This window comes from Streptomyces sp. NPDC057950 (genome assembly GCF_042887295.1).
Taxonomy (GTDB): Bacteria; Actinomycetota; Actinomycetes; order Streptomycetales; family Streptomycetaceae; genus Streptomyces; species Streptomyces kaempferi.
The window spans coordinates 1-57,671 of record NZ_JBHVPP010000021.1 but is presented as its reverse complement, the minus strand read 5'-3'; the positions used below and the strand labels follow the sequence as shown (position 1 = coordinate 57,671).

50 protein-coding genes (1 of these 50 running past the window's edge) are annotated in these 57,671 nt (G+C 71.3%); 16 read left to right on the top strand and 34 right to left on the bottom strand.

Going from position 1 to position 57,671, the window contains the following annotated elements; translation table 11 throughout:
* Positions 1–1,188, bottom strand: the 5' portion of a protein-coding gene (gene hemL / locus ACFVTC_RS30665) for a glutamate-1-semialdehyde 2,1-aminomutase (RefSeq protein WP_329289605.1). The gene continues 129 nt to the left of window position 1, outside the view; the window shows 1,188 of its 1,317 coding nt (coding positions 1–1,188); the start codon lies at positions 1,186–1,188; the stop codon falls past the left edge of the window.
* Positions 1,189–1,576: 388 nt separating this feature from the next.
* On the opposite strand from hemL, the gene ACFVTC_RS30660 reads away from it, so the two are divergent.
* Positions 1,577–2,014 (top strand): hypothetical protein, encoded by a 438-nt coding sequence (locus tag ACFVTC_RS30660; protein WP_390131742.1) that lies wholly within the window; start codon positions 1,577–1,579, stop codon positions 2,012–2,014.
* Positions 2,015–2,240: 226 nt separating this feature from the next.
* Here ACFVTC_RS30660 and ACFVTC_RS30655 read toward each other — a convergent pair whose 3' ends face one another.
* The 7 genes from ACFVTC_RS30655 to kdpF all read right to left on the bottom strand — a co-directional run bounded on the left by ACFVTC_RS30655 (position 2,241) and on the right by kdpF (position 10,805).
* Complete coding sequence (locus ACFVTC_RS30655; protein WP_390131741.1) at positions 2,241–3,338, bottom strand: magnesium and cobalt transport protein CorA; 1,098 nt, start codon at positions 3,336–3,338, stop codon at positions 2,241–2,243.
* A 142-nt stretch (positions 3,339–3,480) separates the two neighbouring features.
* Positions 3,481–5,295 carry an APC family permease gene (locus tag ACFVTC_RS30650; protein WP_390131740.1) on the bottom strand — a complete coding sequence of 605 codons (1,815 nt, stop codon included), beginning with the start codon at positions 5,293–5,295 and terminating at the stop codon, positions 3,481–3,483.
* A gap of 236 nt (positions 5,296–5,531) precedes the next feature.
* On the bottom strand, positions 5,532–6,221 hold the full coding sequence (locus ACFVTC_RS30645) for a response regulator (RefSeq protein WP_390131739.1): 690 nt from the start codon (positions 6,219–6,221) through the stop codon (positions 5,532–5,534).
* Between the two features lie 21 nt (positions 6,222–6,242).
* Positions 6,243–6,908, bottom strand: a complete 666-nt coding sequence (locus ACFVTC_RS30640) for a potassium-transporting ATPase subunit C (protein WP_390131738.1) — start codon at positions 6,906–6,908, stop codon at positions 6,243–6,245.
* A gap of 5 nt (positions 6,909–6,913) precedes the next feature.
* Positions 6,914–9,046: a potassium-transporting ATPase subunit KdpB gene (kdpB, locus tag ACFVTC_RS30635; protein WP_390131737.1), complete on the bottom strand. Its 2,133-nt coding sequence runs from the start codon at positions 9,044–9,046 to the stop codon at positions 6,914–6,916.
* Positions 9,043–10,707 (bottom strand): potassium-transporting ATPase subunit KdpA, encoded by a 1,665-nt coding sequence (kdpA, locus tag ACFVTC_RS30630; protein WP_390131736.1) that lies wholly within the window; start codon positions 10,705–10,707, stop codon positions 9,043–9,045. The genes kdpB and kdpA overlap by 4 nt, the downstream gene beginning before the upstream one ends.
* 8 nt (positions 10,708–10,715) lie before the next feature.
* Positions 10,716–10,805 (bottom strand): K(+)-transporting ATPase subunit F, encoded by a 90-nt coding sequence (kdpF, locus tag ACFVTC_RS30625; RefSeq protein WP_055544543.1) that lies wholly within the window; start codon positions 10,803–10,805, stop codon positions 10,716–10,718.
* 351 nt (positions 10,806–11,156) lie between these two features.
* Here kdpF and ACFVTC_RS30620 point away from each other — a divergent pair, with 351 nt between their 5' ends.
* From ACFVTC_RS30620 to ACFVTC_RS30610, 3 genes are all read left to right on the top strand, one after another.
* On the top strand, positions 11,157–11,714 hold the full coding sequence (locus ACFVTC_RS30620; RefSeq protein WP_390131735.1) for a hypothetical protein: 558 nt from the start codon (positions 11,157–11,159) through the stop codon (positions 11,712–11,714).
* A gap of 70 nt (positions 11,715–11,784) precedes the next feature.
* A complete protein-coding gene (locus ACFVTC_RS30615) occupies positions 11,785–12,378 on the top strand; it encodes a GNAT family N-acetyltransferase (RefSeq protein WP_390131734.1) in 594 nt (197 codons plus the stop codon).
* 118 nt (positions 12,379–12,496) lie between these two features.
* Positions 12,497–14,473, top strand: coding sequence for an APC family permease (locus tag ACFVTC_RS30610; protein ID WP_390131851.1), 1,977 nt, complete (start codon positions 12,497–12,499; stop codon positions 14,471–14,473).
* 53 nt (positions 14,474–14,526) lie between these two features.
* Here the strand turns inward: ACFVTC_RS30610 and ACFVTC_RS30605 are convergent, their stop codons facing one another.
* From ACFVTC_RS30605 to ACFVTC_RS30580, 6 genes are all read right to left on the bottom strand, one after another.
* On the bottom strand, positions 14,527–17,253 hold the full coding sequence (locus tag ACFVTC_RS30605) for an ATP-binding protein (protein WP_390131850.1): 2,727 nt from the start codon (positions 17,251–17,253) through the stop codon (positions 14,527–14,529).
* Positions 17,254–17,513: 260 nt separating this feature from the next.
* Positions 17,514–19,028 (bottom strand): sensor histidine kinase, encoded by a 1,515-nt coding sequence (locus tag ACFVTC_RS30600; protein ID WP_390131733.1) that lies wholly within the window; start codon positions 19,026–19,028, stop codon positions 17,514–17,516.
* A complete protein-coding gene (locus ACFVTC_RS30595) occupies positions 19,029–19,760 on the bottom strand; it encodes a response regulator transcription factor (RefSeq protein ID WP_390131849.1) in 732 nt (243 codons plus the stop codon). It lies immediately after the preceding gene.
* 489 nt (positions 19,761–20,249) lie between these two features.
* Positions 20,250–20,996 carry an FMN reductase gene (locus tag ACFVTC_RS30590; RefSeq protein WP_390131732.1) on the bottom strand — a complete coding sequence of 249 codons (747 nt, stop codon included), beginning with the start codon at positions 20,994–20,996 and terminating at the stop codon, positions 20,250–20,252.
* Complete coding sequence (locus tag ACFVTC_RS30585) at positions 20,993–22,081, bottom strand: LLM class flavin-dependent oxidoreductase (protein ID WP_390131731.1); 1,089 nt, start codon at positions 22,079–22,081, stop codon at positions 20,993–20,995. Before ACFVTC_RS30585 ends, ACFVTC_RS30590 begins: the two co-directional genes overlap by 4 nt.
* Before the next feature lie 360 nt (positions 22,082–22,441).
* Complete coding sequence (locus ACFVTC_RS30580) at positions 22,442–22,909, bottom strand: hypothetical protein (RefSeq protein WP_390131730.1); 468 nt, start codon at positions 22,907–22,909, stop codon at positions 22,442–22,444.
* Between the two features lie 132 nt (positions 22,910–23,041).
* Here ACFVTC_RS30580 and ACFVTC_RS30575 point away from each other — a divergent pair, with 132 nt between their 5' ends.
* The 3 genes from ACFVTC_RS30575 to ACFVTC_RS30565 all read left to right on the top strand — a co-directional run bounded on the left by ACFVTC_RS30575 (position 23,042) and on the right by ACFVTC_RS30565 (position 24,460).
* On the top strand, positions 23,042–23,380 hold the full coding sequence (locus ACFVTC_RS30575) for a YnfA family protein (protein ID WP_266700708.1): 339 nt from the start codon (positions 23,042–23,044) through the stop codon (positions 23,378–23,380).
* Positions 23,381–23,525: 145 nt separating this feature from the next.
* Positions 23,526–24,302 (top strand): SDR family NAD(P)-dependent oxidoreductase, encoded by a 777-nt coding sequence (locus ACFVTC_RS30570; RefSeq protein WP_390131729.1) that lies wholly within the window; start codon positions 23,526–23,528, stop codon positions 24,300–24,302.
* Positions 24,302–24,460 (top strand): hypothetical protein, encoded by a 159-nt coding sequence (locus ACFVTC_RS30565; RefSeq protein WP_390131728.1) that lies wholly within the window; start codon positions 24,302–24,304, stop codon positions 24,458–24,460. The genes ACFVTC_RS30570 and ACFVTC_RS30565 overlap by 1 nt, the downstream gene beginning before the upstream one ends.
* A gap of 58 nt (positions 24,461–24,518) precedes the next feature.
* Here the strand turns inward: ACFVTC_RS30565 and ACFVTC_RS30560 are convergent, their stop codons facing one another.
* Entirely contained in the window at positions 24,519–25,712 is a 1,194-nt protein-coding gene (locus tag ACFVTC_RS30560; protein ID WP_390131727.1) for an RtcB family protein, read from the bottom strand.
* Positions 25,713–25,926: 214 nt separating this feature from the next.
* Between ACFVTC_RS30560 and ACFVTC_RS30555 the strand changes: the two genes are divergently transcribed.
* From ACFVTC_RS30555 to ACFVTC_RS30545, 3 genes are all read left to right on the top strand, one after another.
* Entirely contained in the window at positions 25,927–26,775 is an 849-nt protein-coding gene (locus ACFVTC_RS30555) for a DUF3558 domain-containing protein (protein WP_390131726.1), read from the top strand.
* A gap of 147 nt (positions 26,776–26,922) precedes the next feature.
* Positions 26,923–27,852 (top strand): DUF3558 domain-containing protein, encoded by a 930-nt coding sequence (locus tag ACFVTC_RS30550; protein ID WP_390131725.1) that lies wholly within the window; start codon positions 26,923–26,925, stop codon positions 27,850–27,852.
* Between the two features lie 201 nt (positions 27,853–28,053).
* Complete coding sequence (locus tag ACFVTC_RS30545) at positions 28,054–29,424, top strand: DUF2637 domain-containing protein (protein ID WP_390131848.1); 1,371 nt, start codon at positions 28,054–28,056, stop codon at positions 29,422–29,424.
* Positions 29,425–29,496: 72 nt separating this feature from the next.
* Here the strand turns inward: ACFVTC_RS30545 and lysS are convergent, their stop codons facing one another.
* Positions 29,497–31,239, bottom strand: coding sequence for a lysine--tRNA ligase (gene lysS / locus ACFVTC_RS30540; protein ID WP_365771082.1), 1,743 nt, complete (start codon positions 31,237–31,239; stop codon positions 29,497–29,499).
* Between the two features lie 190 nt (positions 31,240–31,429).
* On the opposite strand from lysS, the gene argS reads away from it, so the two are divergent.
* A complete protein-coding gene (gene argS / locus ACFVTC_RS30535) occupies positions 31,430–33,199 on the top strand; it encodes an arginine--tRNA ligase (protein WP_390131847.1) in 1,770 nt (589 codons plus the stop codon).
* Positions 33,200–33,247: 48 nt separating this feature from the next.
* On the opposite strand, the gene ACFVTC_RS30530 is transcribed toward argS, so the two are convergent.
* A complete protein-coding gene (locus tag ACFVTC_RS30530; protein WP_390131724.1) occupies positions 33,248–33,517 on the bottom strand; it encodes a hypothetical protein in 270 nt (89 codons plus the stop codon).
* 76 nt (positions 33,518–33,593) lie between these two features.
* On the opposite strand from ACFVTC_RS30530, the gene ACFVTC_RS30525 reads away from it, so the two are divergent.
* Positions 33,594–34,508: a DUF4253 domain-containing protein gene (locus ACFVTC_RS30525; protein WP_390131723.1), complete on the top strand. Its 915-nt coding sequence runs from the start codon at positions 33,594–33,596 to the stop codon at positions 34,506–34,508.
* A gap of 51 nt (positions 34,509–34,559) precedes the next feature.
* Here ACFVTC_RS30525 and ACFVTC_RS30520 read toward each other — a convergent pair whose 3' ends face one another.
* Complete coding sequence (locus tag ACFVTC_RS30520; RefSeq protein ID WP_390131722.1) at positions 34,560–35,462, bottom strand: SAM-dependent methyltransferase; 903 nt, start codon at positions 35,460–35,462, stop codon at positions 34,560–34,562.
* Between the two features lie 91 nt (positions 35,463–35,553).
* A complete protein-coding gene (locus ACFVTC_RS30515) occupies positions 35,554–37,002 on the bottom strand; it encodes a helix-turn-helix domain-containing protein (protein WP_390131721.1) in 1,449 nt (482 codons plus the stop codon).
* Between the two features lie 162 nt (positions 37,003–37,164).
* On the opposite strand from ACFVTC_RS30515, the gene ACFVTC_RS30510 reads away from it, so the two are divergent.
* A complete protein-coding gene (locus tag ACFVTC_RS30510; protein WP_390131720.1) occupies positions 37,165–37,890 on the top strand; it encodes a DUF4232 domain-containing protein in 726 nt (241 codons plus the stop codon).
* Positions 37,891–37,921: 31 nt separating this feature from the next.
* Here ACFVTC_RS30510 and hemB read toward each other — a convergent pair whose 3' ends face one another.
* The 6 genes from hemB to ACFVTC_RS30480 all read right to left on the bottom strand — a co-directional run bounded on the left by hemB (position 37,922) and on the right by ACFVTC_RS30480 (position 45,413).
* The gene (gene hemB, locus ACFVTC_RS30505; protein ID WP_390131718.1) at positions 37,922–38,914 is read right to left on the bottom strand and encodes a porphobilinogen synthase; all 993 of its coding nucleotides are present in this window, start codon (positions 38,912–38,914) and stop codon (positions 37,922–37,924) included.
* Positions 38,915–39,445: 531 nt separating this feature from the next.
* Positions 39,446–41,161: a uroporphyrinogen-III synthase gene (locus ACFVTC_RS30500; RefSeq protein ID WP_390131717.1), complete on the bottom strand. Its 1,716-nt coding sequence runs from the start codon at positions 41,159–41,161 to the stop codon at positions 39,446–39,448.
* Positions 41,158–42,102, bottom strand: coding sequence for a hydroxymethylbilane synthase (gene hemC / locus ACFVTC_RS30495; RefSeq protein ID WP_390131846.1), 945 nt, complete (start codon positions 42,100–42,102; stop codon positions 41,158–41,160). The genes ACFVTC_RS30500 and hemC overlap by 4 nt, the downstream gene beginning before the upstream one ends.
* 131 nt (positions 42,103–42,233) lie before the next feature.
* On the bottom strand, positions 42,234–44,000 hold the full coding sequence (locus ACFVTC_RS30490) for a glutamyl-tRNA reductase (protein WP_390131716.1): 1,767 nt from the start codon (positions 43,998–44,000) through the stop codon (positions 42,234–42,236).
* Entirely contained in the window at positions 43,997–44,758 is a 762-nt protein-coding gene (locus ACFVTC_RS30485; protein WP_168529411.1) for a redox-sensing transcriptional repressor Rex, read from the bottom strand. The genes ACFVTC_RS30490 and ACFVTC_RS30485 overlap by 4 nt, the downstream gene beginning before the upstream one ends.
* A gap of 319 nt (positions 44,759–45,077) precedes the next feature.
* Entirely contained in the window at positions 45,078–45,413 is a 336-nt protein-coding gene (locus ACFVTC_RS30480) for a glutaredoxin family protein (protein WP_390131715.1), read from the bottom strand.
* A 188-nt stretch (positions 45,414–45,601) separates the two neighbouring features.
* On the opposite strand from ACFVTC_RS30480, the gene ACFVTC_RS30475 reads away from it, so the two are divergent.
* The 3 genes from ACFVTC_RS30475 to ACFVTC_RS30465 all read left to right on the top strand — a co-directional run bounded on the left by ACFVTC_RS30475 (position 45,602) and on the right by ACFVTC_RS30465 (position 49,534).
* Positions 45,602–46,546, top strand: coding sequence for an HAD family hydrolase (locus ACFVTC_RS30475; RefSeq protein WP_390131714.1), 945 nt, complete (start codon positions 45,602–45,604; stop codon positions 46,544–46,546).
* 717 nt (positions 46,547–47,263) lie between these two features.
* A complete protein-coding gene (locus ACFVTC_RS30470; protein WP_148012257.1) occupies positions 47,264–48,040 on the top strand; it encodes an ECF subfamily RNA polymerase sigma factor, BldN family in 777 nt (258 codons plus the stop codon).
* A gap of 261 nt (positions 48,041–48,301) precedes the next feature.
* Complete coding sequence (locus tag ACFVTC_RS30465; RefSeq protein ID WP_390131713.1) at positions 48,302–49,534, top strand: DUF5667 domain-containing protein; 1,233 nt, start codon at positions 48,302–48,304, stop codon at positions 49,532–49,534.
* Positions 49,535–49,618: 84 nt separating this feature from the next.
* Here the strand turns inward: ACFVTC_RS30465 and ACFVTC_RS30460 are convergent, their stop codons facing one another.
* The 9 genes from ACFVTC_RS30460 to ACFVTC_RS30420 all read right to left on the bottom strand — a co-directional run bounded on the left by ACFVTC_RS30460 (position 49,619) and on the right by ACFVTC_RS30420 (position 57,564).
* Positions 49,619–50,668: a lysophospholipid acyltransferase family protein gene (locus ACFVTC_RS30460; protein WP_168529405.1), complete on the bottom strand. Its 1,050-nt coding sequence runs from the start codon at positions 50,666–50,668 to the stop codon at positions 49,619–49,621.
* A gap of 14 nt (positions 50,669–50,682) precedes the next feature.
* Positions 50,683–51,744, bottom strand: coding sequence for an NAD-dependent epimerase/dehydratase family protein (locus tag ACFVTC_RS30455; RefSeq protein ID WP_390131712.1), 1,062 nt, complete (start codon positions 51,742–51,744; stop codon positions 50,683–50,685).
* A 344-nt stretch (positions 51,745–52,088) separates the two neighbouring features.
* Positions 52,089–52,187, bottom strand: coding sequence for a 30S ribosomal protein bS22 (locus ACFVTC_RS30450; protein ID WP_003948845.1), 99 nt, complete (start codon positions 52,185–52,187; stop codon positions 52,089–52,091).
* A gap of 164 nt (positions 52,188–52,351) precedes the next feature.
* Positions 52,352–52,564 carry a helix-turn-helix domain-containing protein gene (locus ACFVTC_RS30445; RefSeq protein ID WP_004984898.1) on the bottom strand — a complete coding sequence of 71 codons (213 nt, stop codon included), beginning with the start codon at positions 52,562–52,564 and terminating at the stop codon, positions 52,352–52,354.
* 129 nt (positions 52,565–52,693) lie between these two features.
* Positions 52,694–53,509 carry a phosphatase gene (locus tag ACFVTC_RS30440; RefSeq protein WP_390131711.1) on the bottom strand — a complete coding sequence of 272 codons (816 nt, stop codon included), beginning with the start codon at positions 53,507–53,509 and terminating at the stop codon, positions 52,694–52,696.
* 128 nt (positions 53,510–53,637) lie between these two features.
* Positions 53,638–54,810 (bottom strand): acetoin utilization protein AcuC, encoded by a 1,173-nt coding sequence (locus ACFVTC_RS30435; RefSeq protein WP_390131710.1) that lies wholly within the window; start codon positions 54,808–54,810, stop codon positions 53,638–53,640.
* Positions 54,761–55,996 (bottom strand): MFS transporter, encoded by a 1,236-nt coding sequence (locus ACFVTC_RS30430; RefSeq protein ID WP_390131709.1) that lies wholly within the window; start codon positions 55,994–55,996, stop codon positions 54,761–54,763. Before ACFVTC_RS30430 ends, ACFVTC_RS30435 begins: the two co-directional genes overlap by 50 nt.
* 80 nt (positions 55,997–56,076) lie before the next feature.
* Positions 56,077–56,784, bottom strand: coding sequence for a VC0807 family protein (locus tag ACFVTC_RS30425; RefSeq protein ID WP_390131708.1), 708 nt, complete (start codon positions 56,782–56,784; stop codon positions 56,077–56,079).
* 135 nt (positions 56,785–56,919) lie between these two features.
* Entirely contained in the window at positions 56,920–57,564 is a 645-nt protein-coding gene (locus tag ACFVTC_RS30420) for an HAD family hydrolase (RefSeq protein WP_390131706.1), read from the bottom strand.
* Positions 57,565–57,671: the final 107 nt, after the last annotated feature.

Genomic DNA, 57,671 nt, shown 5'->3' with positions numbered 1-57,671 from the left:
CTGCGCCAGCATCGCGTGGAAGAACGCGGTGAACCGGAAGGACTCCTGCGCCTTCGCGTCCTCGTAGTCGCGCACCTCACGTCCGGTGAAGAAGACCGAGAACATGTTGGAGGCGTTCTGCAGCCGGTGCGCCACGCCCTCCTTGGTGAGCGCCTCCGTGACGAGCGCGCGGATCTGCGCGGAGACGGCGTCGACCGTCTCGTACGCGGCGTCGTCGAGCAGCCGCAGCTGCGCGAGCCCGGCGGCGGTCGCGACGGGGTTCCCGGAGAGCGTGCCGGCCTGGTACACGGGCCCGGCGGGGGCCAGATGCCCCATGACGTCCTTGCGGCCTCCGAAGGCCGCGGCGGGGAAGCCGCCGCCCATGACCTTGCCGAAGGTCATCAGGTCGGGCTTGACCCCGTCGATGCCGTACCAGCCGGACCTGCTGGTACGGAAGCCGGTCATGACCTCGTCGGAGATGAACAGGGCGCCGTTCTTCGCGCAGGCGTCCTTGAGGCCCTGGTTGAAGCCGGGGCGCGGCGGCACGACTCCCATGTTGCCGGGCGATGCCTCGGTGATCACACAGGCGATCTCGCCCGGGTGCGCGTGGAAGGCCGCGTTCACGGCTTCGAGGTCGTTGTAGGGGAGGACGATGGTGTCGCCGGCCTGGGCGCCGGTGACGCCGGGGGTGTCGGGCAGGGCGAAGGTCGCGAGGCCGCTGCCGGCCGCGGCGAGCAGGGCGTCCACGTGTCCGTGGTAGCACCCGGCGAACTTGATGACCTTGGGCCGCCCGGTGAACCCGCGCGCGAGGCGGATGGCGGACATCGTCGCCTCGGTCCCGCTGGAGACGAGCCGGACCTGCTCGACCGGCTCGACGCGGGCGACGATCTCCTCCGCGAGCGCGACCTCGCCCTCGCCCGGCGTACCGAAGGAGGTACCGCGGGCGACGGCCTCCTGCGCGGCGGCGACGACTTCGGGCCGGGAGTGACCGAGGATCATCGGCCCCCATGAACAAACGAGGTCGACGTATTCCCTCCCGTCGGCATCGGTCAGGTATGGACCGTTTCCGGACACCATGAAGCGGGGCGTACCGCCCACGGCGCGGAACGCGCGCACCGGAGAGTTCACGCCGCCCGGCGTGACGGCAGCCGCACGGTCGAAAAGAGTCTGCGAAACTGGGGCTTCGTACGGATAGCTCACACGGGCCATGGTGTCAGAGGCTGCGAAGATCCTGCGGACAGGTGTTTCAGCGTACGTTTCGGCGTGCGGCCGTGGGGGAGGTCACTGTCACGATGATCGGGTTGCGTGGCGGGGGTCGCGCGCCTTAGAAAAGCAGTCGGGTGGAGATATGCATCGCGGTGGCGGACTGGGCGAGGGGACCGATGACCTCGGTCCTCGGCGTGCCCGGCGGGGGAAGCACCGGCGCGAGGCGGAGGAAGCCGAGGCACGGCAGGCACAGAACACGCCGGGATCGCAAGGGTCACAAGGATCACAGGGCGATCCTGAGCGGATCGACTCGTCGGCCCGTATGGACGGTATGGACTACACGGACCGCGGGGCAGAACGGCTCAGGGCAGGAAGCGGGAATGGTGGCCGGGTGGGGGTGACGTACAAATACTTCGGCGCACCGGACGGCGCGACCGCGGCCCGGGTGCCGATCTCCATGCGCCCCGAGGAACTCGGTGGCGACGAGCTCGGCATGAACGGCATGTTCACCAAGATCAAGCCGGAGACGATGGCCGCGATGGTCCTCACCGGCATCGAGGGCGTCCCCCTGCACAAGGTGCCCCCGCTGGAACTCGTGGTCCTCCACCCCGACTACGCCGTCGTGAAGCTCCCCATGACCGTCGTCGACCCGATCCGTGGCATCGGCGAGGAGGCGGTGGGCGCGGCGGCGTTCATCTGGTCGACGGTGCCGGACCGGGGTGGGCCCCGGGACGCGTTCAACGTGTACCAGCTTCTCCACGAATGGCAGGATTTCAGCCACCGTCTGCACGAGGCGGGGCATCAGCCGTACTGCCTGGTGTGGCCCTGAGTCCCGTGCCGCGGTGACACGGGCGGGACTTCCGGAGTGACGGACGGGACTTCCGGAGTGACGACGGGCGGGACCTCCGGGTCCCGCCCTCACCGCTGCCGCCACCCGGCCGACGGGCCCCCGGCCGACGAGGCACCGGCTCCGGCCGGGGTGTTCCGCCACGCGGCGGTGCGCCTCGGCGCCCACGCCGGGCGGCAGGGTGGCCTCGACCGTGCCTGGCCGTGGCTCACAACCACCCGTTGCGCTTGAACCCCCGGTGGATGACCACGCAGGCGACGGCGATGACGGCCAGGGCCAGGGGGTAGCCGAAGCGCCAGTGGAGTTCGGGCATGTGGTCGAAGTTCATGCCGTAGATGCCGCACACCATCGTCGGTACGGCGATGATCGCGGCCCAGGCGGTGATCCTGCGCATGTCCTCGTTCTGGGCGACGGACACCTGGGCCAGGTGGGCCTGGAGGACGGAGTCGAGCAGCGCGTCGAAGGCGGTGAGCTGCTCGGTGACCCGGTCCAGGTGGTCGGCGACGTCGCGGAAGTACGCCTGGATCTCCGGGTCGACCGCGCGCGTGGGCCGGGTGGAGAGGGCGTGCAGGGGGCGGCCGAGGGGGACCACGGCCCGCTTGAATTCGAGGAGTTCGCGCTTGAGCTGGTAGATGCGGCCGGCGTCGGCGGTCTTCGGGCCCTGTGGCGAGAAGACGTCGGACTCCACCTGGTCCATGTCGTCCTGGACGGCGTCGGTCACGGACAGGTAGTCGTCGACGACGTGGTCGGCGATGGCGTGCAGCACCGCGGCCGGCCCCTTGGCCAGCTGCACCGGGTCGGCTTCCAGGCCCTCGCGCAGCGGGCCCAGCGAGCCGTGGCTCCCGTGCCGTACGGTCACCACGAAGTCGGTCCCGGTGAAGACCATGATCTCGCCGGTGTCGACCACCTCGCTGGTGGCGGTCAGTTCCTCGTGCTCGACGTAGGCGACGGACTTGAAGACCGCGAAGAGGATGTCGCCGTACTGCTCGACCTTGGGGCGCTGGTGGGCGTGGACGGCGTCCTCGACGGCGAGCGGGTGCAGGCCGAACAGGTCGGCGACGCGGGTGAACTCCGTCTCGGTGGGCTCGTGCAGGCCGAGCCAGACGAAGCCGCGACCGCCGTGCTTGCGTACCCGGGCGACGGATTCCTCCATGCCGGAGGCGGCCTCCTGGCGGACCCCGTCGAGGTAGATGACGCAGTTGACGACGGCGGAGCCGAGCGGGGAGCGGGCCGGGTGGCTGAGGTCCACCTGACGCCCGCCGCGCGCCAGCCGGGCGACCCTGCGCAGGTTGCCGACCATCGACATGTGGTCCTCCCTTCGTCCGGCGGTCAGTGTGGCAGGCGGGGGCAAGACGCACGTCAACATGTGTGCGGGACCACTTTCCCCGTCCCCTGACGCCCCCGCGTTTCCCGCGTACCCACTCCCTCCGTTCGGAAGCCGGGGCGTCTCACACGCTCAGCCGGTACGGCACCACGCAGACGACCACGTCCGTACGGGCCCGCAGCACCGTGGCGAGCAGCAGGCCGCGCTGGTTCTGCAGGATCTGGTAGCGGCGGTGGAGCGGTTCGACCTCCGGGATGAGGACGGCGATCTGGCGGCCGCCCTTCGCCGCCCGCCGGACGTACTCGACGATCGGTTCCACCAGCGAGCGCTGGGGGCTGTCGATGACGTCGAGCCGTACGCCAGGATTCCAGTGGTCCCAACTCTCCCTGAGCGCGAGAGCCTTGGCCGGATCGGCGTACACGGCGACCGCGACGACCTCGTGGCCGAGGGCGAGGGCGGCCTGCAGCCCGTGCCGGGTGAGCCGGCTGACCTGGCTGACCGGGACGATGACCAGGGAGTCGGCGACGCTCAGCGGCGGCGGGGTCTCACCGAGCCCGAGTTCCCTGCCGACCTCCGTGTAGTAGCGCTGGATGCGGGAGAACAGCAGCATCAGCAGCGGGATGGTGAGAACCACCACCCAGGCGCCCTCCAGGAACTTGGTGGCCAGCAGGACGATCCCCGCCACGACGGTCAGGACGGCGCCGATCCCGTTGAGCGTCGCGCGCCGCAGCCAGCCGCGCGGCCGCTCCCCCGCCCAGTGCCGCACCAGCCCGATCTGGCTGATGCTGAATCCGATGAACACCCCGATCGCGAAGAGCGGGATCATGCGGTGGGTGTCGGCGTCCACGGCGATCAGCAGCACCGCCGCGAGCAGCGCGAGGGAGACCACTCCCCAGCGGTACACCGGGCGCTCCGCGCGCAGCCCGAAGAAGTGCGGCAGCCGGTGGTCCCTGGCGAGCAGGCCCATCAGGACGGGCAGTCCGCCGAAACTGGTGTTCGCGGCCAGGGCGAGTGCCAGGGTGACGACGAGGTTCGTGGCGTAGTACGGCCATCCCGTCCCGTACGCGCCCGCCGTGAGCTGCGCCAGTACGGTCACGCCGCCGCGCGGGGCCACCCGGTCCCGCTGGATCAGCAGGGCCATGCCGATCAGCATCACGCCGAGCAGCGCGCCGAGCATCAGTTCGGTGCGCTGGGCACGCTTGACGCGCGGATCGCGGAAGGCGGGCACGCCGTTGGCGATGGCCTCGACCCCGGTGAGCGCCGAGCAGCCGGAGGAGAACGCCTTGAGGAGCAGCAGGATGCCCAGCGCCTCGGTGGCGTGCACGGGGTGCGCGGTGCCCACGACGGCCACGGGGTGGCCGCGCAGCAGCCCGAGCACGACGATGCCGAGGATGCTCACGACGAACAGGGCGGTGGGCAGCATCAGCACCCGGGCGCTCTCGGCCACGCCCCGCAGGTTCACGGCCGTGAGGAGGGCGAGGCCGATCAGGCAGATCGAGAGCAGGTGCGAGCCGAGGGACGGGAAGGCGGAGGCGAGGCTCGCGGCACCCGCCGCCAGACTGACGGTCACGGTGAGGACGTAGTCGACGACGAGGCTGGCCGCCGCGAGCAGGCTGACGGTCGGTCCCAGGTCCTTCTTCGCCACCGCGTACGCGCCGCCGCCGTCCGGGTGGACGGCGATCACCTGCCCGTACGACACGACGAGCACGGCCAGCAGCGCGGCGATGACCAGCGTCACCGGCAGCGTGGCGGTCAGTGCGCCCGTCCCGGCGGCGACCAGGACGAGCACGATCGCCTCGGGTCCGTACGCCACCGAGCTGAGCGCGTCCAGGGACAGTGCGGCAAGCCCCTCGATGCTGGTCAGGCGGTACTTGTCACCCTCCCCGTGTCGCAGGGGAACTCTCGGCCGCAGCTCGCGGCGGGCCAGTCCGTACGCCATCGGGACCTCGCGATACAGGGTGGTTTCGACTGGTTCGTCCTGTCCGGAGTCAGTCTGGCGGGTCCACCTGGCCGCGAGCCGCCAAGGACGCGCCAGGCGGGGCGCGCCCGGAGGCCGGGGTCGCCCGGCACTCATCACCCCGGCCGTGACAGGCCGGAACACACCGCCCTGTCCGCGGGCCGCGCCGGGCCGCCGTGAAGCACGGGCTCCCCTCCCGCCCGTGCTTCACGGCGGTCTCAGTCGCCGGCCTCGAAGCGGTACCCCATGCCCGGCTCCGTGATGAAGTGACGGGGACGGGACGGGTCGGCTTCGAGCTTGCGGCGGAGCTGGGCCATGTAGACCCGCAGGTAGTTGGTCTTGGTGCTCCGGGAGGCACCCCACACCTCCTCCAGCAGCCGTCGCTGCGGGACCAGGCGGCCTGGGTTGCTGACCAGGATCTCCAGCAGGTGCCACTCCGTGGGCGTGAGGCGGACGTCCCGGCCCGCGCGTCTCGCCTTCTTGGCCACCAGGTCGACGGTGAACTCGGCGGTGGTGACCACCTCGGCCCCGGGCGCGAGCGCCGGGGTCTCCGTGCGGCGGACGGCGGCGCGCAGCCGGGCCAGGAGCTCGTCCATGCTGAACGGCTTGGTGATGTAGTCGTCGGCGCCCGCGTCGAGCGCGGCGACCTTCTCGCCGGAGGCGCGGCGCGCGGACAGCACCAGGATCGGTACGCGGGTCCAGCCGCGCAGCGCCCTGATGACGTCCACGCCGTCCATGTCGGGCAGCCCGAGGTCGAGCACGACGGCATCGGGCTGCCGTGCGGCCGCCAGCCGGAGGGCCGTGGTGCCGTCGGGCGCCGCGTCCACTCCGTACTGGCGGACCTGCAGGTTGATCACGAGCGCTCGTACGAGCTGGGGGTCGTCTTCCACGACCAGCACCCGGGTCATCGCTGAGTCACTGGCTCCCGGTCATTTCCCGGTCAGTGCCTTGAGCCCGATGTTGAGTTCGAGCACGTTGACGCGGGGTTCGCCGATGAAGCCGAGGGTGCGGCTGTCGGTGTGCTCGTCCACCAGCTTCTGCACCTGGGCGACGGACAGTCCGTTCTTCTCCGCGATCCGGTGCACCTGGATGTCCGCGTACCGGGGGGAGATGTCCGGGTCCAGGCCGGAGCCGGACGACGTCACCGCGTCGGCGGGCACGTCGGAGGGCTTGACCGTGTAGCCGTTCACCGAGTTGTCCTTGACGACGGCCTTCTTGGCGGCGGTCACCCAGTCGATCAGGTCCTTGTTGTCGCCCGACCGGTTGGTGGCGCCGGACAGGATCAACTTGTACTGCGTGTTGACCGAGTTCGTCCCCAGACCGTTGGCGGGGCGTCCCTGGAACCACTTCAGGTCGGGCTCCGGGGTCTCCTGGCCCTTCTTCAGCGGCAGGTTGTAGGACTGGCCGATCAGCGAGGAGCCGACGACTTTCCCGTCGGCGCTGATCTCCGAGCCGTTGGCCTTGTCGTGGAACAGGGCCTGGCCGACGCCGGTGACGGCGAGCGGGTAGATCACCCCGCAGACGACGGTGAGGACCAGCAGGGCCCGCAGGCCGGCCCAGAGCAACCGGGCCGTGTTCGTAACCGAGTTGTTCATGGCGATCAGCCGATTCCGGGGATGAGGGAGATGAGCAGGTCAATGATCTTGATGCCGACGAAGGGGGCGATCAGGCCGCCGATGCCGTAGATCCCGAGGTTGCGCCGCAGCATCCGGTCGGCGCTCATGGGCCGGTACCGCACACCCCGCAGGGCCAGCGGCACCAGCGCGATGATGATCAGCGCGTTGAAGATGACCGCCGACAGGATCGCGGAGTCGGGCGAGGACAGACGCATGATGTTCAGCTTGTCCAGGCCCGGGTAGACCACCGCAAACAGCGCCGGGATGATCGCGAAGTACTTCGCGACGTCGTTGGCGATGGAGAACGTCGTCAGCGCGCCCCGGGTGATCAGCAACTGCTTGCCGATCTCGACGATCTCGATGAGCTTGGTCGGGTTCGAGTCGAGGTCGACCATGTTGCCGGCCTCCTTGGCGGCCGACGTACCCGTGTTCATCGCCACGCCGACGTCCGCCTGGGCCAGCGCCGGCGCGTCGTTGGTGCCGTCACCGGTCATCGCGACCAGCTTGCCGCCGGCCTGCTCACGCTTGATGAGCGCCATCTTGTCCTCGGGAGTGGCCTCCGCGAGGAAGTCGTCGACGCCGGCCTCGTCCGCGATCGCCTTGGCCGTCAGCGGGTTGTCACCCGTGATCATGACGGTCCTGATGCCCATGCGGCGCAGCTCGTCGAACCGCTCGCGCATGCCCTCCTTGACGACGTCCTTGAGGTGGATCACCCCGAGGACGCGTGCGCCCTCGGTGTCCTCGACGGCCACCAGCAGCGGGGTACCGCCCGCCTGGGAGATGCGGTCGGAGAGGGCGGAGGCGTCCGCGGACACCTCGCCGCCCCGCTCCGTGACCCAGGCCACGACCGAACCGGCCGCGCCCTTGCGGATCCTGCGCCCGTCGACGTCCACACCCGACATCCGGGTCTGGGCGGTGAAGGCGATCCACTCGGCGCCCGTGAGTTCGCCCTGGTGGCGCTCGCGCAGACCGTACTTCTCCTTCGCCAGGACGACGATGGAGCGGCCCTCGGGGGTCTCGTCCGCCAGTGAGGAGAGCTGGGCGGCGTCCGCGACCTCGGCCTCGGTGGTGCCGGTCACCGGTACGAACTCGGCGGCCTGGCGGTTGCCGAGGGTGATGGTGCCGGTCTTGTCCAGGAGGAGGGTCGACACGTCGCCCGCCGCCTCGACCGCGCGGCCGGACATGGCCAGCACGTTGCGCTGCACCAGCCGGTCCATGCCCGCGATGCCGATCGCGGAGAGCAGGGCGCCGATCGTGGTCGGGATCAGACAGACCAGGAGGGCCACCAGCACGACCATCGTGAGGTGCGTGCCCGCGTAGTCGGCGAACGGCGGCAGCGTGGCCACCGCGAGCAGGAAGACGATCGTGAGGGACGCGAGAAGGATGTTCAGCGCGATCTCGTTGGGGGTCTTCTGCCGGGCCGCACCCTCGACCAGCGCGATCATCCGGTCGATGAAGGTCTCGCCGGGCTTCGTCGTGATCTTGACGACGATCCGGTCGGAGAGGACCTTCGTACCGCCGGTGACGGCCGAGCGGTCGCCGCCGGACTCACGGATGACCGGGGCCGACTCACCCGTGATGGCCGACTCGTCGACGGACGCGACGCCCTCGACGACGTCACCGTCGCCGGGGATGATGTCGCCCGCCTCGCAGACCACCAGGTCACCGACGCGCAGTTCGGTGCCGGGCACCTGCTCCTCGGCGGTACCGGTCAGACGGCGCGCGACGGTGTCCGTCTTCGCCTTCCTGAGGGTGTCCGCCTGGGCCTTGCCGCGGCCCTCGGCCACCGCCTCCGCCAGGTTGGCGAAGATCACGGTCAGCCACAGCCAGGCACTGATCGCCCAGCCGAACCAGTCGCCCGGGTCCTTGAAGGAGAAGACCGTCGTCAGGACCGAGCCGACCAGCACCACGAACATGACGGGCGACTTGATCATCACCCTGGGGTCGAGCTTGCGGAAGGCGTCCGGCAGCGACCTCAGCAGCTGCTGCGGGTCGAACAGACCCGCGCCGACACGGCCTTCGTCGGACTTGTGGCCGGTCGGCACATCGCTGTGCGGCGCCCGGGTCGGAGTGGCTGTGGACATCTCGTCCTCTTGGTTCGTTACGTCGGTGGTCATGACGCCAGCCCCTCGGCCAGCGGGCCCAGGGCGAGGGCCGGGAAGTAGGTCAGACCGGTGATGATCAGGATGGCGCCCACCAGCAGGCCCACGAAGAGCGGCTTGTGGGTGCGCAGGGTGCCCGCGGTCTCCGGGACGGGCCGCTGTCCGGCGAGCGAACCGGCCAGCGCCAGCACGAACACCATCGGCAGGAACCGGCCCAGCAGCATCGCGAGACCGATCGTGCTGTTGAACCACTGCGTGTCCGCGTTCAGACCCGCGAAGGCCGAACCGTTGTTGTTGGCGCCAGAGGTGTACGCGTAGAGGATCTCGGAGAATCCGTGCGCCCCGCTGTTGGTCATCGAGTGGCCCGGGGTGGGCAACGCCATCGCCGCGGCGGTGAAGACGAGCACCAGGGCCGGGGTGACGAGGATGTAGCAGGCCGCGAACTTCATCTCGCGGGTGCCGATCTTCTTGCCCAGGTACTCCGGGGTGCGGCCGACCATCAGACCGGCGATGAACACCGCGATGACCGCCATGATCAGCATGCCGTAGAGGCCGGACCCGGTACCGCCGGGCGCGATCTCACCGAGCTGCATGCCCAGCATCGTGATGCCGCCGCCGAGACCGGTGAACGACGAGTGGAAGGAGTCCACGGCGCCGGTCGAGGTCAGGGTGGTCGCCACCGCGAAGATCGAGGAACCTCCCACACCGAACCGGTTCTCCTTGCCTTCCATCGCGCCGCCTGCGATGTCGAACGCGGGGCCGTGGTGGGCGAACTCGGTCCACATCATCAGAGCCGTGAACCCGATCCAGATGGTGGCCATGGTGGCGAGGATCGCGTAACCCTGCTTGAGCGAGCCGACCATCCGGCCGAAGGTGCGGGTCAGCGCGAACGGGATGACCAGGATCAGGAAGATCTCGAAGAGGTTGGTGAACGGGGTGGGGTTCTCGAAGGGGTGCGCGGAGTTGGCGTTGAAGTAACCGCCGCCGTTCGTGCCCAGCTCCTTGATGGCCTCCTGCGAGGCGACCGCCCCGCCGTTCCACTGCTGCGAGCCGCCCATGAACTGGCCGACCTCGTGGATGCCGGCGAAGTTCTGGATCGCCCCGCACGCCACCAGGATGATCGCGCCGACCACCGCGATCGGGATCAGGATGCGTACGGTGCCGCGCACCAGGTCCGACCAGAAGTTGCCGAGCTCGCCGGTACGGGAGCGGGCGAACCCTCGAACGAGCGCGACCGCGACCGCGATACCGACGGCCGCGGAGACGAAGTTCTGGACGGCGAGACCGGCGGTCTGCACGACGTGGCCCATGGCCTGTTCGCCGTAGTACGACTGCCAGTTGGTGTTCGCCACGAACGACGCGGCCGTGTTGAACGCCTGGTCCGGATCGATCGCCTTGAAGCCCAGCGAGCCGGGCAGTACGCCCTGGACGCGCTGGAGGACGTACAGGAAGAGCACGCCGACGGCGGAGAAGGCGAGGACACCGCGCAGGTAGGCGGGCCAGCGCATCTCCGTGTTCGGATTGGCGCCGATGCCCTTGTAGATCCACTTCTCGACGCGCCAGTGCTTGTCGGAGGAGTAGACCTTGGCCATGTAGTCGCCAAGCGGGATGTAGGCGAGAGCCAGCGCCGCGATGAGAGCGAGCAGCTGGAGCACGCCGGCGAGGACGGGACTCATGTCGAGACTCAGAACCTCTCCGGGAAGACGAGAGCGAGGACGAGATAGCCCAGCAGGGCGACGGCCACGATCAGGCCGACAATGTTCTCGGCGGTCACAGCTTCGTCACCCCCTTGGCGACGAGCGCCACCAGCGCGAACACCGCGATCGTGGTGACGACGAAGGCCAGATCGGCCATCGTGAGCTCCTGGATGAGGTTCGGAAAACGACTCGGACGCTTAGAGCAAAACCCCTCGATGGCTGGAATTGAGCGCCGTTGACGTCTCCCTTACGGCCGCTCGTACGGCCTTGACGCAACCCATACGCGAGCCTCCGGGGGCGGCACCGGGACGGTGATCACTACGGGACCGCCGGTCCCCGCGGCCTTGTCGAAACCCTGACGCCCCCGCCCGTCAAAGCGCCGTCAAGGCGGGGTGACCACGGCTTTCGCGCTCTCTACCGTCGGTGCCATGGACCGCCGCGACCACACCCGCGACGCCCCCGCACCGGTACCGCGCAGGGAACCGGTCGAGGTGGCGTACGACCGCCTCTGGGAAAAAGACCTGCGCAGCTCGCTCCGCTGCGCGGGCGCTCTCCTCGCCCTCCTGCTCCTGATCGACGGAGCCGCAGGCAGCCTCACCCCCGTACGCGCCTCGCTGTGGACCGCGCTCGCGGTGCTGCTGTTCCTGGTGCTGTACCCCTCCCGGGTCGCCGCCGGCGAGGGCTGGCTGAGCACACGCGGGCCACTGCGCGGGCACCGGGTACGCACCGACCACCTGGTGTCGGTGCGCTGCCTGGACGGGGTCGGGCAGCGCCTCGTCCTGCGGGACGCCTTCGGCGCCCGCGCCGAGATCGACCCCCGCGTCCTGGTCGCCAACCCCCCGCTGTGGCACCGCCTCGACGAGGACGCCCGCCGCTCGGCCCGCCGTGGCTCGCTGACCTGCGGAGAGACCGCCCTGCGGCGCGTCTCGGAACGGATCGACCGCGAGACGGCACGGACGGTCTTCAGGATGTCGGGCCTGGAGTAGGACCCACCCCTCCCGAATGCCCCGTCAATATTGATCCCCGCGTCGATCCCCCGCCTTTTATGATCACCGCATGTTCGAAGGCACATCGGTGAGGCTGCGCGCCCTGCGCGCCGAGGACGCGGAACACCACCTGCGGTGGCGCAACGATCCCGAGGTGGTGCACTGGGCCACGGGCGGCGACCCGTGCTTCGGCCCGGTCACCGCCGAGGCCCTCGCGCGCGGCTTCGAGACGATGCTGCGGCTCGACCCGAGGGAGTCGGCCGTCCTCACCGTCGAGGACCGGGCCGACGGCTCGGTGATCGGCATGGTGGACTACCGGGACCTGGACCCGTTCGCCGGGCAGGCCACGGTCGGTGTCACCATCGGCGACCGGGACCACTGGGGCCGGGGCCACGGTTCCGAGGCGCTGCTGCTGCTGGTGGGTCACCTGTTCCGGGCGTTCGGGCTGCACCGGGTCGAGCTGGACACCTGGAGCGGCAACGAGCGGGCCGTCCGGGCCTTCACCAGGGCGGGCTTCCGCGAGGAGGGCCGGCGTCGCGGCGCCGTACGGGTGGCGGGCAGACGGTACGACACCGTGCTGTTCGGGATGCTGCGGGAGGAGTGGCCGGGCTCGACGGACCAGGGCGCCCCTTGCTCCATCTGCACCCGTGCGGCGGGACCCTAACGGTCCCTTAAAGGCCCCCGGGCCGTTCGCCCTCCCCCTCCCGGACGCCGACCCGGCTTAGTCTCCGGCCGTGTTCAACGTGACGGGGATCCTCAAACGGCTGGTGATCGGCCGGGCCATGCGGAGCGAAGAGCTGCACGAGACGCTCCTGCCCAAACGGCTCGCGCTGCCCGTCTTCGCCTCGGACCCGTTGTCCTCGGTGGCGTACGCGACCCAGGAGATCCTGCTCGTCCTCACGCTCGGCGGCCTGGCGTACCTGCACTTCGCCCCGTGGATCGCGGCCGCGGTCATCGCCCTGATGACGGTCGTGGTGCTGTCGTACCGCCAGGTGGTGCACGCCTACCCGAGCGGCGGCGGCTCCTACGAGGTGGTGTCGACCAACCTCGGCCCCTCGGCCGGTCTCGTGGTGGCCGCCTCCCTGCTCGTCGACTACGTCATGACGGTGGCCGTCTCGGTCGCCTCCGGCGTGGACAACATCATCTCGGCCCTTCCCCAACTGGCCCCCCACCGCGTCCTGCTGGCCATCGGCTTCGTCGCGGTCCTGACCGCGACCAACCTGCGGGGCGTACGCGAGTCGGGACGGGCCTTCGCCGCCCCCACCTACCTCTTCGTCGGCGGCGTACTCATCATGGTGATCACGGGCCTGGTCCGCTGCGCCCTCGGGGACGCGCCGGTCGCCGAGAGCGCGGCCTACGGCATCACCGCGGTCCCCTCCGACGAGGGCCTCACGGGCCTCGCCCTGCTGATGCTGGTCCTGCGCGCGTTCTCCTCCGGCTGCACGGCGCTGACGGGAGTGGAGGCCATCTCCAACGGCGTACCGGCGTTCCGCAAGCCCAAGTCGGCGAACGCGGCCGCCACGCTCGCGGCGATGGGCATCACCGCGGTCGTCATGTTCGCGGGCGTCACCGCGCTCGCGCTGATCACGAAGGTGCGCATCACGGGCGACCCGTGCCGCCTGACGGGCCTGACCGGCTCCTGCTCCGCCTACACCCAGCGCACGGTCATCGCCCAGATCGCGGCGGCGGTCTTCGGCGGCGAGCACAGCCTCGGCTTCTACCTCATCCAGACCGTGACCGCGCTCGTCCTGATCCTGGCGGCCAACACCGCCTTCAACGGCTTCCCGCTGCTCGCCTCGATCCTGGCCCAGCACCGCTTCCTGCCGCACCAGTTGCACAACCGCGGCGACCGGCTGGCCTTCTCCAACGGCATCCTGGCGCTGGCGATCGTCGCCTGCCTGCTGCTGTGGGGCTTCAGGGCGAACGTCACCAGCCTCATCCACCTCTACATCCTGGGCGTGTTCACCTCGTTCACGCTCTCCCAGCTCGGCATGGTCCGGCACTGGAACGGCGAACTGCGCGCCGAACACGACCCGGCGCGGCGCCGTCACCATCACACGGCCCGCGTGATCAACACGATCGGCGCGGTCGTCACCGGCCTGGTCCTGGTGATCGTGCTCGCCACCAAGTTCACCCAGGGCGCGTGGCTCGCCGTCCTCGCGGCCGTCGTGCTGTGGGTGATGATGCGCGGGGTCCGCCGCCACTACGACACCACCGCGGCGGAACTGGCGGTGACCGACCCGAAGACCGAACTCACCTTCCCCTCCCGGGTGCTGGCCATCGTCCTGGTGTCCACCCTGCACAAGCCCACGCTGCGCGCCCTCGCCTACGCGCGGGCCCTGCGCCCCGACCATCTGGAGGCACTGACGGTCTCCGTGGACCGCGACGAGGCGGCGGCGCTGCGCGGGCACTGGGAGGAGTACGGCATCGAGGTACCGCTGAAGGTCATCGACTCCCCCTACCGCGAGGTGACCCGGCCGGTCGTGGAGTACGTCCGCTCGGTGCGCAGGGAGAGCCCGCGCGACATCGTCGCCGTCTTCATCCCCGAGTACGTCGTCGGCCGCTGGTGGGAGAACCTCCTCCACAACCAGTCGGCGCTGTGGCTGAAGAACCGGCTGCTGTTCACCCCGGGTGTCATGGTCACGAGTGTGCCGTGGCAGCTGACGTCGGCGGCCCACGCCGACCGGCCGGCCGCCCGCGCGCCGGGATCGGTGCGCCGGGGCGAGCCGCGGGGCACCGCGCTGCGGCACCACCGCTGACCGCGCACCCCGCCCTTCCGGGGCACCGCCGCCGACAGCGCCCGACACCCCTTCTACGGCACCACCACCGGCGGCACACGGTCCGGCGCGTCCGGCACATTCGGCAGATTCGGCGCGTCGGGCACATTCGGCACGTCCGGCACGTCCGGCACGTCCGGCACGTCCGGCACGTCCGGCACGTCCGGCACGTCCGGCACGTCCGGCACGTCCGGCACGTCCGGCACGCACGGCGCGCACGGCGCGCACGGCGCGCACGGCGCGCACGGCGCGCACGGCAGCGACAGCACCATCGTGAGCCCGCCGCCCGGAGTGTCCTCCGGGACGAGGGTGCCGTCCATCGCCTCGGTCAGTCCCCGGGACAGGGCGAGGCCGAGACCCAGACCGGTCGAGTTGTCGGTGTCGCCCAGCCGCTGGAAGGGCTCGAAGAGGCGGTCGCGGTCCGACGGCGGGATACCGGGACCGCGGTCCACGACCCGTACCTCGACCCGGCCCGCGTGGGCGCTGGCGGTCAGCAGCACCGGGCGCCCCGCGGGGGTGTGCCGGGCGGCGTTGCCGGCCAGGTTGGCGATCACCCGTTCCAGGAGCGGCGGGTCGGCGAGGACGGCCGGGAGTTTCTCCAGGTCGCGGACCTCGACCCCGGGAACGTCCGCGAGCGCCGCCGGGAGCACCTCCTCCAGGGCGGTGGCCCGCAGGTTCAGACTGAGCGCGCCGGCCTGCAGACGGCTGAGGTCGAGCAGGTTCTCCACCAGCCGGTTCAGCTTGGCCATCGACTCGTCGGCGGTGGCGAGGAGTTCGTCGCGGTCCGCGGCGGAGAACTCGACGTCACGGCTGCGCAGCGAGGCGACGGCGGCCCAGCCGGCGGCGAGCGGGGTGCGCAGGTCGTGGCCGACCGCCCGCAGCAGCGCCGTACGCATCCGGTCGGCGGCCCGGACCGGCTCCACCTCGGCGGCGGCCTGCGCGAGCCGGGCCCGCTCGACGGCGGAGCCGACGTGCGCGGCGAAGGCGGCCAGCACCCGCCGCTCGGAGGAGGCGAGTGTGCGTCCGCGCAGGACCAGGTGGGAGCCCGGCCCCGCGGGCACGACCACGACCGTCCCGCTGTCCGTGCCCGGCGGGGGCGGCCGGTCCACCAGTTCCGCGGAGTCCGTCCCGAACGTCTCCCGGGTCCGTTCCAGCAGCGCCGGGATCGTCTCGCCGCCCCGCACGATGGTGCCCGCGAGCGACGACATGGTCTCCGCCTCGGCGGTGGCGCGGGCGGCACGCCGGGACAGCCGCAGCGACCGGTCGACGACGGCCGCGACCGTGGCGGCGACGACCGTGAAGACGCCCACCGCGAGCACGGCGTTGGGATCGGCGAGCGTGAACGAGCCGACCGGCGGGATGAACCAGTAGTTGAGCAGCAGCGACGCCGTGACCGAGGCGATCACGGCCGAGGCGACACCGCCGATGCAGGCCACGCCCACCACGGTGAGCAGGAACAGCAGCGCCTCACTGGTGAGGTTGACGGTGCCGCGTGCCTGGGCGAGGAGAAGGGTGAGCAGCACCGGCAGGACGAGACCGGCGACCGGCCCGGCGACCAGCCGCGCGGTGGGCAGCGTACGGCGCCTCGACGGCAGCAGTGTGCCCCGGCCCGCCCGCTCGTGCGTGACCATGTGGACGTCGATGTCGGCGGAGAGCCCGACCACCGTCTCTCCGGTGCCGCGCCCGGTGACGAAGCGCTCGACGCGTCCGCGGCGGCTGGTGCCGAGGACGAGCTGGGTGGCGTTCTCGGCCCGCGCGAACTCGACCAGCGCGGTGGCCACGTCGTCGCCGACGACCGAGTGGTAGCTGCCGCCGAGGTTCTCGACGAGCCGCCGCTGCCGGGCGAGGGAGGCGTGCGAGGCGCCCGCGGCGAGAGAGTCGCTGCGCGTCACGTGCACCGCGAGCAGATCGCTGCCGGTTCCCCGGGCCGCCGCCGGACCTACGGGGTCGAGGGCGTCGAGTCCGGCGCGAGCGCGCGGGAGGCCCGCGATCCGGGCGGCGCGCCGGATGAGGGTGTCGCCCTCGCGGCCGCCGGTGAGCGCGACCACGACCCGCTCGCGGGAGTCCCGCCCGCCGTCGCCCGCCCGCTCCGGCCGGTACGACCGCAGTGCCTCGTCGACGCGGTCGGCCATCCACAGCAGGGCGAGCCGGCGCAGCGCGGTCAGGTTGGCGGGGCGGAAGTGGTCGGCGAGGGCCGCGTCGACCCGTTCGGGCGGGTAGATGGTGCCGTGCGCCATCCGGCGGCGCAGGTCCCGCGGGTCCATGTCCACCAGTTCGATCCGGTCGGCGCGGCGGACGGCCTCGTCGGGCACGGTCTCGCGCTGCGGTACCCGCGTGATCCTCTCGACGACGTCGCCGAGTGATTCCAGGTGCTGGATGTCCAGCGCGGTGATGACGTCGATCCCGGCGGCCAGCAGCTCGTCGATGTCCTGGCGGCGCTCCGCGTTGCGGCCGCCGCCGGGGACGTTGGCATGGGCGAGCTCGTCGACGATCACGACCTGCGGGCGGCGCGCGAGGACCGCGGCGAGGTCCAACTCCTCGCGCTCCTCACCCTGGTGGCGGCAACGGACCGGTGGCACCTGCTCCAGGCCGTCGAGCATCGCCTCGGTGTGCGGGCGTCCGTGGCACCGCACGGACCCCACCACCACGTCGGCGCCGCGCGCCGCCCGGCGGTGCCCCTCGTCGAGCATGCGGTAGGTCTTGCCGACGCCCGGGGCGGCCCCGAGGTAGACCTTCAGCTGTCCGGGCCGCACCTCACGCATCGGCCGTACATCGTTCATCACCTCTCAGCCAACGCCCCGGCGCCCGCTCGGCGCAGCGACCTTGACGCTTCCCTGGCGCCGCTCACGGGGAAGTTGACACCGCCTTGACGCTCGGGCGCGCCGGTCCGCGACGGTGGGACGGGCGCGCCAGGACCATACCCATGGGGGCTCCGCGCCCGGCGGGGTCCGGGGCGGAGCCCCTCGAGCCAAGCCGAGAGCCTGGAGTAGGGCAGGGGCGGCGGGGGCGAGGAATCCCGGGGTCAGGGATCGAGCGGAGGACGGTCACCCGTGCCGCTCACCGTGAACCCGAACACCGACCCTCCCCCCTCCCGCCGAAAGGCGAACGACGCCCCACCATGCGCCATGGCGACCTCCCGCACGATGGAAAGCCCGAGCCCCGACCCGGGCAGACTGCGCGCGTCGGCCGCACGGTAGAAGCGGTCGAAGACCCGCACGAGATCCCCCTCGGCGAGACCCGGCCCCCGGTCGAGCACCTCGATACGGACGTTGCCCTGACGTACGCCACCGGTGCCCACACCGACACCGGGGCCGGTACCAGCGGAATCTGGACCCGTAGCGACCCGCACCGGCCCCGCAACCGCGATCTCGATCGGCACCTTCCCGTCCCGGTCGAACTTCACCGCGTTCTCCACCAGATTCGACACCGCCCGCTGCAACGCCGTCGGACGCCCGTCCACCGCCGTGTCACCGCTCACCCGTACGACGACATCCCGCCCGCTGCGCCGCCGCGCGATCATCGCGACGTCCTCGGCGAGATCGGCGAGATCGATCCGCTGCACGGGCTCGGTGTCGGACCGCCCGGCCGCGAGCGCCACCAGTTCGTTGACGAGGTCGGTCAGCTCACGGGACTCCTGGGCGAGGTCGGCGACCAGCTCCTCCCGGGCGTCGGGCGGCAGCTCGTCGATGCGCCGGAGCATCGAGATGTTCGTACGCAGCGAGGTCAGCGGCGTACGGAGTTCGTGCCCCGCGTCCTGGACCAGCCGCCGCTGGTCCTCCTCGGACCGCGCCAGCCGCCCGAGCATCCGGTCGAAGGACCGGCCGAGCCGCGCCACCTCGTCGTATCCGGCGACCGGCACCTGGATGCCGAGCCGCCCGGTGCGTGCCACGTCCTCGGCGGCCCCCGCCAGCCGCACCAGCCGCCGTGTGATCCGCCGCGCCAGCCACCATCCGAACAGCCCCGCCGCGATCACCACCGCCCCGACGAGCAGCACGGTCCGCTGCTGGAGCTCCCGCAGCAGATCCTCGGTGTCGCTGAACTGCTGGGCGACCTGCACCGCGCCCCGCCCGCCGCCGAGCGCGACCGTGGCCACCCGGTAGAGGTCCCCTCCGACGTCCACCTCCCGGTGCTCCACCCACGTACCCGCGGCCGGGGCCCCGGCGATCCGCCGGTCGCCGGCGACGACGGGCAGGACCGGTCTCCCGCGGTCGGCGACCGTCCCGCCGCGCCCGAGCACCTGCACATCCGTACGGCTGGGCCGGATGATGTCGTCGAGCGGCCCGTCGTGGTCGGGGTCGGAGGACGAGAAGTCGCCCGGGTCGAGCGGCGTCTCCCGCACCTGGCCGCGCAGGTCCTGCACGACCTCGGAGAAGACGGTCTGCTGGTCCACGCGCACCAGCCGGGCCGCGGCGTCGTAGCTGAGGAACCCGACGAGGACGGTGACCGCGGCGGCCACGGCCGCGAACGACAGCGTGAAAGTCGCCCGCAGGGAGGACAGCCGCCGGGGCCGCAGCCCCGTGAGCCATCCCGGGGGCACTCAGTCCTCCCTCAGGACGTACCCCACGCCGCGCACCGTGTGGATCAGCGCCGGCGCGCCCGGCCCGTCGAGCTTGCGCCGCAGGTATCCCACGTAGACGGCGAGGTTCTTGGAGCCGGGTCCGAAGTCGTAGCCCCAGATGCGGTCGTAGATCGTGGCGTGGTCGAGGACGATGCCCGCGTTGCGGACGAGGAGTTCGAGCAGTTCGAACTCGGTGCGGGTGAGTTCCAGCTCGCGCTGCCCGCGCCAGGCGCGACGGGCCTGGACGTCCATGTGCAGCCCGGCCGCGGAGATCTGCCCCAGGACCTCCCGGGACACCGGCACCGGTGCCGGGGCCGACGCGGCCTCCGGTCCGGCGGCGGGGGCACCGTTCACCGGGCTCGTACGGCGCAGCAGCGCCCGCAGCCGGGCGAACACCTCCTCCACGTCGAACGGCTTGACCACGTAGTCGTCGGCACCGGCGTCCAGGCCCGCGATGCGGTCGGCCGTCTCGACCAGGGCGGTGAGCATCAGGATCGGTGTACGGTCCCCCTCCGCGCGCAGCACACGGCACACCTGGAGTCCGTCGATGCCGGGCATCATGACGTCGAGGACCAGGATGTCCGGTGGAGTGCGGTGGGCCTGCGCCAGCGCCTCGACGCCGTCGGCGACGGCCGTCACCGCGTAGCCCTCCAGCGTCAGCGCCCTCTCCAGGGCATGGCGGATGGCACGGTCGTCCTCGGCGAGCAGCACAGTCTGGGGCACCTCCCCAGTCTGCCAAGCCCCCGGCCGCCCACCACCTGATGAGCCAGGTGGGCGTGGGCTTCTTACCCGGCTCTCACCCCTCCCCGAGCGGGCCCCTTACCTCGCCGGGCCACTCTGTCCCGTATGCCAGGACGGACCGGCGGACCAGGGACGTGCCGGTGAAGGCGTGCCGGTGAAGGCGTGCCGGGTGCAGCGCTCCAAGAGCGTGCCACCGCCGCGCCGCGCCCACGCCGTCGGCGGCACCGGGCGAACGGACAGCGCCCCGTGACGTGACATCCCCATTCGGTATCAGCCAATATCACCCGATAGCAGCCGATACCCGCCCGGTGTCACCCGAGACCCGCCCGGCCGGCCCGAGGATCCCCCCGATCCGGGTCGGGCCGATGCGGAGGGGGTGGGCCGGAAGCGCACGACGGTGGCGGCCCACCCCTGCGCACGCCACGGGCCGCCCGCCGGCCGGCCTTCCGGCCCGCTCACCTACGGCCGCAGCGCCGCGAGCTGCTGCTCGAATGGGACGACCTCGAAACCACCACCGGACGCGCTCCGCGCGGGTACGGCACGAACGGGCACGGTCTCGCTCGGTACGGTCCCGGTCCCGCTCGGCACGGTCCCGGTCGGCGCGACCCCCGTCAGGGCGGCCCCCGTCGGAACGGGTGACCTCGGAGCGGGCGCCGCGCCGACCCCGGCCGTCGCCGTACCGGCCCCCGCCGCCGCGAGTCCCGTCATCAGCGCCGCCAGCTCCCCGGCCGCCCGGTCGATCCGTTCGGCCAGTCCCTCCGCGCCCCAGTCCTCGGACGCCGCGTACACCGCGGTCGGCACGACGACGGCGCGCAGGTAGGCGAAGAGCGGACGCAGGGCGTGTTCGGTCACGAGGGAGTGCCGGGACGAGCCGCCGGTCGCGGCGATCAGGACCGGCTTCCCGGCGAGCGCGTCCTTGTCCAGTACGTCGAAGAAGGACTTGAACAGGCCGCTGTACGACGCCGAGAACACCGGCGTGACGACGATCAGGCCGTCCGCCGCCGTCACGGCGTCGAGCGCGGTGCCCAGGGCACGCCCGGGGAACCCGTTGGTGAAGTGGTGCGCGATCTCGACGGCGAGGTCGCGCAGTTCGACGACCTCGACACGCGCGGCACTCCCACGGACGGTCGCCGCCGCCAGCCGGTCGGCCAGCAGCCGGGTGGACGACGGGACGCTCAGTCCCGCCGAGACGACGACGAGCCTCATGCGACGGTCACCTCCCGTGCGGCGGCCACGCGGGCCTGGTGGGTCGGGGCCTCCGGCACCGTGGCCGGACGGTTCTTGGCGAACTCCTCGCGCAGGACGGGAACGACCTCCTCGCCCAGCATGTCGATCTGCTCCAGCACGGTCTTCAGCGGCAGTCCGGCGTGGTCCACCAGGAACAGCTGGCGCTGGTAGTCGCCGGCGTACTCCCGGAAGGTCAGCGTCTTCTCGATGACCTGCTGGGGCGAGCCCACGGTCAGCGGCGTCTGGTCGGTGAAGTCCTCCAGGGACGGCCCGTGTCCGTACACCGGCGCGTTGTCGAAGTAGGGCCGGAACTCCCGCACGGCGTCCTGCGAGTTGTGCCGCATGAAGACCTGGCCGCCCAGGCCGACGATGGCCTGCTCGGCGGTGCCGTGCCCGTAGTGCGCGTACCGCTCGCGGTAGAGCTCGACCATCCGCCGGGTGTGGTCGGCCGGCCAGAAGATGTTGTTGTGGAAGAAGCCGTCGCCGTAGTACGCGGCCTGCTCGGCGATCTCCGGGGAGCGGATCGAACCGTGCCAGACGAACGGGGGCACGCCGTCCAGCGGCCGGGGAGTCGACGTGAACGACTGCAGGGGCGTACGGAACTTGCCCTCCCACGTCACCACGTCCTCGCGCCACAGGCGGTGCAGCAGCGCGTAGTTCTCGATGGCGAGGTTGATGCCCTGGCGGATGTCCTGCCCGAACCAGGGGTAGACCGGTCCGGTGTTGCCACGGCCCATCATCACGTCGACCCTGCCCTCCGCCAGATGCTGGAGCATCGCGAAGTCCTCGGCGATCTTCACCGGGTCGTTGGTGGTGATGAGGGTGGTGGAGGTGGACAGGATGAGGTTCTCGGTGCGCGCCGCCACGTAGCCGAGCATCGTGGTCGGCGACGAGGGCACGAAGGGCGGGTTGTGGTGCTCACCGGTCGCGAAGACGTCCAGGCCGACTTCCTCGGCCTTCTGCGCGATGGCGACCATGGCCTTGATCCGCTCGTGCTCGCTCGGTGACCGGCCGGTGGTCGGATCCGGTGTCACGTCGCCGACGGTGAATATCCCGAACTGCATGGTCGCTCGCCCTCCAGGTTGTTTACGATTCAACTATACCCGCAAACGACGACCCCCGCCGACCTATTCCCGACCCCTCTCGCCCCGGCGCCACTGCGCTGCCGTTCCCCGGGCGCGGCACCGCTCCGCCCCGCCCCCTCACTCCCCGGGGAACGAGGACCACCCGCCCCGCGCTCCGCCCTCCGCTCGGCCGCCCTCCGCCCGGCCGAGCGCGCCCCGGCCCCCCGGCCGGAAGCCCGGGTACGCACGACAGGAGGACGTCCGGCCGGTACTCCCCCCCCGGCCTCCCGTCGGGGGACCCCCGGAGCACGCACCGGACGGACGCCACCCGTCGACAGCCGAACGTCCCCGGCCGGGGCGCTAGAAGGCGTACGAGTCACCCGTGTCCAGCGCCAGCACCCGCTGCCGGTCGTTGGCGTGGTTGCGGTCCACCGCGCCGCCGCCCCACACCGTGTCGATCTCCAGCGTCACCTCGGACGGAGCCTCCCGCAGCCGTACCGTCAGCTCGATCGGGCCCCCCAGCCCGTCCGCCGCCAGTTCCCCCGTCCGGCACACCACGCTGCGCCCGCCCGAGCGCGCGCAGCCGCCCGGCAGCCGCTGCCGGTCCGCGAGCGGGACCGACCAGCGCAACCGGACCGTCGCTTCGGCGACCGCGCTCGGGCCGTGGTTCTGCGGGATCAGCCGCAGGTCGAAGAGCCCGGCCGCCATGGCCACGGAGCCGTGGTAGGCGAGGTCGGCCTCCGGGGAGAGGGCACGCACCGGGCACGCACCGGCCACCACCACGACCGCCCCCGCACCCATCGCACCCACCGCAGAGAGAATCCGCATGCCGTCACTTCCTTCGTTCGGAACACCCAGAACGCTCATCAGGTCACCCGATGTATGCCACCCCTGACCGCCGACAGGCGCCCTCCAACAGGTGACGGGGGCCGCGCGGAACGCCCGTGCGAAGGTGACCGCATGGTGATCGTCCGTTCCGTGGTCCTCTTCGTCGTCGCCGCGCTCTTCGAGATCGGCGGCGCCTGGCTGGTCTGGCAAGGCGTCCGCGAGCATCGCGGCTGGCTCTGGATCGGCGCCGGCGTCATGGCCCTGGGCGTCTACGGCTTCGTGGCCACGCTCCAGCCGGACGCCGAGTTCGGCCGCATCCTCGCCGCGTACGGCGGGGTCTTCGTGGCCGGCTCGCTCGCCTGGGGCGTGGTCGCGGACGGCTACCGCCCGGACCGCTGGGACATCACCGGCGCGCTGATCTGCCTCGCCGGGATGGCCGTGATCATGTACGCGCCGCGCGGCGGCCGCTGAGACGGCCCGCCCGGGAAGCGGACGGACGCGACGCGAGCGACGGCCGCCTGCCTATCCTGGCCAGGACCGACCACCGCATGCCGTACGCCCGTGCGCGCACCCCGACGTGCGCGCGCCCGTACGCCGTACGCCTCTGGAGCAGCCCATGACGTCCGCCGCGCCCTCCGCCTCCTCCCGCATCGCCGTCGTCACCGGCGCGAGCAGCGGCATCGGCGCGGCGACGGCCCGGCAGCTCGCCGCGGCCGGCTACCGCGTCGTCCTGACCGCCCGCCGCAAGGACCGCATCGAGGCGCTGGCCGAGGAGATCAACGCGGCGGGGCACGAGGCGGCCGCGTACCCGCTGGACGTCACGGACCGCGCGGCGGTGGACGAGTTCGCCACGGCCTTCCGGACGATCGGCGTCCTGGTCAACAACGCGGGCGGCGCGCTGGGCGCCGACCCGGTGGCGACCGGCGACCCGGCCGAGTGGCGGCAGATGTACGAGACGAACGTCATCGGCACGCTGAACGTCACCCAGGCCCTGCTGCCCGCCCTCACCGCCAGCGGCGACGGCACGGTGGTGGTGCTCTCCTCCACCGCGGGCCACGGCACCTACGAGGGCGGCGCCGGCTACGTCGCGGCCAAGCACGCCGAGCACGTCCTCGCCGAGACCCTCCGGCTGGAGATCGTCGGCACCCCGGTCCGTGTCATCGAGGTCGCGCCCGGCATGGTCAAGACGGACGAGTTCGCGCTGACCCGCTTCGGCGGCGACACGGAGAAGGCGGAGAAGGTGTACGCGGGCGTGGCCGAGCCGCTCACCGCCGACGACGTGGCGGAGACCATCACCTGGGCGGTCACCCGCCCCAGCCACGTCAACATCGACCTTCTCGTGGTGCGCCCCCGCGCCCAGGCGTCCAACACGAAGGTCCACCGGGAACTGTGATGCCGGACGAGACGCCGGACGCGCTCTCCCCGGAGCAACGCCGGCTGGCCGAGGAGAAGAAGAACGAACGCATGGTCTGGTACTACCTCGCGTACTTCCTCTTCGGCATCCACGTCGTGGCGTTCGTCATGATCTACGCGGTGATGCACGCGAAGTAGTCCCGTGCGTCCGCGCACGAGGGCCCGGACCGGCGACGGTCCGGGCCCCGCTCACGGTTCAGCCCTTCACACAGACGACCTGCTTCAGCTTCGCCACGACCTCCACGAGGTCGCGCTGCTGCTCGATGACCTGCTCGATCGGCTTGTACGCGCCCGGGATCTCGTCGACGACGCCGGAGTCCTTGCGGCACTCGACGCCCCGCGTCTGCTCCTCCAGGTCCCCCGTCGAGAAGCGGCGCTTCGCCGCGTTGCGGCTCATGCGCCGACCCGCGCCGTGCGACGCCGAGTTGAAGGACTTCTCGTTGCCGAGACCCTTCACGATGTACGAGCCCGTCCCCATCGACCCCGGGATGATGCCGAACTCCCCGGCGCGGGCGCTGATGGCGCCCTTGCGCGTGACGAGCAGGTCCATGCCTTCGTAGCGCTCGATGTCGACGTAGTTGTGATGGCAGCTGACCTCCGGCTCGAAGGTCGGCTTCGCCCTCCTGAACTCCTTGCGGATCACGTCCTTCAGGAGCGCCATCATCAGCGTGCGGTTGTACTTCGCGTACTCCTGCGCCCAGAACAGGTCGTTGCGGTAGGCCGCCATCTGCGGGGTGTCCGCGACGAAGACCGCCAGGTCACGGTCGACCAGGCCCTGGTTGTGCGGGAGCTTCTGGGCGACGCCGATGTGGTGCTCGGCCAGTTCCTTGCCGATGTTCCTGGATCCGGAATGGAGCATGAGCCATACCGAATCGGACGTATCGACACACACCTCAATGAAGTGGTTGCCGGCTCCGAGCGTTCCCATCTGCTTCGTCGCCCGCTCCCGGCGGAACTTCACGGCATCCGCGATCCCGTCGAACCGCCCCCACAGGTCGTCCCATCCCGCCGTGGCCAGTCCGTACACGTCGCCGGGCCCGACGGGCTCGTCATGCATCCCCCGCCCCACCGGGATCGCCTGCTCGACCTTCGACCGGAGCCGGGACAGATCCCCCGGCAGGTCGCCCGCGGTCAGCGACGTCCTGACCGCGGACATCCCGCAGCCGATGTCGACGCCCACCGCCGCCGGACACACCGCGTCCCGCATGGCGATGACCGACCCGACCGTCGCTCCCTTGCCGTAGTGGACGTCGGGCATCACGGCGAGCCCCTTGATCCACGGCAGTGTCGCCACGTTCTGCAGCTGGCGCAGCGCGACATCCTCGACCGACGCCGGGTCGGCCCACATACGGATGGGTACCTGCGCGCCCGGCATCTCCACGTACGACATAACATCCTCATTCCCCCGGAAAGCAACAAAAGTCATAGAACGCAAAAGCGGCGCCAAGGTCGACGTATGGGACAACGGACCGGCGTCCACGGCAGTGCGTGCGATACACATTGTCTGCAGGGGCCGCCCCCACGCGGCAACCGAATAACCACAGGACAGCACCACAGGACCTCCCGGGCCACGGGCCCCGGGGTCCGTCGAGAGGAGCCTCACCGTGCAGCGGAAGGCGTACGTCCCCGGGACCGCCGTGCTCCTCGCGGCCCTGCTGGCCGGCTGCACCGGCGGTTCGGGCGGCGGGGACACCACGACGGACCCCAAGCCGGGTGACATCGGCGCGACCACCCCTGCCGCGCAGCCGGGCAAGTACCGCACGCTGCCGGAGGCGTGCGCCGCCGTCAGCCACGACAGCCTCGACTCGCTGCTGCCCGGCATCAAGCAGATCACCGACCAGGAGCGGCGCGACACCGCGTACGAGGGCGAGGCCACCCTCACCTACGACACCGACCGCCGCGTCGGCTGCGGCTGGAAGGTGGAGTCGACCGACGCCACCGACCATCTCCTCGTCGACTTCGAGCGCGTGGTCTCGTACGACAACGCGATCAGCGACGACGCCCGCGCCCAGGACATCTACGCGGCCAAGGAGGCGGCCGCGGACCTCCCCGCGCCCGCCGGTTCGGCCACCGCGTCCGCCACCGGCGGCGCGTCCGCCACCGCCACCGCCACCGGCTCCGGCAGCGGGGCCCCCACCCCGTCCTCCCCCGCGTCCACTCCCGTGACCGGCGGCGGGACCCCCTCCGCCGGTACGAGCGGGACCCCGGCCGACCTCCAGCCCCGCCGGCTCGACTCCGTGGGCGACGAGGCGTTCCTCGACGACAAGCTCAACTCGGCCTCCTCGACCACCCAGCAGCGCACGGTGACTGTGGTGTTCCGCACGTCCAACGTGATCGTGACGGTCGAGTACGCCGAGCAGCCGACCGCCTCCGCGGGCACGCCGGACAGCAAGGAAATGCAGGACAAGGCACGGAATCTGGCCCAGAAGCTGGTCGACCGGTTCAACGGTTAGGGGGCCCGCGGGGGCGATCGGGGCTCCCCCGCGAACCCCTGGAACCGGAAACACCCGGCTGCCTCACCGCGTACCGTGGCCCCTCGGACCCGACCGGCCGCACGTTCCATGTGCGGCCGCACCACGAGCGCCACGAGTGAAGGAACCATGCACCGACCAGCACAGCGAGTAGGCCGAGCCCCGCGACTCACCCGCATCCTTGTCAGCGCAGCCGCCGTCCCGGTGATGCTCGTAGCCGCCGGCTGTTCCTCGGACTCCGGCTCGGACTCGGGCTCCGGCTCCGGCTCCGCTTCCGGCGACGCGAAGCCGAGTACCGGCACGAGTGCGGCGGGATCACCGGACGCCACCGCGAACGCCGTCAAGGAGGCCGCGTACGCGACGCTGCCGAAACCCTGCTCGGTGCTCTCGAACAAGACGCTGGACGAGCTCGTCCCGAAGGGTCTGAAGTCGGCCAAGGCAGGCCAGTCGAACGACGCCGCGACCCGCGGCAACTGCTCCTGGAACAGCCTCGACAACAACGGCGTCAAGGGCTCGCAGTTCCGCTGGCTGAACGTCTCCCTGCTGCGCTTCGACTCGGACGCGGCCCGCGGCGATGGCAACCAGCTCGCGCAGACCTACTACGAGAAGCAGGTCAAGGACGCGCAGACGGTGACCGGCGCGAAGGGCTCCGGCTCGGCGCCGGTGTCCGGGACCGGCGACGCGTCGACGGCGGTGCACTACGACCTGAAGAAGAAGGAAGGGACCTTCAAGCAGCAGACGGTCGTGACGCGTGTCGAGAACGTCGTCATCACGCTCGACTACAACGGCGCCGGTCTGGCCGGCGACAAGGCGCCCGCCGCGGACGACCTGACGAAGGCCGCCGAGAAGGCGGCCAAGGAGGTGGTGGCCGCGGTGGCCACCGCGAACCGGGACGGCAGCAGGTCCGGCGGTGCGCCGGACCGGTCCGGCGCACCCTCGAAGTCGGCGTCCCCGTCCGCTTCCGCCTCGAGGTCCGCGAAGCCGTCGAAGTCCCCGAGTCCTTCGAAGTCGGCCTCCAAGAGCGCTTCCCCTTCCAAGTCCGCGGCCGCGAAGAGCTGACATCTCGGCCGCTTGGGCGGCGCAACTCGTAGGTTTTCCAGCGCATTTGACGGAGCCCGGGTCCTGCGGGGACCGGGCTCCTTGGCTACCGCCCACCCGTACGCCGTACACATGTGCCACCCTGTTGCGCGCAACACCACGCAAGGAACAACACGCAAGGGGAGGGGAGTACGGGTGTCCGCGCCCATTCAGCTCACCCGGATGCACCGGATCCTCATAGGCCTGGTCGTCGCCGGTGCGCTCGTCATCGCGGGAATCGGCTTCGCGGGTTCGTACGCGGCCGTGCGCGAACTTGCCCTCAAGAAGGGCTTCGGGAACTTCGCGTACGTCTTCCCGATCGGCATCGACGCGGGCATCTGCGTCCTGCTGGCACTGGACCTCCTCCTCACCTGGATCAGGATCCCCTTCCCGCTGCTGCGCCAGACGGCGTGGCTGCTGACGGTCGCCACGATCGCGTTCAACGGCGCCGCGGCCTGGCCGGACCCGCTGGGCGTCGGGATGCACGCCGTGATCCCGGTCCTGTTCGTGGTCTCCGTCGAGGCGGCCCGGCACGCGATCGGGCGGATCGCCGACATCACCGCCGACAAGCACATGGAGGGCGTCCGCCTCACCCGCTGGATGCTCTCCCCGCTCCCCACCTTCCTCCTGTGGCGCCGGATGAAGCTGTGGGAACTGCGCTCCTACGAGCAGGTCATCAAGCTGGAGCAGGAGCGGCTGGTCTACCAGGCCCGGCTGCGCTCCCGCTTCGGCCGCGCCTGGCGCCGCAAGGCCCCGGTGGAGTCCCTGATGCCGCTGCGCCTCGCGCGCTACGGCGTCCCGCTCGCCGAGACGGCCCCCTCGGGCCTGGCCGCGGCCGGCATCGAGCCCGCGCTGCTGCCCCCCGCGCCGCAGTTGGAGGTGGCGCGCGGACCGGAACCGACGGCGTCCGCCGTGACGGGCAACGCGGCACCTGTCCGTGAACAGCTCGCCGCCGCCGTGGCGGACGAGCCTCCCGGGCAGCCGGAGGACTACCCCGAGCCGCAGAGTCAGTGGCTTCAGGCGCGGGACCCCCAGTCCGTCGCGTATCAGGGCGGCTACGACCCGACGTACGACCCGGATGTCGCGTACCGGCAGTGGTACGAGGAGCAGCAGCAGGCCGAGCAGTTCGAGGAGCAGCAGCAGTTCCGGGCCCGGCAGCAGTTCGAGGAGCAGCAGCGCTTCGAGGAGCAGCAGCGCTTCGAGCAGCAGCGCTTCGAGCAGCAGGCGTTCCCGCAGCAGCGGTTCGAGGAGCCGCGGTTCGAGGAGCAGGCCGCCCCGGAGCCCTCTCCGGAGGACACCGGTACCTTCCCGATCCCGTCCGGCCCGGGGCGTACCCGTGAGCTGGGTGCGGGCGGGGGCTCGGAGCCGACCGAGGAGGACTACTACCTGGTCTTCAAGAAGTCGATAGACGGCAGCTATCCGACCTCGGGCCAGTTCAGGGGCGACGTGGAGGCGACGTACGGCACGACGCTCCCGCAGCGCGAGGCCGACCGCATGGTCAACCGCTTCACCAACCGCCACACGGCGGAACTCCAGGAGGACCACATCGCGTAGGCACGTCGGCGTGGACGAGAAGGGGGCGCCCGGTGATCACCGGGCGCCCCCTTCCTCGTACGGCCGAAGGCCCTACGCCGCGAGCAGCTTGCGGACCCGGTCCTGGCCGACCGCGAGGAGCAGCGTGGGCAGGCGCGGGCCGGTGTCGCGGCCGACGAGCAGGTGGTAGAGCAGCGCGAAGAACGTGCGCTGGGCGACCTTGATCTCCGCCGGGAGTTCCTTGGCGGTGGCGTCGGCCGGGAAGCCGGCCTGGACCTTGGGGACGCCGTAGACGAGATGGGTCAGGCCGTCCAGGGACCAGTTCTTGTCCAGGCCGTCCAGGAGCAGCCGCAGCGACTCGCGGCCCTGGTCGTCGAGGGACGCGAGCAGTTCGGCGTCGGGCTCGGCGCGCACGACGGTGCGCTCCTCCGCCGGCACCTGGGTGTTGATCCAGGTCTCGGCCTTGTCGAGCCGGGGCCTGACCTCGTCGAGCGAACCGAGCGGGTTCTCCGGGTCGAGCTCGCTCAGGATGCGCAGGGTCTGGTCCTCGGCGCCGGCGGTGATGTCGGCGACGGAGGCGAGGGTGCGGTACGCCATCGGGCGGGGGGTCCTGGGCAGTTCCCCGGCGGCCGTGCCGACGGCGCGGGCGTGGGCGGCGGCGTCGGCGGGCAGCACGGAGCCGTCGGCGACCTTGCCCGCGAGCTTGTCCCACTCGTCGTAGAGCCGCTGGATCTCCTGGTCGAAGGCGATCTTGAACGACTGGTTGGGGCGGCGGCGGGCGTACAGCCAGCGCAGCAGCTGCGGCTCCATGATCTTCAGCGCGTCGGCCGGGGTGGGGACCCCGCCCTTGCTGCTGGACATCTTGGCCATGCCGCTGATGCCGACGAAGGCGTACATCGGTCCGATCGGCTGTTCGCCGCCGAAGATCCCGACGATCTGGCCGCCGACCTGGAAGGAGGACCCCGGTGACGAGTGGTCGACGCCGCTCGGCTCGAAGACCACACCCTCGCGGGCCCAGCGCATCGGCCAGTCGACCTTCCAGACCAGCTTGCCGCGGTTGAACTCGCTGAGCCGGACGGTCTCGGAGAAACCGCAGGCCGAGCAGGTGTACGTCAGCTCGGTCGTCTCGTCGTCGTAGGCCGTGACGGTGGTGAGGTCCTTCTCGCACCGGCCGCAGTAGGGCTTGTACGGGAAGTACCCGGAGGTGGAGCTGCCGTCGTCCTCGGCGGCGGCGCCGGAGCCCTCGGCGGCTTCGAGCTCGGCCTCGTCGACGGGCTTCTGGCCCTGTTGCTTCTTGGCCGGGGCCTTCTTGGTGCGGTACTGCTCCAGGACGGCGTCGATGTCGCCGCGGTGCCGCATCGCGAACAGGACCTGCTCGCGGTAGGCGCCCGCGGTGTACTGCTCGGTCTGGCTGATCGGGTCGTACTCGACGCCGAGCTCGGCCAGCGCGTCGGTCATCGCGGCCTTGAAGTGCTCGGCCCAGTTCGGGTGCTCCGAGCCCTTGGGGGCGGGGACGGAGGTCAGCGGCTTGCCGATGTGCTCGGCCCAGGACTCGTCGATGCCGGGGACGCCCGCCGGGACCTTGCGGTAGCGGTCGTAGTCGTCCCAGGAGATCAGGTGGCGCACGGTGAGGCCGCGGCGGCGGATCTCGTCGGCGACCAGGTGCGGGGTCATGACCTCGCGCAGGTTGCCGAGGTGGATGGGACCGGAGGGGGAGAGTCCGGACGCGACGACGACCGGTTTGCCCGGGGCACGACGCTCCGACTCGGCGATGACCTCGTCCGCGAAACGGGAGACCCAGTCGGTGGTCTCGGTGCTCTGGGCCACGATCGGCACGTCCTTCTTTCTGATACGCCAGTACGGCTGACCCGACCATTCTCCCAGCTGGGACCGGAACCACGAAAACGGCTTTTCAGTGCCCCCTCCCACCCGGCGGCGCCGGGCCGTCGCAGCGAATTCCGCTTGCTCCCCCATGGGATACTGGCCGGGTCCATCTGAATTCCTCGAGGAGAACGGCATCCACCCCATGGCCTCGGTCAAGTCCCTCACCGCTTCCGTCCACCAGCGCCTCGCGGACGCCCTCACGGCAGCCCTGCCGGAGGCCGGTTCCGCGGACCCGCTGCTGCGACGAAGCGACCGGGCCGACTTCCAGGCCAACGGGATCCTGGCGCTCGCGAAGAAGGCGAAGGCGAACCCGCGGGAGCTGGCGACGCAGGTCGTGGCGCGGGTCGAGTCCGGTGAGATGATCAAGGACATCGAGGTCTCCGGACCCGGCTTCCTGAACATCACGATCACCGACCGGGCGATCACCGAGAACCTGGCGGCACGGTACGCGGACGGCGAGCGCCTCGGCGTGCCGCTCGTGGAGCACCCGGGCACGACGGTGATCGACTACGCGCAGCCGAACGTGGCGAAGGAGATGCACGTGGGTCACCTCCGCTCCGCCGTGATCGGTGACGCGGTGGTCCAGATCCTGGAGTTCGTGGGCGAATCCGTCGTACGGCGTCACCACATCGGCGACTGGGGCACCCAGTTCGGCATGCTCATCCAGTACCTGATCGAGCACCCGCACGAGCTGGACCACGAGGGTGGCGAGGTCTCCGGCGAGGAGGCCATGTCGAACCTGAACCGGCTCTACAAGGCGGCGCGGACGCTCTTCGACTCCGACGAGGAGTTCAAGACGCGGGCCCGGCGCCGGGTGGTGGACCTCCAGGCGGGCGAGCCCGAGACGCTGGCCATGTGGCAGAAGTTCGTGGACGAGTCGAAGATCTACTTCTACTCGGTCTTCGAGAAGCTGGACATGGAGATCCGCGACCCGGACGTGGTCGGCGAGTCCGGTTACAACGACATGCTGGACGAGACCTGCCGCCTCCTGGAGGAGTCCGGCGTCGCGGTCCGCTCGGAGGGCGCCCTGTGCGTCTTCTTCGACGACATCAAGGGCCCCGACGGCAACCCGGTGCCGCTGATCGTGCGGAAGTCGGACGGCGGCTACGGCTACGCGGCGACGGACCTGTCCGCGATCCGCGACCGTGTCTTCCGGCTCAAGGCGTCGACGCTCCTGTACGTCGTGGACGCCCGCCAGTCCCTGCACTTCAAGATGGTCTTCGAGACCGCGCGCAGGGCGGGCTGGCTGAACGACGACGTGAAGGCCCACCAGCTCGCCTTCGGCACGGTGCTGGGCAAGGACGGCAAGCCGTTCAAGACCCGTGAGGGCGAGACGATCCGGCTGGTGGACCTGCTGGACGAGGCGATCGAGCGGGCGACGAATGTGGTCCGCGAGAAGGCCGAGAAGGTGGGCCTGAGCGAGCCGGAGATCGTGGAGAACGGCCGGTACGTCGGTATCGGCGCCGTGAAGTACGCGGACCTCTCCACCTCCGCCGTCCGGGACTACAAGTTCGACCTGGACCAGATGGTCTCGCTGAACGGCGACACGTCGGTGTACCTCCAGTACGCGTACGCCCGTATCCGGTCGATCTTCGGCAAGGCCGGTGACCGTACGCCGCTGGCGCACCCGGAGCTCGAACTGGCCCCGGCGGAGCGGGAACTGGGCCTGCACCTGGACCGGTTCGCGGAGACGCTGGAGGAGGTCGCCGCGGAGTACGCGCCGCACAAGCTGGCGGCGTACCTGTACCAACTGGCGTCGCTCTACACGACGTTCTACGACCAGTGCCCGGTGATCAAGCCGGCGCCGGCCCAGGAGGTGGCGGAGAACCGGCTGTTCCTCTGCGACCTGACGGCCCGGACCCTCCACCAGGGCATGGCCCTGCTGGGCATCCGGACGCCCGAGCGGCTCTGACGGCCGGGCGGGACGCGCGGGCCTCGCGGCCCCGGCGGGACGGTGACATCACCGTCCCGCCGGGGCCGTCCGGCTGTCAGGCGTAGCAGTGGATCGTGCGCCGCGCAGCGCGGGGGTGCCGCCCGCGCGGTGCTGGACGAAGGTCGCCGCGAACGCCTTCACGGTGCCGTCGCCGTCCAACGCCGGCTCGCTGACGGTGAACTCACCGGTGCTGCCGTTGCGGCCGCGGCCGTTGCCGCCCAGGTCGAGCCCGCCGGCGTCCGGTCCGCGGAAGCGCTCCGTCGCGCAGGTCGTCCCGACCTCGAACTGCTCCCCCACGGGCGTTGAGGCTGTCGCGAGGCAGGGACGGGGGGCTCGGCACGCGTTGTCAGTGGCGGCCCCTACAGTCACCGGCATGGCGACACTTCCCAACCCGCTGCCAAAGCTGGCGGCCGACCCGAGCGGGCACACGCTCGGGCTTGAACTCCCGGCCGGGAGACTGATCGACGCCGGGGGTACCTCCCACGCCCTCGAGACAGCGGCGGAAAGCGGCGGCCCGTCGCACGAGCCGCTGCTGTGGCACGCCGTCGGACCGGCGGTCCCCGGCGGCTGGGCGGCCCTGGAGCCCGCACGGCGGACGTCCGGGCTGCTCCCCCTAGTCATCGACGTGGGGGGTGCTCAGGGCGCCCCGGAGGACTGGGAGTTGATACCGGACGAGGTGTCGTACCCCGGGGACCACGACGCCGAGGACGTACTCGCGGAGTTCTGGGACGAGTACGCGGCGGAGGAACTCGGCGCGGACGAGGACCACCCCGGCGACCAGACCGTCGTCGAGGTCTTCGGCGAGCAGCCGGCGTACGACGAGAAGGTCGCGCCGTTCGGCCCCGCCTGGCCCGGTCTCGCGCCCGCCACCGAACAGGAGGCCGACCCCGACACCCGTGCCGCCGAGATCGCCGACTCCCTCACGGACAGCGGCTCGTGGCTGAAGGAGCCGCGCCTCGCTCTGGTCCCGGCCCGCCGCAGCGCGGACGTCCCGGCGGCGATCGGCTGGTCCGGCCCGCTGAACCACGAGGGTGACGTCGCCCGCCTGTGCGCGGTGCTGCGCTCCTGGGAGGACCGCTTCGGCATACGGGTCGTGGCCCTCACCTTCGACCGGCTGGTGCTGTCGGTGGCGGCGCCGCCCACGACCCGGGACGAGGCCGAGGCGGTGGCGGCCGAGCACTTCGCGTTCTGCCCGGACAACATCACCCAGGGCCACCACGAGACGCTGCGCGCGTACGCGGAGCACGAGGTGCTCGGCCGGCGGGTGTGGTCCTTCTGGTGGGACTGAGTCCCGCGGGCGGCGGTGCGGGGAGACCCGGTCCGCCGCCCCCGCGGGCGTTCAGCGCTTGACGGCGGTCGCCCCGTAGACGTTGATGTCGGCGTCCGTGACGTCGTTGATGTCGTGGTAGCGGACCTTCTCGATGTCGTCGAGGCTCGCGAGGTACCCCGGATCGGCCACCTCGGGAGCGGGCGCCGCCCCGTCGGGCCGCCAGTGGTGCACGGGGACGACACCCGGCTCGTCCGGTTCGAGCCCGTTCTCCGTGAAGAACCGCTCGACCTCGGCCTTGGAGCGCAGCACGAACGTGAACCCGCGCTCGGTGTACGTCCGCTGCACCGCCCGGACGTTCTCGGCGTTCAGGTCCTCGGTGAGATGGCTGAGCACCACCCGGCTCCCGGACGGCAGCGCCTTCACCAGATCACGGACGATCGGATAGGCCTCGTCGTCCTCGATGAAGTGCAGGATCGCCACCAGCACGAGCGCGACCGGCTGGTCGAAGTCGATGGTCCTGGCGGCCTCCTGGAGTATCTGCGCGGGCTGCTTGAGGTCCGCGTCGACGTAGTCGGTCACCCCCTCCGGCCCACTGGTGAGCAGCGCCCGCGCGTGGGCGAGGACCACCGGGTCGTTGTCGACGTACACGACCCGGGACGTGGGATCGACCCGCTGGGCGATCTGGTGCACGTTCTCCCGCGTCGGCAGTCCCGTGCCTATGTCCAGGTACTGGCGGATGCCGTCCTGGCGGGTCAGCGTGGTCACCGCGCGCCGCAGGAAGTCCCGGTTGTGCCGGACGTCGAGGTATCCGCGCGGGTTCGCCGCGAGCGCCGCGGCGGCCGCGTTCCGGTCGACCGGGTAGTTGTCCTTGCCCCCGAGGAAGACGTCGTAGACGCGAGCCGGGTGCGCCTTGGTGGTGTCGATCCTCCTTCTCAGCTCGGCGGGGTCCTGGCTGAGAGCATCACCGGGCATAAAGCCTCTCCCTGGAGAGTCGCGTTATCAAACGAGCAACAACCTAACTCCTGGGGCGACTTGATCGTGCCCGGGTCGGCGGCACCGGCTGCTACCCGGCGGGAGCCGCCGTCTGCCACTCGCTTCCGCCCAGCGGATAGTCGTACGCGGGACGCCCCAGGCTCCCGCTCGTCCGGAACGGCTTCCCGTGGTCGTCGACCCGCACCGTGCCGCTCTTCGACCCGCTGGACCAGTCCAGCTCCAGGTACCAGCTCACGTCGTGCGCGCTGGCGTCCGCGAAGACGTAGAACACCTCGGGGTCGGACTCACTGACCTTGTAGGGGAAGTCCCGCTGTCCGGCCTCGGGCGCGGTCACGGGCCGCCCCGCGTCGAGGTCCACGGCGAACGACTTGGTCTCCACACCGCCGCCGCAGCCGACGCCCATCGCGTAGTCGTTCCAGGCGAGCGGCGCGTTCTTCTCCAGCACCCGCACGTGCAGACCCCTCAGGACGACGGTGGCCCGCCCGGTGCCCTGCACGGTCAGCGCGAGCATCTGCTGCCCGCCGGCGACCGCGCCGAGCGCGCCGACCCACCCCCGCGCGTCCGCCTCGTTGGGCGGCGGCGGCACCTGCTCGGCCTTCCGGTTCACCAGGTAGTGCTGACCGCACGGGCCGTCCCACTTGTACGGGTCGGCGACGACGGTCGGCGCGGTGGCGCCGTCCTCGCCTGCGCCCTTCTCGGTCGCGGCGTCCTGGTCCACCGCCCCGCCGATGGACGAGGACGACGCCGTGGGTCCGCCGTCGCGCGAGGCGGACGGCGACGGCGACCCCTGACGCGCGCCGGCCGGGGTGCGGTCGGCACGCGGGCGCGCGCCGGGCGGTACGCCGAGGGCCACGGCATGCCCCTTGGTGTCGTCGTCGCTCCTGCCGGACCCGAGGCGCACGACGAGCGCGGTGGAGGCGACGGCGGCCAGCACGACGGCACCGGCGGCGGCGAGCGCCACGGCCCGCCGACTCCGCCGCACCGGCGCCTGAGCGACGGCCTCCGGACCAGCCTCCGGCCCGGCCTCCCGACCGGTCTCCGGCGCGAAGCCCGGCCCGCCACCCGCGACGACGTCCGGCGCGGCGCCCTCGGCCGAAGCCCCAGCCGCGCCCCTTCCGCCATCCCCGCCGGCGTCGGCGTCCCCGTCGGCGTCGGCCGCCGCTCCCCTTCCGCCATCCCCGCCGGCGTCGGCCGCCGCTCCCGGCAGGGACCCCTCGACCGCGTTCTTCCGCCCCCGCAGCGCGTCCGCGAGAACCCACCGCCGGTGCAGATCCACCAGCTCCGCCGGCGTCGCCCGGCACGCCCGCGCGAGCCGCTCCACCGGCGCGTAGTCCGTCGGTACGGCGTCCCCGTTGACGTACCGGTGCAGCGTGGACGTACTCACGTGCAGCCGCTTCGCGAGCGCCCCGTAACTGAGCCCGGACCGCTCCTTCAACTCCCGAAGCAGTCCCGCGAACTCGTCCCCGGCCACCGTTCCCCCATCCCCCGCGTCCCGGGCCGCGTTCCAGGAGGATGACATTCCCCCAGGTCAGACCCCTTACCAACGTTCCGGCGTCCCGTATCCCCCGGCAACCGTGGCGGCCGGGAGGGATCACCGCACAAGCTGTGGTCATCCAAGCACGCCGCTCGCCTCGACCGGTCGAGCGGCCGACCCGGTCCGACACCCACAGGGGGATCACCCATGTCCGCACGCACCGTCCGTACCCGTCTGCTCGCCGCCTCGACGGTCGCGCTCGCCGCGCTCGCCCTCACGGCGTGCGACAACGGGAAGGGCGTACGGGACGAGGGCCCGTCCGCCGCGTCACAGTCCTCGGCTCAGCCGGGCGGTTCGACGACGGCGAAGCCCGCGGCCGACAGCGGCGCCTCGACGGGGGGCTCGGCGGCCACCCCGACGAAGGGCTCCACGAAGGGATCCGCGAACGGTTCCGCCGGCAAGACGGGCGGCGGCAAGGCCACGGGGGGCGGCACCGGCACGGGCGGCACCGGCACAGGCGGCACCCGGAACACCGCCTGCAACGGCGCCAACACCAGGACCACCGCGACCGAGGTGTCCCGACCCCTCAACCACCTGCTCCTCACCGTCACCAACACCGGCTCGAAGAACTGCGACCTGACCGGCTACCCGATCGCCCGCTTCGGCGAGGCCCAGTCGGTCCCCCCGGTCGCCGAGCAGACCCACCCACAGGCGGTCGTCACCCTCGCCCCGGGCGAGTCCGGCTACGCGGGCGTCCTCCTGTCGGCCGGCGACGGCAGCGGCGGCAACGGTTACACGGCGAAGACCCTGGTGGTCGGCTTCGCCAAGGGCGCCACCTCGACCCCGGCCCTCCCCGCGAAGGGTGTGTACGTCGACGACAAGCTCACGGTGACGTACTGGCAGCAGAGCCTCGACGACGCGCTGTCCTACTGAGCCTTCCCGCGGCCGAGCGCCGAAGGGCGGCCTAGCGCAGCGTCCGGGCGACCTCGGTCGCCCAGTAGGTGAGGATGTTCCGCGCCCCGGCCCGCTTGATGCCGGTCAGTGTCTCCAGGATCGCCTTGTCCCGGTCGATCCAGCCCTTCTCCGCCGCCGCCTCGATCATCGAGTACTCGCCGGAGATCTGGTACGCGGCCACGGGCACGTCCACCGCGTCGGCGACCCGCGCGAGAACGTCCAGGTAGGGTCCGGCCGGCTTCACCATCACCATGTCGGCGCCCTCCTCCAGGTCGAGGGCGAGCTCCCGCATGGACTCCCGGAGGTTCGCGGGATCCTGCTGGTACGTCTTCCGGTCGCCCTTGAGCGAGGAGCCGACGGCCTCCCGGAAGGGCCCGTAGAAGGCCGAGGAGTACTTGGCGGTGTAGGCGAGGATGGCGACGTCCTCGCGGCCGATCTGGTCCAGGGCGTCCCGGATGACGCCGATCTGCCCGTCCATCATCCCGCTGGGGCCCACCACATGGGCCCCGGCGTCGGCCTGGACCTGGGCCATCTCGGCGTAGCGCTCCAGGGTCGCGTCGTTGTCCACGCGCCCTTCCGCGTCGAGGACTCCGCAGTGCCCGTGGTCGATGGTCTCGTCCAGACACAGGTCGGACATGACGAGGAGTTCGTCCCCGACCTCGGCGCGCACGTCACGGAGGGCGAGCTGCAGGATCCCGTCCGGATCGGTGCCGGGCGTCCCCACGGCGTCCTTCTTCGAGTCCTCCGGCACCCCGAAGAGCATGATCCCCGAGACTCCGGCCTCCACCGCCTCCAGGGCCGCCTTCTTCAGGCTGTCCCGGGTGTGCTGCACGACACCGGGCATCGCCCCGATCGGCACCGGCTCGCTCACGCCCTCCCGCACGAACGCGGGGAGGATGAAGTCGGCGGGGTGCAGCCGGGTCTCGGCGACCATGCGCCGCATCACAGGCGTCGTACGCAGCCGCCGCGGCCGCGTACCGGGGAAGGATCCGTACTTCGTCATCCCCCCACGCTACGCCCGCCGCCCCACCCCTTTTGCCGACATCGTGCCGGTACGGATACGGGTACGAGGGGGTCGGATGCCTTCGCGGGTGCGGGTCGCCGGAGGCTGACCGCGCAGTTCCCCCGCACCCCTGTTCAGCCCGTCCCCGACCTTCCAGCGCGGGCCCGCATCCCCAGCCCGCCCGCAACCATCCAGCACGGACCTGCATCGCCAGCCCGCCCCCGACCATCCAGCACGGACCTGCATCCCGAGCCCGCCCGCAACCATCCAGCACGGACCTGCATCGCCAGCCCGCCCCCGACCTTCCAGCGCGGGCCCGCATATCCAGCCCGCCCCCGACCTTCCAGCGCAGGCCCGCGTATTCAGCCCGTCCGGCGTTTGAGGACGAGCCCTTCGGGCGATGCGGGGGTCCAGGGGGCGCAGCCCCTTGGCGGGGGCCGGGGCGGAGCCCCCCGGCAGGCGACGGGACGGGCAGGGGCGGCGGGGGCGAAAGAAAATCCGCCCCAACCGCCCCGCACGCCCGCCTCACACCTACGTGGCCCGCCGCCTCCGCGCCCCCGGCCTCCGCTCACTGGGCCGCGTCACCGGATCCCCGGCCTCCGCCGCGGCGGCCCGCCGCCGCAGCCCGAAGTCCGCCAACGCCTCCGCCAGCTTGTGCACCGAAGGCTCCGGAGCCATGACATCGACCCGCAGCCCGTGCTCCTCCGCCGTCTTGGCGGTGGCGGGACCGATACACGCGATCACCGTCACGTTGTGCGGCTTGCCCGCGATCCCGACCAGGTTCCGCACCGTCGACGAGGACGTGAACAAAACGGCGTCGAAGCCACCGCCCTTGATCGCCTCACGGGTCTCCGCCGGCGGCGGCGACGCCCGCACGGTCCGGTAGGCCGTGACGTCGTCGACCTCCCAGCCCAGCTCGATGAGCCCCGCGACCAGCGTCTCGGTGGCGATGTCCGCTCGCGGCAGGAACACCCGGTCGATCGGGTCGAACACCGGGTCGTACGGCGGCCAGTCGTCCAGCAGCCCGGCCGCGGACTGCTCCCCGCTCGGCACCAGGTCCGGCTTCACACCGAAGGCGACCAGCGCCTTCGCCGTCTGCTCGCCCACCGCCGCGACCTTGATCCCGGCGAAGGCCCGCGCGTCGAGCCCGTACTCCTCGAACTTCTCCCGCACCGCCTTCACCGCGTTGACCGACGTGAAGGCGATCCACTCGTAGCGCCCGGTGACGAGCCCCTTGACCGCACGCTCCATCTGCTGCGGCGTACGCGGCGGCTCGACGGCGATCGTGGGCACCTCGTGCGGCACGGCGCCGTACGAACGCAGCTGGTCGGAGAGCGAGGCCGCCTGCTCCTTCGTGCGCGGCACGAGCACCTTCCAGCCGAACAGCGGCTTGGACTCGAACCACGACAACTGGTCGCGCTGGGCGGCGGCGGAACGCTCACCGACCACGGCTATCACCGGCCGGCCGCCGTCCGGGGACGGCAGCACCTTGGCCTGCTTGAGGGTCTGCGCGATGGTCCCGAGCGTGGCCGACCAGGTCCGCTGCCGCGTGGTCGTACCCGCGACCGTCACCGACATCGGCGTATCGGGCTTGCGGCCCGAGGCGACGAGCTCTCCCGCGGCCGCGGCCACGGAGTCGAGCGTCGCCGACACGACCACCGTGCCGTCCGACGCCCCGACCTCGGTCCAGCACCGGTCGGAGGCCGTCCGCGCGTCGACGAACCGCACGTCCGCGCCCTGCGCGTCCCGCAGCGGCACACCGGCGTACGCGGGCACGCCCACGGCCGCCGCGACGCCGGGCACGACCTCGAACGGCACGCCCGCGGCGGCGCAGGCCAGCATCTCGTCGGCGGCGTACGCGTCGAGCCCGGGGTCACCGGACACCGCACGCACGACCCGCTTGCCGCCCCGCGCGGCCTCCATGACAAGATTGGCGGCGTCCCTCGACGCGGGGTCACCAACGGCTGCTGACACGGCGTCAACAACCGCTGACTGGGACGCGCCCGTGCCCGAGTACGGACCGGCGGACGTGCCGAAAGCCGTCTCCGTATCCGTGTTCAGCACGGCGACGTTCTGCCTGGCGTGCGCACGCACGACGTCGAGCACCTCGTGCCCGGCGACGAGGACGTCCGCGTTCGCCAGCGCCTCCACGGCGCGCAGTGTCAGTAGTCCCGGATCTCCGGGTCCGGCACCGAGGAAGGTGACGTGCCCGTGTTCGGGACCGGCGGGAAGGTTGGTGGGGCTCAATGTGCTCGCTCCCCCATCAGACCGGCCGCGCCCTTCGCAAGCATCTCGGCGGCGAGTTCACGGCCGAGCGCCATTGCTTGGTCGTGCGTCTCGGGCACGGGACCGGTGGTGGACAACTGCACCAGCGTCGAGCCGTCGGTCGTGCCGACGACGCCGCGCAGGCGCATTTCCTTGACAATCTGCCCGTCCGCGAGGAGGTCGGCGAACGCACCCACGGGTGCGCTGCAGCCTGCCTCCAGGGCGGCGAGCAGGGACCGCTCGGCGGTCACGGCGACCCGGGTGAACGGGTCGTCGAGCTCTCCGAGCGCGGCGACGAGATCCGCGTCGTCCGCGGTGCACTCGATCGCCAGGGCCCCCTGGCCGGGGGCGGGCAGAACCGTGTCGACGGACAGGAAGTCCGTCACCTCTTCCAGCCGCCCCAGGCGGCTGAGGCCGGCGGCGGCGAGCACGACGGCGTCGAGCTCCCCACCGTGCACGTATCCGATCCGCGTGTCGACGTTCCCGCGGATCGCGACCGTCTCGATCGTCGTCCCGTGGCCCCGCGCGTACGCGTTCAGCTGGGCCATCCGGCGCGGCGAACCGGTACCGACCCGCGCGCCCCGGGGCAGCTGCGGGAAGGTGAGGCCGTCACGGGCGACGAGTACGTCGCGCGCGTCCTCGCGCACCGGCACGGCGGCCAGCACCAGCCCGTCGGGCTGCTCGGTCGGCAGGTCCTTGAGCGAGTGCACGGCGAAGTCGACCTCGCCGCGCAGCAGCGCCTCACGCAGCGCGGCGACGAACACACCGGTGCCGCCGATCTGCGCGAGGTCCTCACGGGAGACGTCGCCGTACGTCGTGATCTCCACGAGCTCGACGGGCCGTCCGGTCACCTTGCTCACTGCGTCCGCCACCAGTGCGGACTGGGCCATGGCGAGTTTGCTGCGCCTGGTCCCCAGCCTCAGTGCCCCTTGTTCGGGCTCGGCCCCTCGGGGCGGTGCGTCCGGCGTCGGGGGTCCCGCGGTGCTCGGCCCGTCGGGCCTGTGCTCGCTCGGACTCTCGCCGCCGGTGCGCCCCTGTGGCTCACGCGGCTCACTCATGCTCGCCCTCGGTTCTTGGCGTTCTCGGTGTTGTTCTCGGCCCGCGAGACGGAGGCGACCGTCTCCGGGTCCAGGTCGAACAGGGTTCGCAGCGCGTCCGCGTACCCGGCGCCACCGGGTTCGGCGGCGAGTTGCTTGACCCGTACGGTCGGTGCGTGCAGGAGCTTGTCGACGACCCGCCGTACGGTCTGCGTGATCTCGCCCCGCTGCTTGTCGTCGAGGTCCGGCAGCCGTCCGTCGAGCCGCGCGATCTCGTTCGCGACGAGGTCGGCGGCCATGGTCCGCAGCGCCACGACGGTGGGCGTGATGTGGGCGGCCCGCTGGGCGGCGCTGAACGCGGCGACCTCGTCGGCGACGATCCGCCGCACCTGGTCCACGTCGGCGGCCATCGGCGCGTCCGCGGACGCCTCGGCCAGCGACTCGATGTCGACCAGGCGCACGCCGAGCAGACGGTGCACGGCCGCGTCGATGTCACGGGGCATGGCGAGGTCGAGCAGCGCCAGCACGGGCGCGGGCCGGGGAGCCTCGGCGACCGGTTCGGGCCTGCGGCGCTCGGGAACCCTGCCGACGACGGCGACGGCCGCGGCGAGCGCCGCGATGGCCTCCGTGTCGGCCTCCGGGTCGAGGAGGCCCGCCGCGCGCGGGGCGCGGGCCGCCGCGTCGCCCTTGTCCACCCAGGCCGCGTGCTGCTCCAGCTCGGCGGCGCCCATCCCGGCCACGGCGGCTTCGCCGAGCACGGAGAACCCGGCCGTGCCCTGCACGGTGGACACCTCGAGCGGGCAGTTGTCCTCGGTGCCGACGCTCGTGGGCGCGAGCGGCGCCTGGCCGTCCACGGCCGTGCCCGGCGCCGTATGGGCAAAGCCCGCGTCCGGTGCCGTACGAGCGGGGCCGACGCCCTGAACGACGCCCTGCCCCGTGCGTCCCGCCACGGCCGCCTCGACCGACTCGGCCGTCAGGACGAGTCCCGTCGCGCCGGTGCAGGAGACGGCGACATCGGCACGTGTCAGCTCGACCGGCACCGCGTCCATCGGTACCGCGCGGGCCGTCACGTCCGAGGCGCCGCCCTCGTTCTCGTTGAGGATCTGCGCGAGCCGCCGCGCGCGGTCCGGCGTGCGGTTGGCGATGACGATCTCGGCGACGCCGGCGCGCGCGAGCGTCGCCGCGGCCAGCGAGGACATGGAGCCGGCCCCTATGACGAGGGCCCGCTTGCCCTTGGCCCAGACGTCGACGGGCGCGCCCGCGGACAGCTGTTCCAGGCCGAAGGTGACCAGGGACTGTCCGGCCCGGTCGATGCCGGTCTCGGAGTGCGCCCGCTTGCCGACCCGCAGCGCCTGCTGGAACAGGTCGTTCAGCAGGCGGCCCGCGGTGTGCAGCTCCTGCGAGGCCGCCAGGGCGTCCTTGATCTGGCCGAGGATCTGGCCCTCGCCCACGACCATCGAGTCCAGCCCGCACGCCACCGAGAAGAGGTGGTGGACGGCCCGGTCCTCGTAGTGCACGTAGAGGTGGGGGGTGAGCTCCTCGAGCCCGACCCCGCTGTGCTGGGCGAGCAGCGTGGACAGCTCGGCGACGCCCGCGTGGAACTTGTCCACGTCGGCGTACAGCTCGATGCGGTTGCAGGTCGCGAGCACCGCGGCCTCGGCGGCCGGCTCGGCGGCGACGGTGTCCTGGACCAGCTTGGCCTGCGTGTCCGCGGTCAGCGTGGCCCGCTCGAGGACGCTGACCGGGGCGCTGCGGTGGCTCAGCCCGACGACGAGGAGACTCATGCCGGCATCACGGCGGGAACGTCCCCGTCGGGTCCTTTGCCGTTGTTCTCCTGCGCGGCGGCCTGGGCGGCGGCACCGGCCTGGGCCTCGGCCTCCTCGCCGGCCTTGCGCTGCTCGTGGAAGGCGAGGATCTGGAGTTCGATCGAGAGGTCGACCTTGCGCACGTCGACGCCGTCCGGGACGGACAGGACGGTCGGCGCGAAGTTCAGGATGGAGGTGACCCCGGCGGCGACCAGCCGGTCGCAGACCTGCTGGGCCACGCCCGGCGGGGTGGTGATGACGCCGATCGAGACGCCGTTCTCGTCGATGATCTTCTCCAGGCCGTCGCTGTGCTGCACGGCGATGCCCGCGACCTGCTTTCCGGCCATCTCGGGATCGGCGTCGATCAGCGCGGCGACCCGGAAGCCGCGGGACGCGAACCCGCCGTAGTTGGCCAGCGCGGCGCCGAGGTTACCGATGCCGACGATCACTACCGGCCAGTCCTGGGTCAGGCCCAGCTCGCGGGAGATCTGGTACACGAGATACTCGACGTCGTACCCCACACCGCGCGTCCCGTAGGAGCCCAGGTAGGAGAAGTCCTTGCGCAGCTTCGCGGAGTTGACCCCCGCCGCGGCCGCGAGCTCCTCGGAGGAGACCGTGGGGACCGAGCGCTCCGACAGTGCGGTGAGGGCTCGGAGGTACAGCGGAAGACGGGCGACGGTGGCCTCGGGAATTCCTCGGCTGCGGGTCGCCGGTCGGTGAGTTCGGCCAGTTGCCACGGTGCTCCTGCGGGTAGAGCGGGGCTGCAGGCGGTCACACGTACCTAGACCGCCCCGTCGAATGCAGGCTATGTCTTTGTGAACGCGTGCACAAAGATGGTGTCCGATTTGCCCGGGCAACGTGACGGGGGTCACGCATGCCCGGCGCGCGGGTATGGAACCAGCGCGCGGACAGCTTCGTTCCGCACCTGAAGGGGGCAAAACCGCACACACTCCTCAACGAATCCCGCCCCCGAGACCAATCGCCGTCGATCCTAGGCGACTTTCCGGACCACCTGGACTGCTCGGTCAGGACGGACTCGGGCCGGATCCCGCGCCGCTACGCGACCAGGGCCTTGCGCAGACGCCCCTCGTCCACACGCCAGAACGTGTGCTGGGCGCCGTCCACCAGCACAACGGGGATCTGCTCCCAGTACGCGCGGTGCAGTTCCTCGTCCTGCGTGATGTCCTTCCCCTCCCACGGCACGCCGAGGTCTCCACACACCTTCTCCACCACTTGCTGTGCGTCATCACACAGATGACAGCCGGGCTTCCTGATCAGCGTGACCAGCCGCTCACCCGGCGCCCTCGGCCCGCTCCTCCCGGACTTCTCCACCCGCTCCGCCTTCTCCGTACGGCGCTCACCGCGCCCGAACATGGGACTCATACCGGCCATTCTCCCGCCGCGGGCGCACCAGGGGCCCCTCTTCGGCGCGCGAGGCGACAACCGGCCCCGGAGACGGGCTCCGACGCGCCGATCGGGAACGCCGCGTACCCCTTCTTTAACGGCTCGGTCGCGGAGAGTTCACAGCTTCGAACCCTCGCGACTCCGGTACCACCGAACAAACTGGCTATGCTCACGCCATGGCCGCTCTCGGATGGCTCACTCCCCGTAGGCGCTCCGCCACCGCGCGGAGCGTGTTGGCAGGCGAGGCCTCGGCGGAGGCAGCGCGCAAGTCCTCGCAGGAACTGGAGGAACTCGCCCACGACGCCGAGCCGGACGTCCCCGACCGCGAACCGGAGTTCCCGGTGCTCGGTGACGACAAGGCCGCCGCCTTCTTCGACCTGGACAACACCGTCATGCAGGGCGCCGCGCTCTTCCACTTCGGGCGGGGCCTGTACAAGCGGAAGTTCTTCGAGACCCGCGATCTCGCCCGATTCGCCTGGCAGCAGGCATGGTTCAGGCTGGCCGGGGTCGAGGACCCCGAGCACATGCAGGACGCCCGCGACTCGGCGCTGTCGATCGTCAAGGGCCACCGGGTCGCCGAGCTGATGTCCATCGGCGAGGAGATCTACGACGAGTACATGGCCGAGCGCATCTGGCCCGGCACGCGCGCCCTCGCCCAGGCGCACCTGGACGCGGGCCAGAAGGTGTGGCTGGTGACGGCCGCCCCGGTCGAGATCGCGACGGTGATCGCCCGCCGCCTGGGTCTGACCGGCGCGCTGGGCACGGTCGCGGAGTCGGTGGACGGCGTCTACACCGGCAGGCTGGTCGGCGAGCCCCTGCACGGCCCGGCGAAGGCGGAGGCCGTCCGCGCGCTGGCCACCGCGGAGGGCCTGGACCTCACCCGGTGCGCGGCCTACAGCGACTCGCACAACGACATCCCCATGCTGTCCCTGGTCGGCCACCCCTACGCGATCAACCCGGACGCCAAGCTGCGCAAGCACGCGCGCGCCTTCGAGTGGCGACTGCGGGACTACCGCACGGCGCGCAAGGCCGCGAAGGTCGGCATCCCGGCCGCGGCGGGCGTCGGCGCGGTGGCAGGCGGCACGGCCGCGGCCATCGCCCTCCACCGCCGCCGCCGCTGACCCCCCACCCATCCCCTGGGGGCTGCGCCCCCAGACCCCCACCAGGGGCGCTGCGCCCCCTGGACCCCCGCATCGCCCGAAGGGCTCGTCCTCAAACGCCGGACGGGCTGAAGATGCGGGCCCGCGCTGGAGATGCGCGCCCGAGCTGCGAACCCCGGGCACGCGACCGCGCCTTCCGGGGTACGGGAAACAGCACGACCAGCCCCCACACACCCGCTTCCCCACCCGACCAACCACCCACAGGAAGGCCGGGGCGCAGCCCCACGCCTGTCAGGGGCGCGGGGAACTGCGCGACCAGCCCCCACGCACCCGCACCCGCTTCCCCACCCGAAGAACCCACCCCCCAGGCGACCGGGGCGCAGCCCCGCCCCTCCACGGCCGCGGGGAAAAGCCAGTCGGAACGCACGGCGCCCAGCCCATTCCGCCGGTCCTACCCCCACAACGCCCCGGCCAGTCCCCTCGCTCCCACCCGGCCACAACACGCCCCGCACCTTGCCGGAACACGAACCGATCCGATCAACAATCGGTCACCGAACGACACTTGATCAGGCGTCAATCAGTTACAGAAGCGACGTAATCGATGATTTGAGCAACTGGGTGTAGCACTGCCTGTACGAAGCGTTATTCTCCTCAGACGCAAACCGGTACCCCTCCGTCGCTACGACGGGTGAATGGTCCCGCACTGAACGTGATGGAAGCTCTGCCTCTGGGAGTCCCGTGTACTCACACGTCGGGGTTGACGCCTCGGGCCTGGCTACGCTGCGCGCAACGGTCCTCGACCGCCTGCGCGGCTTCGTCCCCACCGCGTACGCCGTCCCCGCCTTCGCCTTCCCCGCGCCCGTCGGCCCGTGCTACGCACTGGCCGACGGCAGCGCGGCGGTAGGCCGGCGGGGCCGCTCCGGCTCGGCCGCCACGCCCACCGCACGCCGCCCGGCCGCAGACAGCGACAGCGCCCGGATGATGGACCTCGTCGAGCGCGCCCAGGCCGGCGAGGCCGACGCCTTCGGGCGGCTCTACGACCAGTACAGCGACACCGTGTACCGCTACATCTACTACCGCGTCGGCGGAAAGGCGACCGCGGAAGACCTCACCAGCGAGACGTTCCTGCGCGCCCTGCGCCGGATCGGCACCTTCACCTGGCAGGGCCGTGACTTCGGCGCCTGGCTGGTGACCATCGCCCGCAACCTGGTCGCCGACCACTTCAAGTCGAGCCGCTTCCGCCTGGAAGTGACCACCGGCGAGATGCTCGACGCGAACGAGGTCGAACGCAGCCCCGAGGACTCCGTCCTGGAGTCACTGTCGAACGCGGCACTGCTCGACGCCGTACGACGCCTCAATCCCCAGCAGCAGGAGTGCGTCACCCTGCGCTTCCTGCAAGGGCTCTCCGTCGCCGAGACCGCCCGGGTGATGGGCAAGAACGAGGGCGCCATCAAGACGCTCCAGTACCGAGCTGTCCGCACCCTCGCCCGGCTCCTCCCGGACGACGCCCGCTGAAGCCCGTACCACGCCCCTTCCCGCACGGCCCCCTACGCTCGGCGACACTCAACTCACCTTCTGTAAAAGTCTGTTGACTTCGCGGTCCGATCATCCGTCGTCCGTAACCCAAGTGCCGCGACGCTCGTTGTGCGGGATACAGGCTCCCTGTGGTCACTCTCCGGTCCCCACCGATCACCCGATCGTGTGGATATGCCCGGGGCGTGCAACCCTCAGGACCCCCTGGGGAGTCGACCGTCATGACGAGAGGAGGTGCCGCCAGTGATCGCGAACGTATCGGCACACCGGCGGGCGAACGCCTTCGCCCAGGCCCTGGACGAGCAGTCCGACCAGGGCACGGCGGCCGAGCAGCCCGATGGATCGGCACCGTCCCCGGCTGCTGCGGAACAGACCGAGCAGGGCCTGCTGTTGGCCCTCGCCACCGGTCTCGGCGAGCTGCCCGAACCGGAGCTGGACCCCGAGGTCAAAGTCGTGCAGCGAGCCCAGCTCGTCGCGGCGATGGAGGCCATGCTGCTGGAAGGCACCGCCGCGGGGGGCGAAGGCCCGGACCGTTCCGTGCCCGAGCAGCGCTCGCACCGGGCACGAGGCGCGCACCGGGCGAGCGGGCTGGGCAAGCTACGACCGCGTTCGCGCCTGTCCAAGGGCCTCGCCGCGGGCGGGCTCACCGTCGGCGTGGCCGCCGGAGCGTTCGGCGGTGTGGCGGCCGCCAGCTCCGACGCACTGCCCGGAGACTCGCTCTACGGGCTCAAACGAGGCATGGAGGACATCAAGCTGGGCCTGGCCCACGGCGACAGCGACCGAGGCGAGCTCTACCTCGACCAGGCCTCGACCCGGCTGAGCGAGGCACGCCGCCTGATGGAGCGCGACCGCTCGGGCAGCCTCGACCACGAATCCCTGGGCGAGGTCAGGCGCGCCCTGTCCGGCATGCAGCACGACGCGACAGAAGGCCACCGCCTCCTCCACGAGGCGTACGAACGGGACGGCTCACTCGGCCCGATCCAGGCCCTCTCCGCCTTCGCCCAGTCGCACCGCCAGGCCTGGGGCGCGCTGCGCGACCGACTGCCCGTCCAGCTCGGCGACGTCAGCCAGCAGGTCTCGTCGGTGTTCGCCGCCATAGACCAAGAGGTCGACCCGCTGCGCTCGCTGCTCCCGAAACCCCCCGTGCAGGAAGGCACGGGCCGACACCGCGGCGCCAGTTCGGACGCCCCGGGCTCGTCCGGCACGGACCGTCCCGCACCCAGCGCCAGCAGCGGCTCCACCACCGGCAGCCACACCAGCAGCAGCAAGCCGAAGCCGTCCGCCTCGGGCAGCACCGGCGAGGGCCTGCTCGGCGGCAGCACGGGCGGCCTGCTGGACCCGCCCAAGGACACCACCAGCTCGTCCCCGTCGGCAGGCAGGTCCAGCCCGGCCGGCGGCGCCCCCGACGTCACCCTGCCCCCGCTGCTCCCCGGTCTCCTTCCGGGCCTGGGCATCGACAGCGAGGACAACAGGTAGATCCGCGGGCACATACGCCGGTGGGGCACCCTTCGAAAGGAAGGGTGCCCCACCGGCGTATGTGCGGGCGTCGCGAGGAAAGGGTCAGAAGAAGACCGACCGGCGCTGCACCAGCAGCTTGTACAGCGTGTGCTGGATCTGCTCCCTGACCTGGTCCGTCAGGTTGAACATCAGCATCGGGTCCTCGGCGGCCTCCGGCGGATAGCCGTCCGTCGGGATCGGCTCACCGAACTGGATCGTCCACTTCGTCGGCAACGGCACGGCGCCGAGCGGGCCGAGCCACGGGAAGGTCGGCGTGATCGGGAAGTACGGGAACCCCAGGAGGCGCGCGAGGGTCTTCGCGTTACCGATCATCGGATAGATCTCCTCCGCGCCGACGATCGAGCACGGAATGATCGGAGTGCCCTGCCGCAGGGCCGTCGACACGAATCCGCCGCGCCCGAAGCGCTGGAGCTTGTAGCGCTCGCTGAACGGCTTGCCGATGCCCTTGAAGCCCTCCGGCATCACCCCGACCAGTTCACCGCGCTCCAGCAGCCGTTCGGCGTCCTCGGCGCAGGCGAGCGTGTGACCGGCCTTGCGGGCCAGCTCGTTGACGACCGGCAGCATGAAGACCAGATCGGCGGCGAGCAGCCGCAGGTGCCGGCCCGCGGGGTGGTTGTCGTGGACGGCGACCTGCATCATCAGGCCGTCCAGCGGCAGCGTCCCGGAGTGGTTGGCGACGATCAGCGCCCCGCCCTCGGACGGGATGTTCTCGATGCCCTTGACCTCGACCCGGAAGTACTTCTCGTAGAGCGGGCGGATCAGGGACATCAGGACCTGGTCGGTGAGCTCCTGGTCGTACCCGAAGTCGTCGACCTCGTAGTCACCGGTCAGACGCCTGCGCAGGAAGGCGAGGCCCCCGGCGACACGCCGTTCCAGCCCGCCACCGTCCCGGGGCTGCTGAACAGGCTTCTCCTCACGCGTCACAGGAACATCATCCTGCGGGAAGGTCCGGCCCGGCAGGGGCTGGACCTCACGCACCACCGCGGGATCGCCCGTGCGCCGGCTCCCCGTGGTCCGCCGCCGCGTCGGGCGCTGCGCAGCACCCCCGCGCGACCGGTCGTCGTCGAACGGAATGACCTTGGCGTCCGCCATCGTCGATGCGCTCCTCAGTTGGCGCTCAGTGTCGGGGGTTGGCCGCCGCCCAGGAAGGACAGCGCGGCGATCCGGTCGACGGCCCCCGCGAGGGCCTCGGGGGGCAGGAGCCCGGGTCCCCGGCTGCGTGCGAAGTCCGCGAAGGTCTCGGCGGTCGTGTACTTCGGTTTGTATCCCAGCGTCTCGCGCATCTGATTCGTCGACACGACCCTGCCGTGCGTCAGCAGCCGCAGCTGCTCCGGGGAGAAGTCCGTCACCCCCAGGGTACGCACCGCCGTGCCCGCCCAGGTGAGCGCGGGCAGCAGCAGCGGCACCGTGGGACGGCCCAGCCGCCGCGCGCACTGGGAGAGCAACAGGACGCCGTCCCCGGCGATGTTGAACGTGCCGCTGTTGAGGGTGCCCCGCTCCGGCTCGTGCGAGGCGATCCGCAGCACCTCGATGACGTCGTCCTCGTGCACGAACTGGAGGCGCGGGTCATAACCGAACACGGTCGGCAGCACCGGCAGCGCGAAGTACGAGGCGAGCGGTGAATCCGCGCTCGGGCCCAGGATGTTCGCGAACCGCAGTACGCACACGGCGACGTCGGGCCGGCGGCGCGCGAAGCCGCGTACGTACCCCTCGACCTCCACCGTGTCCTTCGCGAAGCCGCCGCTGGGCAGCGACTTGGGCGGGGTGGTCTCGGTGAACACGGCCGGGTCGCGGGGCGCGGACCCGTAGACGTTCGTACTGGACTTCACGACGAGCCGCTTGACCGTCGGGGACTTCTGACAGGCCCCGAGGAGCTGCATGGTGCCGATGACGTTGGTCTCCTTGACCGTCGTCCGGCTGCCGCCGCTCAGCGCGGTGCCCGTCACGTCCATGTGCACGACCGTGTCGACGGAGTGCTCGGCGAGCACCCGGGCGATCGTGGGCTGACGGATGTCGGCCCGGATGAAGTCCGCACCGCCCAGATGGTGCTCGGGCGTCACCGCGTCCACGGCGATCACGCGGTCCACCTGCGGGTCACGCTGGATCCGTCGTACGTACCGGCCCCCCAACTGGCGGGCCGCTCCGGTCACGAGCACGACCTTCCCCAAGATCAGCGCCTCTCTTCCCGTGCTGGACGTGTCTGGACGTAGCTCTGCTCGTACCCTGCCCGTGTTCCCCGTGTGCGGCCAACCTAGCGGGTCGATGTTGCGCTGTGATGACCACCCGGCGCACGAAGTGACGGCGGGCCAGGGACCTGCGACCGGGGCCGGACCGCTGGGCCGGCAGGCGTACGCACAGCATCCTCCCTGAGAGCGCCCGGGGCGCAGATGCGCGGCCGCCCGCGGCCGGAAAACGCTGCGGCCCCCCACCCGTGGGTGGGGGGCCGCAGAGCGCGCTGTCGACAGCTGTCGCACCAGCGTAAGGACGAGCCCCGCGCAGGCGGGGCACGGCCCTACTTCTTGTTGCGACGCTGAACGCGAGTGCGCTTGAGCAGCTTGCGGTGCTTCTTCTTCGCCATCCGCTTGCGCCGCTTCTTGATAACAGAGCCCACGACTACCCTCGCTCACTTCTCTTTACTCGGTGCTGGGCTGCATGGGCCCACACGACCTATGAGGGGCCAGCCTACCCGTCCGAGCGCTGAGGTCGTAATCGAGGTGATCCGAGTGCATTCCCGAGTGGCCACAGGGGCCTTCCGGGAACTTCACCGGGACGCCGTCAGGCCGTCTCCACCCCCACATAGCTCTCGCGGAGGTACTCGTGAACCGCTTGCTCCGGCACCCGGAAGGACCTCCCCACCCGGATCGCCGGCAGATGACCGCTGTGCACCAAGCGGTACACGGTCATCTTCGACACTCGCATGACCGAGGCGACTTCCGCCACGGTAAGGAACTGAACCTCGTTCAGAGGCCTCTCGCCCGCTGCAGCCATGACACACCTGAACCTTCCGCACTCGACGGCCACCGGCTTCCCCTTCCGGTGACTCTTCGTCGTTGCGTGCTCACTCCCCAATGTAGGGGCGGGTGATGCGAGTGGGGAAGAGGGGATGCCATCGGCCGCCTACTGTGACAGACACGCTCGATTGAGTACATAGCGAGTAAGCGGTCGGTAGTAATCAGACCGCACAGCGTCATCAACCGGAACGACGACGGACACCCGCCCCTCTGCCTCTCCGACGAAGAGCGCCGGATCGTCCGTATCGGCCAACCCCATGGCCTCGAACCCCAGCTGACCTGCTCCGCAGACCCATCCGTGGTCCCCGATCACCAGCTCCGGGAGTGGCCCTCCGGCCTCCGCCGCGGCCGCCAGAACGGTACGAACCGGGAGCGGCGAGTGGGAGTGCGCGCCGGTCGCACCACGGGGGGCACGCACACCGGGTTCGCGCACCAACGCGACGCCTTGTACGTAGTCGAGGTTGTACGTGCGTAGACCGAACCGGGTCGTTATGTCGACAGAGCTACCCTGCGCGGGGGTGAGGACGGCACATCCCGCTGACGACAGCGCGTCCGCGAGGGCGGCGTAGAAACCGAGCAGCCGGTGCGGATGGCCGGTACCCAGAAGCACCGGTTCGCGATTGCGGGCCGCTTCCCCGAGCCGCCGCGCGAAGGCTTCCAGCGCGGCCAGGGTCCTCTCCGGGTCGATCACATCATGCCCGCTCGTATGCGCCGGATCGGCCGAAACCCCGCACTTGTCGGCCATCAGCTCGATCAGATCCCGCTCCCGCCAGGACCACTCGGGATCAAGTCCCAGCAGCACCCGAGGATCCCGGGCGGCGAAGAGCCGATAACTCCGCAGACTCTCCTCGCGCGAGGTGGCGACGGGCCCGGCCAGCCGAGCGGCCAGCAGGTGCGCGCGCAATGCTCCGGTGCTCAACACGTCAGCGATGCTGGCGCATGTGCCGGACGTTCACCCCGAAAATCCCGAAAACGCCCCACAGTTGGCGTAATGGACATCTCCGGGTGGTGGCAGCGGACGGACAGACCCCGGGCCCTGTCCGACGCGGCCTACGCGAGCAGCCCCCGCAGCGGGAACACCGCCCGCCGCGTCGCCACGATCGCCTGGTCGAGGCGGTCCGCCGGGTCGTACCCGGACTCCCAGTCCGCCCAGGACACCGGCCACCGCCCGTCCGTCATCCGCACCGGCGCCAACTGCCGCGTACGGGCGAAGACTTCCTGCCGCCAGCTCTCCGGGATCACCGTCTCGGGCTCGATCGGCCGCCCCGCAGCGACGGCCACCAGGTGCGTCCACGACCGCGGTACGACGTCCGCGACCGCGTACCCCCCGCCGCCCAGCGCGATCCACCGCCCGTCGGCGTACTCGTGAGCCAGCTCGTGACAGGCGACCTGCACGGCCCGTTGCGCGTCGAGCGAGACGGCGAGATGCGCGAGCGGGTCCTCGAAGTGGGTGTCCGCGCCGTGCTGGGTGACGAGCACCTGCGGCCGGAACTCCGCGACCAGTTCGGGAACGACCGCGTGAAAGGCCCGCAGCCACCCCGCGTCCCCCGTCCCGGCCGGCAGCGCCACGTTCACGGCACTGCCCTCCGCGCCCGGCGCCCCGGTCTCCTCGGGCCACCCGGTCCCCGGGAACAGGGTCCGCGGATGCTCGTGCAGCGAGATCGTCAGAACCCGCGGATCCTCCCAGAACGTGGCCTGCACCCCGTCCCCGTGATGCACGTCGACATCCACGTAGGCGACCCGTTCGGCCCCGAGCTCCAGCAGCCGCGCGATCGCCAGCGCGGCGTCGTTGTAGATGCAGAACCCCGACGCGCCACCCGGCATCGCGTGATGCAGACCGCCCGCGAAGTTCACCGCGTGCAGCGCGTCCCCGCGCCACACCGCCTCCGCCGCACCGACCGACTGCCCCGCGATGAGCGCGGACGCCTCGTGCATCCCCGCGAAGGCGGGATCGTCCATGGTCCCGAGTCCGTACGAGGCGTCGGCGGCCGCCGGATCGGCGGAGGCGGCCCTGACCGCCTCCACGTAGTCCTCCCGGTGCACGAGCCGCAGCGTCGACTCCCCGGCCGCCTTCGCCGCGACCACGTCCATGTCCCGCTCGAGCCCGAAGGCGCCGACCAGTCCCCGGGTCAGCGCCAGCCGGACCGGGTCCATCGGATGGTCCGGACCGAAGTCATAGCCCGTTACTGCCTCGTCCCACATCAGCTGTGCGCGGCCGCTCATGCCCGTCACCGTATCGGTCCGGTTCGGGCGCGAACGAGCGGGCGTACCCCAGGGTCACCAGGACCAACACCATCGGCACCAGCATGGCGCCCCGGTAGTTCCACGCGTCCCCCAGCGCCCCCACCAACGGCGAACCGATCAGAAACCCCACGTAGTTGAAGATGTTCAGACGCGCGATGGCCGTGTCCGAAGCCCCCGGGAAGAGCCGCCCGGCCGCCGCGAAGGTCTGCGGAACCAGCACACACAGCCCCAGCCCCAACAGGGTGAACCCGAGCATCCCGACCCACGCCCCGGGGGCCGCCGCCACCACCCCGAAGCCCAGCGCCGCCACCACGGCCCCCAGCCGCACGACCGCCACCGCCCCGAACCGCCGCACCCCGACGTCCCCGACGGCCCTCCCGACCAGCGTCATCACCATGTAGACGTTGTACGGAACGGTCGCCAGCTGCTCGGAACTGCCCAGCACGTCCTGCAGATACTTCGCACTCCAGTTGGAGACCGTCGAGTCCCCGATGTACGCGAACGTCATCACCAGGCACAGCGGCAACAGCAGCTTGAAGACGACGGGCCCGCCCTCCGCCTTCTCCGGCCCGGACCCGCTCTCCGCCTTCTCCGGCCCGGACCCGCCCTCCCCGTCGACGTACCACCGGCTTCCCAGGAACGCGGCCGGCAGCAGCACGAGCACCACCGGCAGATAGGACGTGAACAACGACAGATGCCAGTGCGCCCCCGCCCACGCGAGCGAGGCACCCACGATCCCGCCCAGGCTGTACGTGGCGTGGAAACCGAGCATGATGCTGCGCCCGTACGTCCGTTGGAGGCTCACCCCCAGCATGTTCATGGAGGCGTCGAGCGCGCCGACCGCGAGCCCGAAGGCGCCGAGGGCCACCGCCATCTCCACCAGCCGGTCCCCGGCGCCGACCCCGAGCAGCGCCAGCAGCACCACGGGCTGGGACCAGCGCAGCAGCCGGCTGGGCCGTATCCGCTTGACCAGGTGCTCGGTCGTCACGCTTCCCACGCCGGCGAGGATCGGGACGGCAGCGAGGAAGGCGGGCAGCAGCGCGTCCGAGACCCCGTACCGGTCCTGGATGGCGGGGATGCGCGTCACGAGCAGCGCGAAGGTGGCGCCCTGGGCGAAGAAGCTGAACGCCAGCGAGGCCCTGCCGCGCCGCAGCACATCTGTCATGGCGGCGAGCGTAGGGCCCCGGCCTACCGGTGGGTAGATCCAGCCGAAGATGAATTCCGCTCAACTTCGGGGCACGGCCGTCACCGGTCGCCGCTCCGGCCGGCCGCTTCCGCCCTGACCATCGCCTCCATCGGGCCGGCGGCGAGGCCACCACTGACCACCATGGCCCCCGCCATCGTGCAGATCATGACGACCGTGCCGAGCCACACCATGGTGTCGACGGGCAGCGTGTACGCCCCCACGATCCGCACGACGCACTCCCCGAGCAGCGCCACGCCCCACACGAGGGAGAAGGTCCGCTCGAACTTCCGGAACCGCTCGGACCCGCCGAGCAGCCGATCCCAGGCGGCCGTCCGCGCACGGTCCCCCTTGGTGACGAACGGCTTCATCGCCGTCGTCATCATCGGCCGTCCCGCCATCACGGAGACCAGGACACCGATCCCGATCACACTGCTCACTCCGCTGTCCTTGGCGAGCATCAGCCGCGGGTCACCGGCGACCAGACTCAGCAGCAGACCGGCCACGTTGACGAACAGGATCAGCGCGGCCAGCGCGTTGACCTTCCGCTCCCGCACGACGCTCCACAGGGTCCGCACGGCGGGCACCACGCTGCTCCACCCCAGCGCCGCCATGGTGCTCATCCCGAGGCCGCTCTTGAAGAGGTAGTACGAGCCGATCGGTACGGCCACGTCCACGATCAGCGGCAGGAAGTGCTGCCGGGTGGCGACCTTGCCGGTGTCGCCGGCGGCAGCCGCCGCGATTCCGGTCTCCGTGGCCGTGACGCTCATGATCGGGTCCTTCCGTCGTCGCCTCGTACGTCCCGCTTTCGATGTACTCAGCTTCGCGGCCGGACCCCTTGGGCCGACAGAAACGATCGTCCGGAGCTCACCATGACAAATGTCAGCGCCGCCCTATGGCGCGGGTCATACGAGCAGGTCGGGGAGGTCTTCCAGGTTCGAGAAGAGCCGGGTGGCACCGGCGAGCCGTGCCGCGGGTGTCATGGCGGTGAATCCGTAGACGTCCATCCCGGCCGCGTTCGCCGCCTGTACCCCCAGCGGGCTGTCCTCCACGACGACGCACCGTCGCGGCGGTACTCCCATCCGCTCGGCCGCGTGCAGGAACAGGTCCGGCGCCGGCTTGCCCCGCCCGACGTCCTGGGAGCTGAAGACCCGCCCCGCGTCGAACCACCGGTCGAGTCCGGTCGTGCGGTGCCCCACCCGGATCCGTTCGTGGCTCCCGGAGGAGGCCACGCAGTAGGGCACCCCGTCCGCGGTCAGCTTCTCCAGTACCTGCACGGCTCCGGCGACCGGCCGCAGCTCGCGTTCGAACGCGGCGAAGACCCGTCCGTGGAAGACGTCGTCGAAGTCGTCGGGCAGCCGCTGCCCGGTGCGCTCGTGGACCAGGTCGTGGACACGGTGCATCGCGGACCCCATGTAGTCCCGGACGGAGTCCTCGTACGAGGTCGGGTGTCCGAGCTCGGTCAGATAGGCGGCGAGGAGGCCGTTGGAGATCGGCTCACTGTCCACGAGGACGCCGTCGTTGTCGAAGATGACCAGGTCGTAGCGCATACGGCAACACTAAAACGAAGGGGGCCGTAAACGCAGAAAACCCCCGTACCGATTTCCCGGTACGGGGGTCTCCCACAATATTTGTTCGGCGGCGTCCTACTCTCCCA

Bases quoted from the DNA above. Each gene is read 5' to 3' on its own strand.
- ACFVTC_RS30655 (WP_390131741.1), bottom strand. From the start codon at position 3,338: ATGTCGATGGTCGGCAACCTGCGCAGGGTCGCCCGGCTGGCGCGCGGC.
- ACFVTC_RS30650 (WP_390131740.1), bottom strand. From the start codon at position 5,295: ATGGCGTACGGACTGGCCCGCCGCGAGCTGCGGCCGAGAGTTCCCCTG.
- ACFVTC_RS30645 (WP_390131739.1), bottom strand. From the start codon at position 6,221: ATGACCCGGGTGCTGGTCGTGGAAGACGACCCCCAGCTCGTACGAGCG.
- ACFVTC_RS30640 (WP_390131738.1), bottom strand. From the start codon at position 6,908: ATGAACAACTCGGTTACGAACACGGCCCGGTTGCTCTGGGCCGGCCTG.
- kdpB (WP_390131737.1), bottom strand. From the start codon at position 9,046: ATGACCACCGACGTAACGAACCAAGAGGACGAGATGTCCACAGCCACT.
- kdpA (WP_390131736.1), bottom strand. From the start codon at position 10,707: ATGAGTCCCGTCCTCGCCGGCGTGCTCCAGCTGCTCGCTCTCATCGCG.
- ACFVTC_RS30620 (WP_390131735.1), top strand. From the start codon at position 11,157: ATGGACCGCCGCGACCACACCCGCGACGCCCCCGCACCGGTACCGCGC.
- ACFVTC_RS30615 (WP_390131734.1), top strand. From the start codon at position 11,785: ATGTTCGAAGGCACATCGGTGAGGCTGCGCGCCCTGCGCGCCGAGGAC.
- ACFVTC_RS30610 (WP_390131851.1), top strand. From the start codon at position 12,497: ATGCGGAGCGAAGAGCTGCACGAGACGCTCCTGCCCAAACGGCTCGCG.
- ACFVTC_RS30605 (WP_390131850.1), bottom strand. From the start codon at position 17,253: ATGCGTGAGGTGCGGCCCGGACAGCTGAAGGTCTACCTCGGGGCCGCC.
- ACFVTC_RS30590 (WP_390131732.1), bottom strand. From the start codon at position 20,996: ATGAGGCTCGTCGTCGTCTCGGCGGGACTGAGCGTCCCGTCGTCCACC.
- ACFVTC_RS30585 (WP_390131731.1), bottom strand. From the start codon at position 22,081: ATGCAGTTCGGGATATTCACCGTCGGCGACGTGACACCGGATCCGACC.
- ACFVTC_RS30580 (WP_390131730.1), bottom strand. From the start codon at position 22,909: ATGCGGATTCTCTCTGCGGTGGGTGCGATGGGTGCGGGGGCGGTCGTG.
- ACFVTC_RS30575 (WP_266700708.1), top strand. From the start codon at position 23,042: ATGGTGATCGTCCGTTCCGTGGTCCTCTTCGTCGTCGCCGCGCTCTTC.
- ACFVTC_RS30570 (WP_390131729.1), top strand. From the start codon at position 23,526: ATGACGTCCGCCGCGCCCTCCGCCTCCTCCCGCATCGCCGTCGTCACC.
- ACFVTC_RS30565 (WP_390131728.1), top strand. From the start codon at position 24,302: ATGCCGGACGAGACGCCGGACGCGCTCTCCCCGGAGCAACGCCGGCTG.
- ACFVTC_RS30560 (WP_390131727.1), bottom strand. From the start codon at position 25,712: ATGTCGTACGTGGAGATGCCGGGCGCGCAGGTACCCATCCGTATGTGG.
- ACFVTC_RS30550 (WP_390131725.1), top strand. From the start codon at position 26,923: ATGCACCGACCAGCACAGCGAGTAGGCCGAGCCCCGCGACTCACCCGC.
- ACFVTC_RS30545 (WP_390131848.1), top strand. From the start codon at position 28,054: ATGCACCGGATCCTCATAGGCCTGGTCGTCGCCGGTGCGCTCGTCATC.
- argS (WP_390131847.1), top strand. From the start codon at position 31,430: ATGGCCTCGGTCAAGTCCCTCACCGCTTCCGTCCACCAGCGCCTCGCG.
- ACFVTC_RS30525 (WP_390131723.1), top strand. From the start codon at position 33,594: ATGGCGACACTTCCCAACCCGCTGCCAAAGCTGGCGGCCGACCCGAGC.
- ACFVTC_RS30520 (WP_390131722.1), bottom strand. From the start codon at position 35,462: ATGCCCGGTGATGCTCTCAGCCAGGACCCCGCCGAGCTGAGAAGGAGG.
- ACFVTC_RS30515 (WP_390131721.1), bottom strand. From the start codon at position 37,002: ATGTCATCCTCCTGGAACGCGGCCCGGGACGCGGGGGATGGGGGAACG.
- ACFVTC_RS30510 (WP_390131720.1), top strand. From the start codon at position 37,165: ATGTCCGCACGCACCGTCCGTACCCGTCTGCTCGCCGCCTCGACGGTC.
- hemB (WP_390131718.1), bottom strand. From the start codon at position 38,914: ATGACGAAGTACGGATCCTTCCCCGGTACGCGGCCGCGGCGGCTGCGT.
- ACFVTC_RS30490 (WP_390131716.1), bottom strand. From the start codon at position 44,000: ATGAGTCTCCTCGTCGTCGGGCTGAGCCACCGCAGCGCCCCGGTCAGC.
- ACFVTC_RS30480 (WP_390131715.1), bottom strand. From the start codon at position 45,413: ATGGCCGGTATGAGTCCCATGTTCGGGCGCGGTGAGCGCCGTACGGAG.
- ACFVTC_RS30475 (WP_390131714.1), top strand. From the start codon at position 45,602: ATGGCCGCTCTCGGATGGCTCACTCCCCGTAGGCGCTCCGCCACCGCG.
- ACFVTC_RS30460 (WP_168529405.1), bottom strand. From the start codon at position 50,668: ATGGCGGACGCCAAGGTCATTCCGTTCGACGACGACCGGTCGCGCGGG.
- ACFVTC_RS30445 (WP_004984898.1), bottom strand. From the start codon at position 52,564: ATGGCTGCAGCGGGCGAGAGGCCTCTGAACGAGGTTCAGTTCCTTACC.
- ACFVTC_RS30435 (WP_390131710.1), bottom strand. From the start codon at position 54,810: ATGAGCGGCCGCGCACAGCTGATGTGGGACGAGGCAGTAACGGGCTAT.
- ACFVTC_RS30430 (WP_390131709.1), bottom strand. From the start codon at position 55,996: ATGACAGATGTGCTGCGGCGCGGCAGGGCCTCGCTGGCGTTCAGCTTC.
- ACFVTC_RS30425 (WP_390131708.1), bottom strand. From the start codon at position 56,784: ATGAGCGTCACGGCCACGGAGACCGGAATCGCGGCGGCTGCCGCCGGC.
- ACFVTC_RS30420 (WP_390131706.1), bottom strand. From the start codon at position 57,564: ATGCGCTACGACCTGGTCATCTTCGACAACGACGGCGTCCTCGTGGAC.